The 57,671-nt window shown below is 33.7% G+C and carries 37 protein-coding genes and 1 pseudogene (2 of these 38 running past the window's edge); 28 read left to right on the top strand and 10 right to left on the bottom strand.

Translation table 11 applies throughout. The annotated features are described in order from the left end of the window. The 4 genes from DCS95_RS17750 to DCS95_RS17735 form a co-directional block, all read right to left on the bottom strand. Positions 1-1,399: the 5' portion of an FAD-dependent oxidoreductase gene (locus tag DCS95_RS17750; RefSeq protein ID WP_116772136.1), read on the bottom strand. The gene continues 287 nt to the left of window position 1, outside the view; only the first 1,399 of its 1,686 coding nucleotides appear in the window; its start codon is at positions 1,397-1,399; the stop codon falls past the left edge of the window. Between the two features lie 263 nt (positions 1,400-1,662). Beyond that, positions 1,663-3,114 carry a RagB/SusD family nutrient uptake outer membrane protein gene (locus DCS95_RS17745; RefSeq protein WP_116772135.1) on the bottom strand — a complete coding sequence of 484 codons (1,452 nt, stop codon included), beginning with the start codon at positions 3,112-3,114 and terminating at the stop codon, positions 1,663-1,665. Between the two features lie 19 nt (positions 3,115-3,133). Beyond that, on the bottom strand, positions 3,134-6,421 hold the full coding sequence (locus tag DCS95_RS17740) for a TonB-dependent receptor (RefSeq protein WP_164674231.1): 3,288 nt from the start codon (positions 6,419-6,421) through the stop codon (positions 3,134-3,136). Between the two features lie 211 nt (positions 6,422-6,632). Then, the gene (locus DCS95_RS17735) at positions 6,633-7,790 is read right to left on the bottom strand and encodes a FecR family protein (protein ID WP_116772133.1); all 1,158 of its coding nucleotides are present in this window, start codon (positions 7,788-7,790) and stop codon (positions 6,633-6,635) included. 115 nt (positions 7,791-7,905) lie between these two features. Between DCS95_RS17735 and DCS95_RS17730 the strand changes: the two genes are divergently transcribed. After that, a complete protein-coding gene (locus DCS95_RS17730; protein WP_116772132.1) occupies positions 7,906-8,487 on the top strand; it encodes an RNA polymerase sigma factor in 582 nt (193 codons plus the stop codon). Positions 8,488-8,516: 29 nt separating this feature from the next. Here DCS95_RS17730 and DCS95_RS17725 read toward each other — a convergent pair whose 3' ends face one another. Further along, entirely contained in the window at positions 8,517-9,272 is a 756-nt protein-coding gene (locus DCS95_RS17725) for a DeoR/GlpR family DNA-binding transcription regulator (RefSeq protein ID WP_116772131.1), read from the bottom strand. A 200-nt stretch (positions 9,273-9,472) separates the two neighbouring features. On the opposite strand from DCS95_RS17725, the gene DCS95_RS17720 reads away from it, so the two are divergent. The 5 genes from DCS95_RS17720 (at position 9,473) to DCS95_RS17700 (ending at position 17,169) form a co-directional block, all read left to right on the top strand. Beyond that, positions 9,473-12,562, top strand: a complete 3,090-nt coding sequence (locus DCS95_RS17720) for a SusC/RagA family TonB-linked outer membrane protein (RefSeq protein ID WP_116772130.1) — start codon at positions 9,473-9,475, stop codon at positions 12,560-12,562. A gap of 10 nt (positions 12,563-12,572) precedes the next feature. Continuing rightward, a complete protein-coding gene (locus DCS95_RS17715; protein WP_116772129.1) occupies positions 12,573-13,877 on the top strand; it encodes a RagB/SusD family nutrient uptake outer membrane protein in 1,305 nt (434 codons plus the stop codon). A gap of 126 nt (positions 13,878-14,003) precedes the next feature. Continuing rightward, the gene (locus DCS95_RS17710; RefSeq protein ID WP_164674230.1) at positions 14,004-15,401 is read left to right on the top strand and encodes a sodium:solute symporter; all 1,398 of its coding nucleotides are present in this window, start codon (positions 14,004-14,006) and stop codon (positions 15,399-15,401) included. Between the two features lie 4 nt (positions 15,402-15,405). Beyond that, positions 15,406-16,221 (top strand): N-acetylmuramic acid 6-phosphate etherase, encoded by an 816-nt coding sequence (gene murQ, locus DCS95_RS17705; protein WP_116772127.1) that lies wholly within the window; start codon positions 15,406-15,408, stop codon positions 16,219-16,221. 207 nt (positions 16,222-16,428) lie between these two features. Beyond that, positions 16,429-17,169, top strand: coding sequence for a tyrosine-protein phosphatase (locus DCS95_RS17700; protein WP_116772126.1), 741 nt, complete (start codon positions 16,429-16,431; stop codon positions 17,167-17,169). 9 nt (positions 17,170-17,178) lie between these two features. Here DCS95_RS17700 and DCS95_RS17695 read toward each other — a convergent pair whose 3' ends face one another. The 4 genes and pseudogenes from DCS95_RS17695 to DCS95_RS17680 all read right to left on the bottom strand — a co-directional run bounded on the left by DCS95_RS17695 (position 17,179) and on the right by DCS95_RS17680 (position 23,417). Then, positions 17,179-19,545: a GumC family protein gene (locus DCS95_RS17695; protein WP_116772125.1), complete on the bottom strand. Its 2,367-nt coding sequence runs from the start codon at positions 19,543-19,545 to the stop codon at positions 17,179-17,181. 33 nt (positions 19,546-19,578) lie between these two features. Next, entirely contained in the window at positions 19,579-20,355 is a 777-nt protein-coding gene (locus tag DCS95_RS17690) for a polysaccharide biosynthesis/export family protein (protein ID WP_116772124.1), read from the bottom strand. Between the two features lie 32 nt (positions 20,356-20,387). Further along, positions 20,388-22,332 (bottom strand): annotated as a pseudogene (locus DCS95_RS20700) (polysaccharide biosynthesis protein). Further along, positions 22,329-23,417, bottom strand: coding sequence for a DegT/DnrJ/EryC1/StrS family aminotransferase (locus tag DCS95_RS17680; protein WP_116772123.1), 1,089 nt, complete (start codon positions 23,415-23,417; stop codon positions 22,329-22,331). Before DCS95_RS17680 ends, DCS95_RS20700 begins: the two are co-directional and overlap by 4 nt. Before the next feature lie 285 nt (positions 23,418-23,702). Here DCS95_RS17680 and DCS95_RS17675 point away from each other — a divergent pair, with 285 nt between their 5' ends. The 20 genes from DCS95_RS17675 to DCS95_RS17580 all read left to right on the top strand — a co-directional run bounded on the left by DCS95_RS17675 (position 23,703) and on the right by DCS95_RS17580 (position 50,153). Then, on the top strand, positions 23,703-25,100 hold the full coding sequence (locus tag DCS95_RS17675; RefSeq protein ID WP_116772122.1) for a nucleotide sugar dehydrogenase: 1,398 nt from the start codon (positions 23,703-23,705) through the stop codon (positions 25,098-25,100). Then, positions 25,097-26,122, top strand: a complete 1,026-nt coding sequence (locus tag DCS95_RS17670) for an NAD-dependent epimerase (protein ID WP_116772121.1) — start codon at positions 25,097-25,099, stop codon at positions 26,120-26,122. The genes DCS95_RS17675 and DCS95_RS17670 overlap by 4 nt, the downstream gene beginning before the upstream one ends. 160 nt (positions 26,123-26,282) lie before the next feature. Further along, the gene (locus tag DCS95_RS17665) at positions 26,283-27,641 is read left to right on the top strand and encodes an MBOAT family O-acyltransferase (RefSeq protein WP_244178488.1); all 1,359 of its coding nucleotides are present in this window, start codon (positions 26,283-26,285) and stop codon (positions 27,639-27,641) included. Positions 27,642-27,644: 3 nt separating this feature from the next. Then, complete coding sequence (locus tag DCS95_RS17660; RefSeq protein ID WP_116772119.1) at positions 27,645-28,580, top strand: hypothetical protein; 936 nt, start codon at positions 27,645-27,647, stop codon at positions 28,578-28,580. Positions 28,581-28,725: 145 nt separating this feature from the next. Further along, on the top strand, positions 28,726-29,718 hold the full coding sequence (locus tag DCS95_RS17655) for an SDR family oxidoreductase (protein ID WP_116772118.1): 993 nt from the start codon (positions 28,726-28,728) through the stop codon (positions 29,716-29,718). Between the two features lie 120 nt (positions 29,719-29,838). Continuing rightward, positions 29,839-31,119 (top strand): nucleotide sugar dehydrogenase, encoded by a 1,281-nt coding sequence (locus DCS95_RS17650; RefSeq protein ID WP_116772117.1) that lies wholly within the window; start codon positions 29,839-29,841, stop codon positions 31,117-31,119. Positions 31,120-31,315: 196 nt separating this feature from the next. Next, positions 31,316-32,851 carry a lipopolysaccharide biosynthesis protein gene (locus DCS95_RS17645; RefSeq protein WP_116772116.1) on the top strand — a complete coding sequence of 512 codons (1,536 nt, stop codon included), beginning with the start codon at positions 31,316-31,318 and terminating at the stop codon, positions 32,849-32,851. Between the two features lie 6 nt (positions 32,852-32,857). After that, positions 32,858-33,748 (top strand): glycosyltransferase family 2 protein, encoded by an 891-nt coding sequence (locus DCS95_RS17640; protein WP_116772115.1) that lies wholly within the window; start codon positions 32,858-32,860, stop codon positions 33,746-33,748. A gap of 46 nt (positions 33,749-33,794) precedes the next feature. Next, the gene (locus tag DCS95_RS17635; RefSeq protein WP_116772114.1) at positions 33,795-34,922 is read left to right on the top strand and encodes a hypothetical protein; all 1,128 of its coding nucleotides are present in this window, start codon (positions 33,795-33,797) and stop codon (positions 34,920-34,922) included. Between the two features lie 572 nt (positions 34,923-35,494). Next, the gene (locus DCS95_RS17630; protein ID WP_116772113.1) at positions 35,495-37,210 is read left to right on the top strand and encodes a hypothetical protein; all 1,716 of its coding nucleotides are present in this window, start codon (positions 35,495-35,497) and stop codon (positions 37,208-37,210) included. A 503-nt stretch (positions 37,211-37,713) separates the two neighbouring features. Continuing rightward, on the top strand, positions 37,714-38,691 hold the full coding sequence (locus DCS95_RS17625; protein ID WP_164674229.1) for an O-antigen ligase family protein: 978 nt from the start codon (positions 37,714-37,716) through the stop codon (positions 38,689-38,691). A 30-nt stretch (positions 38,692-38,721) separates the two neighbouring features. After that, positions 38,722-39,819: a glycosyltransferase family 4 protein gene (locus tag DCS95_RS17620; protein WP_116772111.1), complete on the top strand. Its 1,098-nt coding sequence runs from the start codon at positions 38,722-38,724 to the stop codon at positions 39,817-39,819. Between the two features lie 79 nt (positions 39,820-39,898). After that, entirely contained in the window at positions 39,899-41,749 is a 1,851-nt protein-coding gene (gene asnB / locus DCS95_RS17615) for an asparagine synthase (glutamine-hydrolyzing) (RefSeq protein ID WP_116772110.1), read from the top strand. A gap of 12 nt (positions 41,750-41,761) precedes the next feature. After that, the gene (locus tag DCS95_RS17610) at positions 41,762-42,853 is read left to right on the top strand and encodes a glycosyltransferase (protein ID WP_164674228.1); all 1,092 of its coding nucleotides are present in this window, start codon (positions 41,762-41,764) and stop codon (positions 42,851-42,853) included. Then, the gene (locus DCS95_RS17605; RefSeq protein ID WP_116772108.1) at positions 42,846-44,009 is read left to right on the top strand and encodes a glycosyltransferase; all 1,164 of its coding nucleotides are present in this window, start codon (positions 42,846-42,848) and stop codon (positions 44,007-44,009) included. The genes DCS95_RS17610 and DCS95_RS17605 overlap by 8 nt, the downstream gene beginning before the upstream one ends. Positions 44,010-44,073: 64 nt before the next feature. Next, positions 44,074-45,777, top strand: coding sequence for an asparagine synthase-related protein (locus DCS95_RS17600; protein ID WP_116772107.1), 1,704 nt, complete (start codon positions 44,074-44,076; stop codon positions 45,775-45,777). A gap of 95 nt (positions 45,778-45,872) precedes the next feature. Next, the gene (locus DCS95_RS17595) at positions 45,873-47,060 is read left to right on the top strand and encodes a glycosyltransferase family 4 protein (protein WP_116772106.1); all 1,188 of its coding nucleotides are present in this window, start codon (positions 45,873-45,875) and stop codon (positions 47,058-47,060) included. A 111-nt stretch (positions 47,061-47,171) separates the two neighbouring features. After that, entirely contained in the window at positions 47,172-48,251 is a 1,080-nt protein-coding gene (locus DCS95_RS17590) for a hypothetical protein (protein WP_116772105.1), read from the top strand. Positions 48,252-48,366: 115 nt separating this feature from the next. Next, a complete protein-coding gene (locus DCS95_RS17585) occupies positions 48,367-49,017 on the top strand; it encodes a sugar transferase (RefSeq protein ID WP_341865199.1) in 651 nt (216 codons plus the stop codon). Between the two features lie 2 nt (positions 49,018-49,019). Continuing rightward, the gene (locus DCS95_RS17580; RefSeq protein ID WP_116772104.1) at positions 49,020-50,153 is read left to right on the top strand and encodes a glycosyltransferase family 4 protein; all 1,134 of its coding nucleotides are present in this window, start codon (positions 49,020-49,022) and stop codon (positions 50,151-50,153) included. Positions 50,154-50,179: 26 nt separating this feature from the next. Here DCS95_RS17580 and DCS95_RS17575 read toward each other — a convergent pair whose 3' ends face one another. Then, on the bottom strand, positions 50,180-51,274 hold the full coding sequence (locus tag DCS95_RS17575) for a GNAT family N-acetyltransferase (RefSeq protein WP_116772103.1): 1,095 nt from the start codon (positions 51,272-51,274) through the stop codon (positions 50,180-50,182). A gap of 632 nt (positions 51,275-51,906) precedes the next feature. Here DCS95_RS17575 and DCS95_RS17570 point away from each other — a divergent pair. Both DCS95_RS17570 and DCS95_RS17565 read left to right on the top strand, forming a co-directional pair. Continuing rightward, positions 51,907-52,767, top strand: coding sequence for a class I SAM-dependent methyltransferase (locus DCS95_RS17570; RefSeq protein ID WP_116772102.1), 861 nt, complete (start codon positions 51,907-51,909; stop codon positions 52,765-52,767). A gap of 369 nt (positions 52,768-53,136) precedes the next feature. Further along, positions 53,137-57,671, top strand: partial view of a polyketide synthase gene (locus tag DCS95_RS17565; protein WP_116772101.1) — the 5' portion only. 2,125 nt of this gene lie beyond the right edge of the window; only the first 4,535 of its 6,660 coding nucleotides appear in the window; the start codon lies at positions 53,137-53,139; its stop codon lies off the right edge, out of view.

The following is a 57,671-nucleotide window of genomic DNA, read 5'->3' as shown; positions in this document are numbered from 1 at the left end:
CATAACCGTTAGCATCAACATACCTTTGAACATTATGAGAATCCATTGTATACGCAGCCATACCAATAACATCCTCTGCAACTACAAGCCCCTCACAATTATGTTGTGTCATTACATAATCACTGATCATGCGTCTGGCCTCACGAATATATAGTTGTTGCTGCCATCCATCTTCTCTCTCAAACTCATCTTTTGTTGTCCCCCATTTTGAAGCTACATCACGAACCTCTTTAGGAATTCTGGGGTGATTGGCCAATGTCCACATTAAACCCATTTGGTAATTGCGGTGATCTTCTACTATTCGTTCTCTTTCAGCGTATGAAGCCTCTGGATAGTTATAGTTCCTTCCGATATAATCGGTAGAAAAACCAAATCTGTTATTCGAATCGGTTTTACGATTTGGCATACTGGAATTAATTAATGGCAATAAAGGTCCGCCTTTATAGTACATATCACGTACAGACCCTTCCCTTGCTTCATAATTACGAAATAGCAATTCATAATTCAATTCATCATAATCATCCGGTTTTTTAAAAGGAATTTTATTCTCAGGATGGTCTGTTAGGCACATTCTAAAACAATAAGCCTGTACTTTATCATCTCCAGCTCCCTCTACCCCTGGTTTTTCATTTATATTCGGCAAAAGTCCACTCTTTGGGTCCCCTTTTACAACATAAGGATCTACTCTTTGTATAAAATTATGATTAGCTGCATTCTTAGAAACTAATTTAGTTAAGGAAACATTATAATTATTTGCCTGTACACCATTTAAAGTTTCTCCGTATTCTTCATTACTCTCACGACCTACAGTATAACTAACACCACTTGTAGCCATTAAGTCACCTTCATAAGTTGCATCAAGAAACACTTTACCAATGAATTTTTTCCCACTTTCCATTGTAATAGAAACGATTCTACCATTTTTCATTTCTACACCAGAATCCCTATTCAATCTTTCATTGTATACTAGTTTTACCTTCTCTTTTTTTAACATCTGATTATAAACCGATAGTGCTGCCGAAGGTTCAAATGTCCACATGGTAGGCTCTCCTTTCTGCGTTCGTGTTTGGCCACCATCCTTATAATCAGACTTATCTTCCCATTTCCAATTACTTGAATCATCATAATACTTTTTAATGTTCTCGTAAAATTCTCTAGAAATTCCTCCTATTGCCTGCTTGTTACCAATATCCGTCTGTCCTAAGCCTCCTGTAGTTAAACCTCCAATTCGGCTTGTTGGTTCAATAAGTACGACTGATCTATTCATTCTACTCGATTGAATAGCTGCTGCAACACCGGCCGAAGTACCTCCATAAATTACTATATCATATTTTTTTGTTTGTGCGTTCAAGCCTTGAAACATTAATATGAGAGTGAAAATTTGTATTAATTTGGTCATATTCTTTATTAATTAGTAATATACTTTATGCTATTTTCTAAAATTTTATTCGTTTAAAAATTCTTGGTTTTATTAAAAAAGCACTACCATTTTTCTTGACAGTGTTCACTTTTTAAGCACAGACTATCAATCACTCAACTTATTATTGACAAAAAAGTGGATTAACAGTTTTTAGCGTCCCTCTAGTTTTAAAAATATTTAGCAAAAAGAGATAAAGAATACAGGCCGAATTTGAGACCTGTATTCTTGACACTATTTAAATATTAATAACCTGGGTTTTGGTCAGATTGGCTTATTGCCGGATTGTTATTGATTTCATTTTCAGGAATTGGCCACAATAAGCGTTCATCAATAATATTTTTGCCAGCAGCTGTAAAAGCCTCTTTAACCGTACCGGTTCGTTTCAAATCAAACCAACGTCTACGTTCCAATAAAAACTCGTAACCACGTTCTTGTAAGACCGCATCTCTAAAATCGCCTGAACTCATACCAGAAGGATAATCTTCTGCAGATACCGTGTTCAAATCTAAACCATATGCTCGTCTCTTAATAATATTAAGTCGCTCTAATGCAAGTGCTGTTGGGCCACCATTGGCGTTACTTGCCGCTTCCGCATAAATTAAATATGCCTCGGCAAACCTATAAATAGGCACACTGTATACATTTTGCCCAGACGAATTGGAAATAAACTTTTTAAAGAGTACCGGCAATGTTTCCGGTAAAGAAACCCATGACCCATCAAAATTTTGATACTCTGTGTACAAATTAAAATCCTTTCGTAAGTCATTATCATCCCAACTATCTCCAATAAATGAATTTGTATCAGGAAGCCATGCAAAGTAACCTGTAGATGAATAATTATACGGCAGCGCCTGCCCTCTATGAATATATGTTGGAATACCCGAAGTTTTTGTTTCAGAGTGGTGAACAGACATTATATCTTCTGAGCTAGAATCTACAGCAAAAATCTTATAAAAATCATCTGGACTTTCAACTTCTACTAAACTAAAAGGACCGTTAACAATTACATCATTGGCCTTATCTGCTGCTGCATCCCAATTTTCTAAAGTCAAATACACATGAGCCAATAACATTTTAGCAGCCCATTTTGAAGCTCTACCCGTTTGTGAACCTGTTTCACCTAGTCTACTTTCTGCAGCCAAGGCATCAGCAACTATTAATTCATACACCATACTTTCTGGCTCCCGTGCGGCTTCTACGGTACTTAAATCTACACTTTCACTAGTCTTTATAGGTACAGCACCCCAACCACGAACTAGTTCAAAATAACTTAAAGCTCTTAAAAAATAGGCTTCTCCAAGTATCATCTCTTTAGTTTCCGCATCTATATCTTCTATTTGTGATACATTATCTAAAACCGCATTGGCACGATTAATCGTAGTATAAAGTGATGACCAATTTGAGGCACACCTTCCAATACTTGTTTGATCCAATATTTGATCCCAAATAGTAATTGGTGCTTGTGACCCTCTACCAAAAATAAAATCGCCATGTAGCTCGGTCATCAAATAATGGTTCATACCATAAAAATCGCTTTGTAATCCAGCGTAAACACCGACAATGGCGGCTTGAGCATCTTCTTCGTTATTGTAGAAGTTTGCCTTTGAAACAAAATCCCTTGGAACTTCTTCCAGTGTTTTTTCACAGGCAGAGAAACACATGATTATTATTAATCCTAAAACTATATTTTTCATAATGTTATGTCTTTATAAATTAAAATCTAAATTTTAGACCAATCGCATAAATTTTGGCGCTAGGATAGCTACTCTGATCGTGACCAAAACGTAATCGATCGCCAATATTACTTGAATCAGTTCCTCTAGTATTAGCTTCTGGATCAATACCTGAGTAATTTGTAAAAGTGAATAGATTTGTACCTGAAATATATAATTGAAGCATATCAAAATCACTTAGACCTATGTCAGAAACAGGAAAATTATATGCCAACCTCATCGATTTTACACGCAAATAACTGGCATCTTCAATAAATCTATCTGAAACAGTAATTTGAGTAGCACTACTGATTTTTGGATATTTTGCGTTAGGATCAGGGTTTTCAGCTGTCCAATAATTTCCAATAATATCTCTAAATTGATTATTACCTCGTTGAAAAGAATTTAAGTGTGTTCCATTGGTGGCATTAAATAGTTCATTTCCTTGAACCCCTTCCAACATCACATTTAGTTCGATACCTTTATAACTAAAATTAGAAGTTAATCCATATATAAAATCTGGATGATAACTACCCAAAATCACACGATCCAATGAATTTATTAAACCATCAGGAACACCATCGGGTCCACTAATATCTTGATATTTTATAAACCCATTCTCATCCAAACCATCTTCAAGAAGTCCGTAAAAAACACCCAATGGTTCTCCTTCTCTTGCAATATTCGCACTTGGCCATACCGCAGCTTGTGCCGCACCAAAAATATCACTGTCACCAGCAAGCTCGATAACCTTGTTTCTATTAGCGGAAATTTGAGCCGATACATCCCATTTAAATTCGTTTCTTAAAATATCAGCGTCAACACTAAATTCTACTCCTGAATTTTGTATTTCACCAAGGTTTCTAAGAATTGAACTAAACCCAACACTTGATGGAAGAGGTACCGATGCAAGTAAGTCTTTCGTATTCTTTTTGTAATAATCAAATACAAACCTTAATTGATTATTGAATAGATTCAAATCAAAACCAACATCTAGTTGCCCTGTAGTTTCCCATTTCAATTCACTATTAGAAATACCGGCAGGGTAAAACCCGATAACGTCTGCTTGATTTTCAAAGATGAACTTTGCTGAATTCAACCTATCTAGCGATTGATAAGGACTGAGCGCGGTGTTACCTGTAATACCGTAACTAGCTCTTAATTTCAAGTTTGAAATAGTTGAACTATTTTCTAGAAAAGATTCGTCAGAAACACGCCACGCTAAAGCTGCTGAAGGAAAATATCCCCATTTATTATTTGCGCCAAACCTCGAAGATCCATCTGCTCTAATACTAGCGGTCACCATATATTTACCATCATAGGCATAATTTACCCTCGATAGAAACGAAGCTAACGTCCAGTCAAAATAACCGGACCAAGGATTACCAACAGTTTCTGCGGCAGCCAGATTATAGTTTTCTGTAATATTATTGGAAAAACCGCTTACGTAAATACCAGAATAACGGTTCATTTGCGTTTGGTAAGTAGCACCGCCTATTACGTTTAAACTGTGTTTTTCATTTAATGTCTTTGAATACGTCAAGACATTTTCCGTTAAAAATGAATTAAAGTAATTATTTCCTTCTTGAGCAGAACCTCTATCATTTTCATACACAGTTGGCGTAAACAACTCGCTACGTGAATTTCTATATTGTAAGCCTAATAAGGTCTTAAAAGAAAGGCTGGGCGTAATTTGAAAATCGAAAGTTGAGTTAGCCAATACACTATTAGCAAAACTAAGATTCTTATTAAGTGTAGATAATAAAGGGTTCCGCATATCTGCAGACCCAAAATTGTAAATCTGTCCTATTTGGGTTGGTAGCCCATCCTCATCATATAAAGGTAATGTAGGTGGTGCCGAAGCTGCTGCAGAAAGCATTGATGTACCTCGGTATCCATTATCAACATTAACTGAATGGGTCTCACTTCTTGATAATTGAAGGTTAATACCCATTTTTAACCAGCTTTTCAATTCTTGATCTAAGTTAACTCTAACTGAACCTCTTGTAACGCCAGAGTTTTCAATGATTCCTTCCTGATCATAATAATTACCGGATATAGAATATCTACCTTTATCTGAACTACCTGAAAAAGTAATGGTATGGTTTTGAACAGGTGAAGTTCTAAAAATTGCATCTAACCAATCGGTTCCTGGGTTTTGAACTTCATCAACATTAAAATTCGGTTCTAGACCTTCATTTTTTAACCACTCATTGGCTATAATGGCATATTCTTTAGCATTAAGTAAATCATATTGATTTATGACCTGTTGCATACCAAAGTAATTATTTACCTCTATTTTACTTTCTTGATTCTTTACCCCTCTTTTAGAAGTAATAATTACCACGCCGTTTGCACCACGTGAGCCATAAATTGCAGTTGCCGATGCATCTTTTAAAATATCTACGGATTCAATATCAGCAGGATTTAAATAATCTATACCACTAGTAACTGGAAATCCATCCACAACATATAACGGTTGATTGTTACCTATCAATGAATTCCCTCCTCTAATACGTACCTCAATTCTAGAACCAGGAGTACCTGAGTTTTGAGTAACCCTTACACCAGATGCACCTACCTTAAGCGCCTGTGCCATATTGAAAACTGGAACAGATTCTAGGGTTTCAGTTTTAACCTGAGAAACCGACCCCGTTAGGTCTGCCTTTTTCATTGTACCATAACCAACTACAACAACCTCTTCTAAGCCCGCTGCACTTTCTTGAAGTACAATATCAACATTACCTTTTCCTTCTAAAGCAACCTCTCTAGTTGCATAGCCTAAATATGAAAATATTAGGGTTGCGTTTTGATCAGAAACCAAAATGGAAAAATTACCATCAAAATCTGCTGTTACTCCATTATTAGTGCCTTTTTCAACAATGTTAGCACCTGGTAAAGGAACACCATCAGAATCTAAAATGGAACCTGTCACCGTTTTTTGATAGGCTTCGACTTTTTCGTCTTGTCCCCTAGCCCTATTTAGCTTTGAATCTTTTTTTAAAAATATTTTACGATCTTTTATTTCGTAAGTAACATTTTGATCGTTAAAGAGACTTTTAAGAATGTCATCAATTGGAACACGTTTAAATTTTACAGTTACCTTTCTATTTAAATCAACGGTATTTGTCTTAAATAAAAATTTAAACTCACTAAGGCTTTCGATTTCATCTAATACCTCACGAACAGTTGAATTTTCTTTCGCTATAGAAATTTTAGTTTTTTGAGAGTAGGTATTGGCCTGCATTAAAAAACTTATTGTCAAGAAAAAAAGAAGCGATAACTTCATTTTTAGGTCATAATTTAAGCGCCGAGAGAGAAACCCCTTCGACATTGGTGGTTTTTTCATAATTTTGAGTGTTTATTTGTGATTACGCTTTAAGTGTGATCATTTTTATAATCGGGAAATGTTCCAGCATTTTCCGATTTTTTTTTCGTCCTCTCGAAATATTAAAATGATCTAATGATGTTAGTTGATTTTAGCTCATTGTATTTAAGTTTTAATTGATTATTATTTTATTCTCTACTATTTGATATTCAATTTGATAAACTTTATTGAAATAACTAAACACTTCTTCTATTGTCTCGTGTTTAGTTTCAATTGTCGCATTAAATTTCTCGTTAGCTAGTGCTACATTATTGTTAATTATGACCACATTATAATGTCGTTCTAGTTTTTGGATTATATTTTCGAAAGAAACATTTCGAAAAACAAGATTCCCCTTCATCCAAGAGGTATAAAGCGCTGTATTAACTTTTTGATTAATTATATTTTTATCCGTTTTATTGAATACTCCCATATAACCCGGTTCCAAAAAGACTTCTTTTAAATCTTTCTTACTTTCTTTAGAAGACAAACCAACAGAACCTTCAACAAGAACAACCTCCGACTGCTTATCTTCGTCATAATTGGTCACATTGAATTTGGTACCATATACCTTAACATCTAAATCTTGAACATTTACTACAAACTGTCTATTGTTTTCGTGTATTACATCAAAAAAAGCTTCCCCTCTCAGAACAACACGTCTAATAGCATCTTTTTCGAAAACAGTCGGATATGTTATTGAACTACCTGCATTTAAATGCACCCTAGTACCATCTGACAATACAATTCCAAATTGTTTACCATTAGGAACACTTAATGTATTATATTCTAGTATCTGGTTTTCCTGCGACTCATAAATTAATTGATCATCTTTCTTGTTGCCGATAACCTTACCCGAAGTTCCTACAATTTTAGCAGTACCTGTCTCCGTTATTACCTGCTGTTCACCGTTGCCCAACTCTAGTACTATAGAATCTTCTCTTGGTACAACTACATTTGCTGTTTCATTGACCAATAATTTATTTTTCATTAAAAATCCAACTCCCAAAAACAAAACCGCAATAGCAGCATACTTAAAAACAGATAACATTCTAATTTTAGAACTTTGTTTTTTGTCCTTATTAATTTCCTCTAGGAGTTTTTCTTTTACTTTATCAAATTCAGAATTGTTCATAGCCAAGTTTATAGAGAAATGGGTTTTAACATATGATTTAAAAATCTTTTGATTCTTATCATCTAATAACCAATTATTAAGAATATCCAAATCTTCTACATCAGCTGACTGAGTAAAATATTTAATGATTCGATTTTCAATATCTTTTGATATCATTGATTGCTTCTCTTTTAATTAATACAAGTGAAATTCTCAATACCCTAACTTTTTTTTGATATTTTTTTCATAATCTCATAATATTTACCGTTTATTTGTTAAATAATCATTTATTATGGATGCTGAAGAAAATAGAAGATTAATTAAAAAACTTATTTCCGGAGAAGAAAAAGCCTACATTTTACTTCTAGAAAAATATCATCAACAACTAAATGCTTATGCGGTAACCTTAACCCATGATCAATCAACCGCACAAGACATTGTTCAAAATGTATTTCTAAAGACTTGGAAATCAAGAAAAAAACTTAATCCAGAATTCTCTATCCGTAATTTTCTTTATAAATGTATTTATAATGAGTTTTTAAATTCGTATCAAAAAAACAAGAGCGTTGTTTTATTAAACCAAAAGTATATTGAATACTCACATGAGGTTGCCGTTGAAATGGATAACAATATGATGAGCAAAATGATGGAAATTGTTAACAGAGAAATAAATAAGTTGCCTCCAAAATGCCAAAAAGTTTTTATACTCAGTAAAAAAGAAGGACTAACCAATAGTGAAATTGCAGATTATTTAGACGTTTCAATTAAAACTGTTGAAGCTCAAATAACCAAGGCATTTAGAATATTGAAAAATAAATTAGGCGATAAATATGAAACTATCTTGCTTATTATTTTCAATAAAAAATTGGTTTAAATATAGATTTGTGAACTATAATCTATCCTCTATACTAAATTAACCCCTTTATTCTTGTAAGGCTTTAGAATTTCTGCATCTGGATCAAGTTCGGTTACCAAATCGGTCAAGGTATTGATCTTACAAATTTTATATCTATTTACGGTATTCAATTTTTTACTGATGGTTAAAGCTATTAGTCTTTTAGAAGAATTGATCATTGCTTTTTTCATCTGTGCAATTTCCCAATCGGTCTCAGTTATGCCCTTTGCACTATCCAAGTAACCCGTTCCTAAAAAGCAAATATCTACCATAATATCGGTCAAGCTATTTATTGATACTCCACCTGTTACCAACTGAGATTCTTTAGATAACTTCCCTCCTATTAAATACACCTCATGATGATGAGTTTTATTATTCAAAAGTTCAATGGCCATAGGTAAACTAGGAGTAAAAAATGTAAGGTCCATTTTTCTCGGAATTAATTTAGCAAGTTCTAAGTTGGTAGACCCGCCACTAATTAGAACAACATCGCCGTTTTTTAATAGAGCAATACCCTTTTTTGCAATTTTCACTTTGCTGTCTTGTTCAAATATCTCTTTTGACCTATCCGAATAGGTATTGAAGCCATTCGAAATAGCTCCTCCGTGAACTTTACGCAATTTTTGTAATTCATCCAGCTCTTTTATATCCCTTCTTACGGTATCCATGGATACGTTTAGAATATTGGCTAAATCTGTTAACAACACTCTGTTATGTAATTGAACTTCTTCTAGTATAACTTGATGTCTATCACTTTTTTGCAAAATATATTTTTTAAAAACTACTACAAGGATATCAAATTAATAATAAACAACTATCATTTGCAACAAAAAATAGCAAATGATGTGTGCGATTTTAGAATACAATAAATTTTTCTTGATTTTATTGCTTTGTTGCAATAAAATATTGCAAAACATAAAATATTCTGCTAGGTTTGTTAGCACAACTACTTAAAACTAATATTATGAAGAAAACCTATCATGTTCTCTCGGTGCTCTTGCTGATGCTATTTTCACTCAGCACTTATGCACAATCCTCAACGGTATCTGGTACTATTATTGCCCAAGATGGTCTACCCCTTCCTGGCGCTACTGTCTTATTAAAAGAAACTTCCACAGGAGCTTCTACCGATTTTGATGGTAACTTTAGTATGCAGCTAACAAATGCTAGTAACAAAACATTAGTTATTAGTTACATTGGTTATAAAACAGAAGAAATTGCTTTAACGGGCATGGATCAAATTGTCAATGTGACATTAATGGAAGATTCAAATGCTTTAGACGAAGTAGTTCTAGTGGGTTCATCGGTAACACAATCTCGAAAAAAACTTGGTAACGCTATTACTACTGTAAAATCGGTTGAATTGGTAAAAGCTTCACCTGCAAATATTACAACTTCATTGCAAGGTAAAGTTCCTGGTGCACAAATAACACAAAATTCAGGTGACCCTGCTGGTGGTTTTTCCATTCGCTTAAGAGGTCCAAGTACAATTAAAGGATCATCTGAACCTTTATATGTAGTTGATGGAGTAATTACCAGTAACCTTACTACCAACGTCACCAATTTAAATGTTGATGCTGGCGATGCTGCCCCTGGTCAAAATAGAATGGTAGATATTAACCCTAATGACATTGAAAACGTAAATATTCTTAATGGTGCAGCAGCTGCAGCAATTTACGGTTCTCGAGCATCAAATGGTGTTGTTGTAATCACCACAAAAAAAGGTGGTAATTATGAAGACGGGCCAGAGTTCTATTTCAAATCTACATTTAGCGTAAATACCATTCGCAAAAAATTAGATTTAAATTTAATTGGTGAGGAATTTGAAACAGTACCCAATAGTGATCTTTCCGGTAGGTTATGGCCTATTTTCGGTTTTGATCCAAATGACAATAATGCGCTTACCACATATAGAAATTTGTCAACCGACAAATTTGAAACTACTAGATACGATTATCAAGATGAAATTTTCCAAACCGGATTTGGAAGTGACAATTACTTCTCAACCAAAGGAGGCAATGATAAAATGAGCTATATGGCTTCTATTGGTTACTTGACCAATGAGGGAATCATAAAGAATACAAAATTCGATAGATTCTCGGCAAGAGTGAACTTTAATCACAGAGTGACCGATTGGATGTCTTACGACTTAGGTTTATATTACGCTAATAGCAAATCTGATGAAAAACCAGATGGAAATGTTTTTTGGAGTCCTATCAACTCTATAAATATAACCAATAACACTTTCGATATAACTCAAAGGGACGCCAACGGCAATTTAATGGCTGTTGAAAACACCAGAGTAAATCCATTGACCATTATTGAAACCTTCGACATTACTCAAGATGTAAATCACTTCATTCCAAACTTGCACTTGAAAATTAAACCTACCGAAGAATTAAGCATTGATCAAATTATAGGTGTTGACACATACAATCAAAAAGGAAATATCTACATACCGGTATATCCTTATGAAAATGTAAATCCTGCATACTATGATGATGGTTACATTGGTAGTGCCGAGGCGAAGGTATTCAATTGGAACTATGATATTAATATGGCATACAACACCAATATTACAGACAAATTAAACTCGGTTACAACTGCAGGATATAGTTTTCAAAGTAGTGAGTTATCTTTTGAAGGAACTCAAGGAAGAGGTTTAGACAGTAATAACGAACCAACTATTCCGCTACAAACCCAACCAATTGACACCAATTTGGATATTTACGGATTCTTTTTACAGGAAACATTATCATGGGACAACAAGCTCTTTTTAACATTAGCCGGTAGAATTGATGGTGCAACAAATTTCGATGTTGACGAAAGATCTAATTTCTATCCAAAAGTTTCTGGATCCTACGTTCTTTCAAATGAACCATTTTGGAATACAGAAAGTTTTTTGAATTCCGCAAGGTTAAGAGCATCATACGGTGAAGCCGGTAACTTAACTGCAATAAGTCCTTACGAAAGATATGGTAGCTATACCTCAAATGATTACCTAGGCTCCTCAACATTACAACAAAATACCAGATTGGGTAACGAAGGATTAAAGCCTGAGCGTACAAAAGAATTTGAAATAGGTACAGACTTAAGTTTCTTTAATAACAGAGCTTCATTATTATTCACCTATTACCGTCAAAACATTGAAGACTTAATTGTAAGTCGTGTATTGGCACCTTCATTAGGTGGTTCAACAAGAACAGAAAATGTTGGTACAATGCGTAATAACGGTATTGAGCTTTATGCAAAAATAACACCTATTAAAACTGACGATCTAACATGGGATCTTAATTTCAACTATAGTAGTAATAGAAACAAGGTACTAAGCACTGTAGGTGGTGATATTACTATTGAAAGTGTTACCGGTGCCCCACCAATTGTAAGAGAAGGCGAAGCATTAGGCGTATTCTACGGAACTTACTATGCTACAGATGACAACGGAGAATTAATATTATCAGGTGAATCTACAGATGGTAGTCCGGTTGGGGTTCCTCAACAAGAAAGAGGTGACCTTACAACCAATACACCACAGCGTGATGCAGACGGACAACCGACTGGAGATGTTTTAAGAAAAGTTATTGGTGACCCTAACCCAGATTATATACTTGGAATTGGAACCGATCTTGCATATAAGAATTTCAATTTCAGCATGCTTTGGGAAGCAGTTCAAGGCTTTGATGTGTTTGATGCCGACAAAAGAACCAGACAAGGTGTAGGTGTTGGTCAGTTGGCAGCACAAGAGTTGACAGGAGAGCTACCTAGAGGATATATTGCCGGTATATACCCTATAGAAGAATTTAGAATAGAAGATGGTTCTTTTGTTAAACTAAGAGAGGTTTCTTTAGGGTATGAATTCCCTTCTCTATTCAATTCTAGTTTAGAAAATGTAAGACTTTCCTTGATCGGAAGAAACCTTATTTCTTTTGACAAATTCTTCAGCTATGACCCTGAGACCAATGCCGGAGGACAATCAAACTTATTGCGTTCAGTAAACTTTGGTAATGTACCGATCCCAATGACAATCTCATTATCATTAAGCGCTAACTTCTAAAAAGACAAATATGAAAAATATACTAAAAACTATAGCTATCACATTGCTCATTGCTACCACGTCTTGTGATACTGAATATTTGGACCCAAACTCTACATTAGAACCAGATGTAGTAAATAATACTGACAATTTGGTGCGCCTAATTAATGGTGTGCAACAAAGATGGAGTACCGAAAGAACCGGACTAATTTATACAAGCACACATATTTCTGGGTTAAATACCGATGAATTAAGATTACTGAACCCTGGTAACCTAGGAGAGAATGAAATTCTTTTAGGCGGTGATGATGTTAGCGGCAGTAATGAACTTTTAATTAATATGTGGACAAATGCATTATTGACCCGAAAGGAAGCAACTACAGTGATCGATGCAGCTGATGATGTTAGCGAAAGTACTTCCGTTTCGGGTTCTTTAAAAGCTTATGGTCTTTTCTACAGAGCTCTTGCCCATGGTACGCTTATTCAATATTTTGAAAGCATACCATTGGAAATTGTTGAGAATGCTGAATTTATAGAACGTTCAGCTGTTTTAGAAAATGTAATATCAGATTTAAACGAAGCCAAAAATTATATTGACGCTGGTTTAGATGCTTCTATAACTGCTGACATTTTTACTTCCGTAGATATAGAAAATTCAGTAAACGCTTTACTCGCAAGATTTAATTTAATGGCTGGTAATTATGACGCAGCAATTACCGCTGCCAATAATGTTGACCTATCAGTAAAATCTACATGGGAGTATGATGCATCAATACCGAATCCATTGGCTTTTTGGTTTGGCTCACAAAATGTTACCCAAGCAAAAGATTTAACTTTTGGTCTGCCTACGGAGTTGTTACCTGATGAAGATGATGAAAGAATTCCGTTCTATATTACCGCAGAAGATTTAGAAGCTGAAATACCAAACTACCAAGTAGTAGGTTTCTGGAGCGATAATACAGATGAAATCCCAGTTTATTTACCCGGTGAAATTTCACTAATTAAGGCGGAGGCATATGCAAGAAATAATGACCTTGCCAATGCGGTAGCCGAACTGAATACGGTTTTAACCAAAACATCTACAACAGACATTTACGGTTTAGGAGCAAATTTACCTGAATATGATGGTACGATGGAACAATCTGCTATTCTAGATGAAATTTATAGAAACAGAAGAGTTGAGCTATACTTAACCGGACTTTCTTTAGAGGATAGTAGAAGGTTTGATAGACCAGGCGCAACCGAAACAGATGCCGAAAGAAACAGGGACTATTACCCTTACCCTAACTCTGAAAGAGACAACAATACCAACACCCCCGCAAACCCTTCTTCTTAGGAAGTTAAATTCAACAACCACTATCTAAATTGGGACAGTTTCTATACTGTCCCAATTTTTAAATGATAATACCTATTGAAACCAACAACGATCATTTTTATAATTGCTTTTTACTTTGGTCTACTTATGATCATATCATACTTCACATCAAAGAAAAATAGCGATGATACATTCTTTACAGGCGACAAAAAATCTCCTTGGTATTTGGTCGCATTCGGCATGGTAGGCGCAGGCTTATCTGGAGTCACCTTTGTTTCTCTGCCCGGTATGGTAGCCAACAACAACTTTTACTTCTATCAATTTATACTTGGTAATATCGTAGGTTATTTTTTTATCGCCTTTGTATTAACTCCTTTATACTACAAACTTAAACTTGTTTCCATCTATACCTTTCTCAAAGTGAGATTTGGAAATAACACGTATAAAACGGGATCACTATTCTTTCTGGTATCTCAATCTTTTGGTGCGGCATTACGATTAATGTTAGCCGCCAAAATTCTACAATATGCAGTTTTTGACTATTTCAATGTCCCATTTTATGTAACCATTATCATTATCCTAATACTGGTATGGCTATACACTAACAAATCCGGTATTAAAACCATTGTATGGACAGATACTATGCAAACCATATTTTTAATATTGGGAGCTTCAATTACAATATATACGATAATAAATACATTAGATTTGAGTATCAGCGAATCTTTTGAACGTATAACCACACACGAATATTTTAAAATATTCAATTGGGAACCTGAATCAGGAAATAATTTCTACAAACAGTTTATTGCCGGTGTCTTGGTAGCAATTGCCATGATCGGTCTTGATCAAAATATGATGCAAAAAACCCTAACCTGTAAAAATGTTTGGGATGCTCAAAAAAACACCTTGACCTACAGTATCATTTTAGCAATGACACAGTTTCTATTTATGGGGCTTGGTGTGTTAATGTATATCTATGCAAGCGAAATGGGCATACTATTACCCAAGGGCGAAAATGGATTGTTTTTAAATACCGACAACCTTTTTCCTAACCTTGCTCTAAATCATCTTGGTACTTTAGCGGGTATATTCTTTATTCTAGGGATTATAGCAGCTTCGTTTTCTAGTGTTGATTCTGCGCTTACCGCTTTAACCACATCATTCACTTACGATTTTTTAGATATTTCAAACAAATCGAGCAAAAGAAAAAAGCAATTAAAGAATTTAGTCATTGTACTATTCTCCTGTATCATATTTGTCATCATACTATCTTTTTCAAATAGTAAAGGAGATGTAATCTCACTAATTTTTAAAGTTGCCGGTTATACCTACGGACCATTACTAGGACTATACCTTCTAGGCATGTTTTCCAAAATAAAATTAAAAGACAAATGGGTTCCTATTGTTTGCTTATCCGCACCGATAATCACTTACCTATTGGGTCAATTTTCTATAAATACATTCAACTTCGATTTCGGATTTATAAACATAGCAGTCAATGCAAGCTTAACCGTAATAGGCTTATTGCTTATAAAAAAATAAAAATATGAATACACTTAAACCAACAACAGAACAATCATCAAATTATGACGACTTAGAAAAAATGACCGTTAACGAGTTACTTGTTAGCATGAATCAAGAAGACAAGTCCGTTCCGTTAGCTATAGAAAGAGCCATCCCCTCCATTCAAAACTTTGTTGAGCAAACATTAGTTAGAATGAAAAAAGGAGGTAGATTATTTTACATTGGTGCCGGTACAAGCGGTAGACTTGGAGTTTTAGATGCTTCTGAATGTCCACCAACATTTGGGGTTTCAGATGATTGGATTATTGGTTTAATCGCCGGCGGAGACAGGGCATTAAGAAAAGCTGTTGAAAATGCCGAGGATGATGAAACTATGGCTTGGAAAGACCTTGAAGTTTATAAGATTAATGAAAACGATGTATTACTAGGTATAGCGGCATCGGGCTCAACACCCTATGTGATTGGAGGGTTAAAAGCTGCTAATGCCAATGGCGTACTTACAGGAAGCATATCATGCAACACAAATTCATTAGTTTCCAAAATAGCAAAATGCCCTATGGAATTAATTGTAGGTCCAGAATTTGTAACAGGAAGTACAAGAATGAAAGCGGGTACGGCCCAAAAGTTAGTACTAAACATGATTTCCACATCTATCATGATCAATCTCGGTAGAGTTAAAGGAAACAAAATGGTAGACATGCAACTATCCAATAAAAAACTGTTTGACCGTGGCACAAAAATGATAATGGAAGAATTAGAAATAGATGAGAATCTTGCTAAATCCCTATTATTGGAACATGGTAGCGTTAGAAAATCGATTGAGTACTATAAACAATAAAATAAGCACACATAGAATTAAAATAGAACGTAGATTGCATACTTAGGTAAATTAAGGGTGATTACTTAATTTTACCTTATCAAAATGCTATTATGCTAATTTCCGTACACTTTTCAAGACTTATTGTACCTCAATTCACCTGAGGCACTATATTTATTGATAAGATAATTCCTGTATCGGTAAATAATTAAAATCTAATTCAAATTTATGTTCAACTTTTTTTCTAAAAAACATTTTTTAATTGATCATCTTGAAGGGTTTATAGATATTCACAACCACATATTACCGGGTATTGATGATGGTGCAAAAACAGTTGAAGAATCTATTGAACTAATTAAAGGTTTTAACGAATTTGGGGTAAAAGATTTCATTTGCACCCCTCATATAATGGAGAATTATTATCCCAATACTCCTACAACTATTCAAAGTTCGTTATCGTTATTAAGGAATGCTTTGAAGATGAATAATCTTGAGCATATTAACATTGACGCTGCTGCAGAACACATGATAGATTCGGGTTTTGAATCAATTTTAAGCGAGAATAATGTGATGCCGTTGTCCAAAAACTACCTGCTAATTGAAATGTCTTATTTACAGGCTTCGATAAATTTTGATAGTGCTGTTCAAAAAATAAAGAGCTCTGGCTTATTTCCAATTTTTGCTCATCCTGAGCGATATGCATATTTGCATAAAAATCTAAGTAGCTATTCTCGATTTAAAGAGATGGGTCTACTGTTTCAAATGAATATATTATCACTAACTGAATACTATGGTAAAGAGGTAAAACAAGCAGCATTATGGTTATTAAAGAGTAATCAATTCGATTTCTTGGCTTCTGATATTCACAAAGTATCTCAGTTACAAGAGTTAAAAAAAATAAGCATCAACGAAAAAACATTGATGCTTATTAAACCTGTTATTGAAAAAACGATTTATAATTTTAAGTAAATTAATTATTTAAAATTTCCACCATTTTTTACTTGTTTTGCTATATCCATAACCGTATTTCCCTCCATATCCTAATTCATCTAAAGTAACATCATTGACAACAAAAGATATACCTTTTAATTTGCCTTCATCACGAAGATTAATCGGGAATTTTACAGCGGCTTCATCAGTAACCCCTGCTCTCGTTACATATATAATATGATTAGCATAAGGAGCTATTAACAAGGTATCGCTCACCACCATCATAGGTGCTGTATCCACTATAACATAATCGTACAATTCCGAAACTTCATCTAACAACCTCTCAACTTTAGAGCTCATAAGAAGCTCTGCCGGATTTGGCGGAATTTTCCCTGAGTAGATAACATCTATTGTATTATGATGTACTAACATAGGTCTAATAATATCCTTAGTATTTATTGAATCATCCAAAAGATATTCTGTTAAACCTGCATCCTTATTTCTTGAAGGTGTCTTTAGCTTATCCACTGAATCTCCAGAGAAAAAAGTATATAATTTTGGATTTCTTATATCAGCCCCAACCAATAAAACTTTTTTATCCGTACTCGCTAAAATCATTGAAAGATTTGTAGAAACAAAGGTTTTTCCTTCTCCGGGCGTACTTGAAGTTACGTAAATAATATTATTTTTATTCTGATTAGTGGCATGTTTAGTTTTTATAAGGAAATCTAGATTAGTCCTAATTATCCTTAAAGCTTCTGCTAAAACTGAACGATCGTCATTAATAATAATCTTATTATCTTTTTTTGAAAGTCTAGGTAATTCCCCTAAAACTGGTATATCTTTTAAAAGAACCTCTAAACTATGCTTATTGTGTATCTTAGTATCTAACTGGTCTTTTACAAAAATTAATCCAAACGGCAATAATAACCCAAGCATTAAAGAAGCTAAATAAGTAATAGTCTTTTTGGGTTTTACCGGAGTAGGACTCGACACAAAAGCTTTATCTATAATATTAGATTTTGGAGCTGCAGACGCAAATGCAATCTGTGACTCTTCTCTTTTTTGTAACAAATACAAATAAAGTGATTCTGTAGTTTCTTGTTTTCTTGTAATGTTTCTTAATTCTCTTTGATTTTCTGGTGCAGAATAGATAGTTCCTTGAATTCTACCTAATTGACTTTGAAGTGTACTAACGTTCATACCAACATTGCGTTCAAGGGAATTTAAACTGGACTGCATTGTACTTTTAATACCATCTAATTGTTCATCTAAATTAACAATCATTGGATTTCTTTCATCAGCACTCTTTAATAAACGTTTACGCTCTGCTACTAATGTATTATATTGTATTGTAGCTTGGCTTAAGGCTCCACTTCCCACATCTACTACAGGCATTTCATCATAACCTGTTTCACCGCTCACATAATCTTTTAAACCACTAACCATTTCAAGCTGTACCTTGGCATTTTCTAAACTCTGCCGGCTACTCGCACTAACTTGTACAGCAGCACCAACCTCAATTCCAGAACCGGTCATCCCCTTCTCTGTCAATAATTCTTGTGCATCTTTATCGACATTAGTTAAGGTACCGGATATCAACTGAATTCGATTATTGATAAACTCCGAAGTAGTATCTGCTATACGGCGCTTTTCCTCTACTGCGTTTCTATTATAAACTTCTATTAATTTGTCAATAATATTTCTTGCTTTTTCCGGTATAGGACTTACCATAGAAACATTTAAAATGTTTGAAAATTCTTCTGTTACAGAAATCGAAACTGCAGCTTTAAATGCCCTTGCTACACTCTCAACCGTGTTTATTGAAACATGATAGTCTTTACCAATTAATCCCTTTGGATCCTTAACATTAGGTGTAATTACCATGTCTCCCATTGAAGTTGGTATACCATTTCCAAAAGAATATATTCTTGGAGGAGTTCCCTCTGTTTCCGTAAAACTAAATGTAGTTGCAGAAGTAAACTCAATGAAAAAACTGTATCTAGAATTATAAACAATAGAATCTGCTGAAATAAAATTAATCTTGATTGGAGGATTAGTATATACTTCAGAATTAATGACATTTCCTAAAGCCTTTATCGTAATATTTGCCCCTAATTCTTTAACCACTTCAATAAAATTAGACCTAGAACCTAAAATCTCTATTTCATCCTCTACCTGTTTAGATGTTCCACCCATTATATTCAAATCTTGAAAAACCCCAAGCTCACTACCTGAATTTTTTTCTTGAACTATCTGTATCTGAGATTGTACATTATATTCAGGAATGGTGTATCTAATATTAAAATAGGCAGCAACTATAGCTAATAGACCACATAAAATAAACCATTTCCAATGTTTGGCATAAGTTTCAATAATATTCTTAATATCCTCTTTCTTTTCTGAAAAACTCATAGTAAATTAAGTAATGATGTAAAGATTCCTGTATTATCTTGTAAGAAGAATAACTGCTGTAGTAATGACTAAAGATGCAATCGACACGGTTAGTCCTGCCCGATTATCTAATGTAGACTGCGAAACCGCAGATTTATTCGGTTCTACATATACAACATCATTTTGAGTCAAATAATATACAGGTGAATTTAAAGAAGCTTTCTTTGTAAGGTCAATACGTGTATACACTTTGGTTCCATTGAAATCCCTTATAACAAGTACATTATCACGCTTACCTTTTATTCCAAGGTCATTGGCTAGACCAATAGCTTCTAATACCGTTATCTGCTCTCCATTCACCTGATAGGTACCAGGGCGATTAACCTCACCCAAAACGGTAACGGTAAAATTTCTTAATCGAATATTAATAATCGGATCTTTTAGATATGGTAGCAATTTTTCACTTAAAAGTTGTTTAGTCTCTTCAGGTGTTAGTCCTACTATTTTTATGGCTCCTAAAACCGGAAAATCTATTTCTCCATTTTTATCCACAATATAATCTAACTGCTGTGGCTGGCTATAACTGCCTTCGCCTGCGGTTGAGAACAAATTAAATGGTATACTGGCCGTCGGATCCAATGTTGACACATTAATACCGATTACGTCATCAATTTTAAAAGTATTTTTATGACTATTATCACTCACAATAGTTTCATAGTCAGCAGCATCTTGAAAATATACTATATCTTCACTCGACCCACATGAGCCCATAAAAATTACTAATATTATAAGAAAAAATGGTAGTCGTAAAAAATGCTTTAGTGTTCTCATATTTCTATTTAATTAATTTATAGTTGTCAATTTTATGGTTGGACAATTTTTAGTTTAGCAATTTTTGAAGCTTTGTCACTTAAATCCTTTTTAGCTGCATCCAATTCGCAAAAATCAGAATTTTGAGACACGTATTCCGGAACTATTTCTTTCATCAATTTAATTGTATTACCACTAAAAAACATATTGGTAATACACAGTTCATCAATTTTAGATCTCACTTTAGCATACTCCACATCACGTACTTTGCTAATTTTAATTTTCTGATGATATGTCGGTAAAGTATTTTCACCATTGGCCAACAATTCTTCGTAAAGCTTTTCTCCTGGTCGTAAACCAGTGATTTTTATGTCTATATCCTCCGGATACTTAAGCCCAGAAAGTTTGATCATATTTTTGGCCAAATCAAAGATTTTCACCGATTCACCCATATCGAATATAAATATTTCCCCTCCTTCACCCATAGCTCCTGCTTCCAAAACTAGTTGAGAAGCTTCCGGTATGGTCATAAAATATCTAGTAATTTCTTTATGGGTTAAGGTCAACGGACCACCTTTTTCAATTTGTTTTCTAAATAAAGGTATCACAGAACCATTAGAACCTAATACATTTCCAAAACGAGTTGTAATGAACTTGGTTTTATTTTCCTTCTGCATACAACTAATATACATTTCTGCAACTCTCTTAGTGGCTCCCATGACGTTAGTAGGGTTTACTGCCTTGTCCGTAGAAACAAAAACAAATTTTTCAACACCATGCAAAATAGAAAGGTCCGCTACATTTTTAGTTCCTCCAACATTAATTTTAATAGCCTCATAAGAATTATATTCCATTAACGGAACATGCTTATAAGCAGCTGCATGAAAAACTATATTAGGTTTATGCTCGCTAAATAAAGCATTCATTCTATTCTTATCACGAATATCGGTTACAATAGGAATAAAATTATGAAAGCCATTTTGCTTTAATTCTTGCTGAAGATCATACAAAGCAGATTCTGCAGAATCTAAAACAATTAGTGAATTATAAGAGTAATTACATATTTGACGTACAATTTCACTTCCAATTGATCCTGCCCCGCCCGTAACCATAATAGATTTATTCATTAACTCCATGGCTATCTTACTATTTTTTTATAGTAATGGGCGCTCTATCCAACAAGTCTTCTATTTGTACCTGCTTAATTTGAGAAACCTTAAGCTCACCATTGATCCAATCTTCTATTGGTGGTACAATTTTAACCACAATCGGTAAATCAACAAGACCCTCAACAGTTTTTCTTAACTTTATAGAGTCAATATTCTGGATAGAAAATATAATTTCAGAGATATTATTTTTTACTATGAACGCTTCGGTCAAGGTTCTTCTACCAAAAACAGGTACTCCATTAATATTTTTACCTATTTTTTTGGCATCTCTGTCTATATATCCTATTACTTTATATCTACTTCTCGTATTATTTGCTATGGCACTATGTGTTAAAACACCAGAGTCGCCCGCACCATAAATAATAATATTCTTTGTAACCTTAATATTACTATTCATCTTGTTATAAAACGATTTAAAAACAAAACGAGAAGCTACCAATCCAATAAAAGTAATTAAACTATTAATGATTATGATGGACAAAGGAATGGTAAATTCATCCAACATTCCTAATTGTCTATTGGTTAAGACCACAAATATTACAAGGATACTAAAAAAACAAACTGCATTAAAAATATTATAGACATCGCGTACTCCGGTATGTCGTACAACACCCTTATACGAACCAACAATTAAAAAGGCAATTAAAGAGGATATTGCCACCAATGGAATTTGAACCAAAAAATTATGAATATCAAAATTTAAGGTTAAATTAAAACGAATAAAATAAGATAGTACAAATGAAAAAACTACCGTAAGTAAATCTATACCCAACACTAGCCATTTAGAAGCGTAACGTTGCGCATTATAACTAAGGTACTTTTGTATCATGATAAAACGGTTTTGATGGTTGTTACTATACGTTCCAATTCTTCACTAGTCAGATTAGAACCACTAGGCAAACAGAGACCCCTATCAAATAATGTTTCAGAGGTTCCATCCACAAAATGTGGGGTGTCGCTAAAAACAGGCTGTAAATGCAAAGGTTTCCATAATGGTCTCGATTCAACATTCTCTTCTAAAAGTGCCAATCTAAGCTGTTCTCTTGTTTCAAATGACGGTGTTAAGATACAACTTAACCATCGATTCGAGAAATACCCTACCGGTTCGTCTAGAAATTCAATTTCAGCAAATTGTTCTAAATGCTCTCTATAATATAAGAAATTGGCCCTGCGAGCGCTTACTCTATCCTTCAAAACTTGCATTTGCCCACGACCAATACCCGCTAGCACATTACTCATTCTATAATTATACCCTATATTCGAATGTTGATAGTGTGGCGCCTCATCTCTAGCCTGTGTTGCCAAAAATATAGCCCTATCGGTATGGTTTTTGTTTTTTGAGACTAAGGCACCTCCACCAGAGGTAGTTATAATTTTATTTCCATTAAATGACAATATACCTATATCGCCAAAAGTACCACAAGCAATATTGTTAAAGGTACTCCCTAACGCTTCGGCACTATCCTCTAAAACAGGAATTTTAAATTCATCTGCAATTTTTCTTATTTCGGTTACTTTATAAGGCATACCATATAAGTGAACCGCTATAATTGCCTTAGGCTTTTTACCCGCATCAATTCTTGTTTCAATCGCCTTTCTTAATAAATTGGGCGACATGTTCCATGTTTCAACCTCGCTATCCACAAATACCGGAGTAGCACCCAAATAAGAAATAGGGTTTGCAGATGCTGAAAAGGTAAAACTTTGACAAATGACTTCATCACCTTTACCTACACCCAACAATTCTAACCCCAAGTGAATAGCCGCCGTACCAGAACTTAATGCAGCTACATGAATATCTTCTCCAAGCTTCTCTTGTATTGCTTTTTCAAAAGCATTCACATTTGGACCTAAAGGAGCTATCCAGTTGGTATCAAAAGCCTCTTTGACAAAATCTTGTTCAGTGCCTCCCATGTGTGGAGAGGAAAGCCAAATTTTAGTAGGTGCTGAAATGGTTTTCAATAGTTGTCAATTTAGGATTACAAATATACAGTCAAAGTTAACTATACTTATCATGACAAAAGAGATTTTATATTATATTTCGTTTAATACATGTAAATTATCGGTTAAATGAAATGCATATCCCATTAATCGGTACAACCTGTTTTTAAACGTCTAAATAACGAATTCATCTATAATATATTTCTTAATCGGTCGTTATTTTTTAATCTTTGCTTTTTTAATTCCCATAATCCATTCATGAAAAATATTACAAAAATTTGTTGTATCGGTGCCGGTTATGTTGGTGGACCAACCATGTCGGTAATCGCAAAACAATGCCCAGAAATACAAGTTACCGTAGTAGACATCAATAAAGACCGCATTGACCAATGGAATACCGATGATCTTGATACATTACCTATTTATGAGCCAGGTTTAAAAGAAATTGTAGGTGAAAGACGAGGAAAAAATCTCTTTTTCTCTACAAAAGTCGACAAAGCTATTGATGAAGCTCAAATGATATTTATATCGGTAAACACCCCTACCAAAACATATGGCAAAGGCAAAGGGCAGGCTGCAGATTTAAAATTTATCGAGCTATGTGCTCGTAATATTGCACAAGTTGCTAAAGATGACAAGATTGTTGTGGAAAAATCGACACTGCCGGTAAGAACCGCGCAAGCCATTCAAAATATTTTAGATAATACTGGAAATTCTGTAAAGTTTGAAATATTATCGAATCCAGAATTTCTTGCAGAAGGTACCGCTATTGAAGATTTAATACATGCCGACCGTGTACTTATCGGTGGTAATGACACACCTAGTGGGCAAGCTGCAAAAGACGCACTAAGTGCTGTTTACGAACACTGGCTGCCCAAAGAACGTATTTTACAGACCAATGTATGGTCGTCAGAGTTATCTAAATTGGTTGCCAATGCATTTTTGGCACAACGTGTTTCCTCCATCAATACCATATCGGCTTTGTGCGAAAAAACAGATGCAAATATTCAAGAAATCTCTAGGGCAATAGGTTTCGATAGTCGCATTGGCCCTAAATTCTTAAACGCTTCGGTGGGTTTCGGTGGGTCTTGCTTTCAAAAAGATATTTTAAACCTGGTTTATATTGCAAGGTCATATGGGCTCACGGAAGTTGCCGATTACTGGGAGCAGGTCATTATTGCCAATGATTACCAAAAGAGCCGTTTTGCCGAGAATATTATCTCTAGCTTATACAATACCATTTCGGGCAAAAAGATCATTATATATGGTTGGGCCTTCAAAAAAGACACGAATGACACCAGAGAATCTGCTGCCATTGCCGTTGCAGATGCTTTATTGGAAGAACGTGCAGAAATTATAGTCTATGACCCTAAAGTCTCAGAAGAGCGTATTTATGCAGATTTAGATTACTTAAACACGAGGTCTCCAGAAGAAAACAGAAGGTTGTTAAAAGTAACCAAAGAACCTATTGAAGTTACAAAAGAAGCACATGCAATTGCTATTTTGACCGAATGGGACGAGTTTAAGACTTATGATTGGAAAACGATTTATACTCAAATGCTTAAACCGGCCTTTGTATTTGATGGTAGACGACTTTTAGATACCGATACTATGAAAACCATTGGCTTCAACTATTACAAAATAGGGCAATCATGAAAATATTAGTTACCGGTGCTGCCGGTTTTATCGGTTTTTTCGTTTCAAAGAGCTTAATAAAGAACGGGCATGATGTGGTCGGTTTAGACAATATCAACGATTATTATGACGTTAATCTTAAATATGCTAGGTTATATGAACTTGGCATACAAAAGGAAGAGGCCAAACATTTTAATGTATTGACAAAAAGCACCACTCACTCTGCTTTTGCATTTATAAGATTGGGACTTGAAGATCGCGAAAATTTACCAAAACTGTTTAAAGCACAAAAGTTTGATGTGGTCTGTAATTTGGCAGCACAAGCCGGTGTTCGCTATAGTTTAGAAAATCCGGAAGCTTATGTAGATAGTAATGTAGTGGGTTTTCTTAATATTTTAGAATGCTGTCGCAATTACAAGATAAAGCATTTGGTATACGCCAGTAGCTCAAGTGTATATGGGTTGAATGAAAAAATTCCGTTCGAAACTACCGATGCCGTTGATCACCCTGTAAGTTTATATGCGGCCACCAAAAAGAGTAATGAGTTAATGGCGCATTCCTATAGCCATTTATACGGATTTAAAACTACCGGATTGCGATTCTTCACGGTCTATGGCCCTTGGGGCAGACCAGATATGGCCATGTTTTTATTTACAGATGCCATCGTAAACGATAAACCTATAAAGGTTTTTAATAACGGAAAGCTTGAACGCGATTTCACTTATATAGACGATATTACCGAAGGCGTGGTTCGTATAATTCAAAAACCGGTTAAAGAACAAGTAGAAAAGAAAGGCGATTTTAAAATCTATAACATTGGTAATAGCAAATCCGTAAAATTAATGGATTTCATAACCGCCATTGAAGAAAGTTTAGATACTGTAGCCAAAAAAGACATGTACCCTATGCAACCTGGCGATGTTGAGAAAACATGGGCCAATGTAGATGACCTAATAGCAGATTATGATTACCGCCCCAATACCCCTATTAAAGAAGGTGTTCAACAATTTGTTGACTGGTATAAAGGTTATTACCAAAAATAACACTCATTATTATTGCATTTAAACAAAGTAGAAAGTACTTAAATATTGCATTCATCTATTATAATTTATAACCAATCTAATTTCCAACAACTTGATATAAATGCTTTTTAACTCTTTTGAATTTTTAATTTTCTTTCCTATTGTTTTTATCTTGTATTGGATGCTACAAAACAATTTTAGATTACAAAATATTTTACTTTTATTAGCTAGTTATATTTTTTATGCATGGTGGGATTATAGATTTCTATCCTTAATTATTATTAGCTCTTGTATAGATTATATTGCAGGTTTACAAATTTTTAAGGCATCCAATCAAAGTCGAAGAAAATTCTGGCTTTATGTAAGTCTCATTGCAAACTTGGGTTTTTTAGGAGTATTCAAATATTACAATTTTTTTGCTGAATCTTTCTCTCAACTTATGAATCAGGCTGGTTGGCAACCAAATGACCTTACCCTAAATATTATTCTACCTGTAGGGATTAGTTTCTACACCTTTCAAACTTTAAGCTACACTATAGATATCTATAGAAAAGATTTTCAACCTACAACGAATATCCTATCCTTCTTTACCTATATCGCCTTTTTTCCACAACTAGTAGCCGGTCCAATAGAAAGAGCATCCAACCTGCTCCCACAAATGGAAAGAAAAAGAAACCTAAGTAAAGAATGGATCAAAGAAGGACTTGTACAAATTGTCATTGGATTATTTAGAAAAATTGTGATTGCAGATACAATTGCGGCCTATGTGGATTTAATTTATGCTGATGTAGGTATATACAATTCTTCCAGCATTTTATTAGCAACTTTTCTATATGCATTTCAAATATATTTTGATTTTGCAGGATATTCTGATATAGCCATTGGCAGTGCTAAACTTTTAGGCTTCAAATTTCATCAAAATTTTAACCTTCCTTATTTTTCAAAGTCTCTTACAGAATTTTGGCGCAAATGGCACATGTCTTTATCATTTTGGTTACGAGACTACTTGTATATTTCCTTAGGTGGTAACCGAAAGGGAATTAAAATCACCTATCGAAATTTATTATTAACTATGCTGCTAGGTGGTTTATGGCATGGTAGTTCTTGGAATTTTATTATTTGGGGCGGTATTCACGGATTTGTATTGGCAATAGAGAAATATATAAAATCTAAATCTTTTTCCATTAAACTCAAACCCATAAATTTTTTAGGATATCCAATTACGTTCGCTGTGGTTTTATTAGCATGGGTTTTTTTTAGAGCTCAAAATTTAACTATCGCTACAATAGCTATTAAAAAAATTCTCTTGTTTGAATGGACTTTACCTTATATGGGAGATATTAATGCCTTAGCTAATTCCGTTTTACTTTTGACCTTGGGTATAATTTTTGATTATTATCTGTTTAAAAAGAAGATAACCTTAGAACTATTAGGAAATCAATTTAATATAGTAAAAACATCCTTTATTTGCTCATTTACCATTCTACTTATCATCTTATTTTATTCGACTTCAAATAACTTTATTTATTTTCAATTTTAAATAATGAATACAAACGTTCGAAACTATTTTATAAAAATAATTGCGTTGATTTTAGTTGGCTCATACCTAATGGATAAAATTGCGTTTGTACTATTAAACTCTATTAGCGATGAGGTGTATTCAGGTCAGAGTATCGGTAAATTAAATCAATTCCTAGAAATTAAAGATGAATTAGATTTTATAGTTGTAGGGAGTTCAAGAGCTAACCACCATGTAGACGTTAGTAAAATACACGACAATAGTTTTAATATTGGATTAGATGGCACAAAAATGGCTTATGCCTCCACTCTTATAAAAACACTCTCTAATAAAGAACAAGTTATTCTAATGCATATCTCCCCAGAAACTGCTTTTTCAGAAAGTTATAACGGAGACGATGTACAATCATTAAAAAGTAAATACAATAGAAATAAGGCTATAAAAAATGAAATTGATTTCCTTAAAAAAAACAATCCTCTTCAAAATTTTTATTGGAGTCTTGGATATACCGGGTCTATATTAGGAATGATCAAAAACATATACTTTCCAAATTATGATTACACAAAATATAAAGGCTATGACCCACTAGTAGTTAATTCTAACCAAAAAGAAATTTTAGAAAAAATTCTAAAGAGAAACACTACAAAACCTTGTAAAAACAAGCTAACATTAAATCCAATATATGCACACTATTTAACTGAATTAGAAATATTCAGTAAACAAAACAATAAAAGAATAGTTTTATTTACAGCACCTATTTATAATGATGTTTGTAAATCAGACAATCAAAAACTTCAAAAATTTCTTCAAAAATCAACTTTTGAATATATTGATTATACTGATTTCTTTAAGCACAACAATACTATTGATTTATGGAAAGACAGAACCCATTTATCTGATAAGGGCGCTCAATTATTAACATTTCAATTGAAGAAAAAAATAAATATAAAATCAAATTAATTTTTGCAACTTTTAACCAGAAAACAATTTAAAAATCCAACTTCAATAAATACATGGATATTTATCGAATAAACTGATGCATTCATATACTATAATTGTTGATTATAAGTTAAATTATACATATTTGCAATCTCAAAACATATAAATGAATTTATACAATCTCGATTCAAAATTTCACATATTAGTTACAGGTGGTGCCGGCTTTATAGGGTCTAACCTTTGTAACGCTTTATTACAAAATGGCAACCAGGTTACTTGTTTAGATAATTTTGCTACGGGCAAACGCGAAAATGTTGCACCTTTAGCACAAAATCCGAAGTTCACGTTACTAGAAGGTGATATAAGAAATTTAGCCGATTGCCAAAAAGCATGTGAGGGTGTAGATTATATTTTGCACCAAGCCGCCTTAGGATCTGTACCAAGATCTATTAACGACCCTATTACCAGTAATGATGTTAATGTGGCCGGGTTTTTAAATATGTTGGTCGCCGCACGAGATGCCAAAGTAAAACGCTTTATTTATGCCGCAAGCTCATCTACTTATGGTGACTCAACCAACATGCCTAAAGTAGAGGATATTATTGGCAGACCCCTTTCCCCCTACGCTATTACAAAATATGTAAATGAATTGTATGCTGATGTTTTTAGCAAAACCTACGGCATTGAAACCATTGGTCTACGTTATTTTAATGTTTTTGGCCGCAAACAAGATCCAAACGGTGCCTATGCAGCCGTTATTCCAAAATTTGTAATGCAGTTAATGCAGCACGAATCGCCGGTAATTAATGGCGATGGTTCTTTTTCTAGAGATTTCACCTATATCGACAACGTTATTCAAATGAATGTTCGCGCTATAATAACCGACAACCAAAATGCATTAAATACCGTATATAACACAGCATTTGGCGAACGTACAGATTTAAATGAACTAACCGCGCTTTTAAAAGAATATTTAGGGGCTTATGACCCTAAAATAAAAGAAATTAAAAATGTGTATGGTCCTACCAGAGCTGGTGATGTACCACATTCCTTGGCATCGGTAGACAAAGCAAAGGCATTACTTAGTTACGACCCCAAATATGATATAAAAACCGGACTTAAAGAAGCGGTGAAATGGTATTGGGAGAATTTGAAGTAAACTTTAGAGTTAGTACATAAGTATGGTTACTGAGCGTAGCCGAAGTAAAAATATAAAAAGTTGCTTGTCGCAACTAACTAATAAATTACGGTTATTTATTATAGCCGAAGTAAGAAGATTATGAAAGATATAAAAATTGCCATTATTGGGTTAGGTTACGTTGGTCTGCCTTTAGCCCGTTTATTTGCCACCAAATACCCTGTAATTGGTTTTGATATTAATCAAGGTCGTATAGATGAACTTCGAAAAGGTCATGATAGCACCTTAGAGGTTGAAGATGCTATTCTTCAACATGTACTCAAAGATTCTCCAAAAATGGAAACCGGGCTTTTCTGCTCCAATCAATTAACAGATATTGCCGATTGTAATTATTATATTGTAACTGTACCCACACCTGTTGACAGCACCAACAGACCAATATTAACACCATTGTATAAAGCAAGTGAAACGGTTGGGCAGGTGTTAAAAAAAGGAGATACGGTGGTTTATGAATCTACGGTCTACCCAGGGGTTACCGAAGATGAATGCATACCGGTTTTAGAGAAAATTAGTAACCTGGTTTTTAATGAAGATTTCTTTGCCGGGTATTCTCCAGAACGTATTAACCCGGGCGATAAAGAGCATACCGTAGAAAAAATTCTTAAAGTAACTTCTGGTTCAACACCAGAAGTGGGTAAAAAAGTTGATGCCCTGTATGCTTCTGTTATTACAGCTGGCACACACCTAGCCCCCACTATAAAAGTGGCCGAGGCAGCCAAGGTCATAGAAAATTCGCAACGCGATATTAATATTGCCTTTGTCAATGAACTGGCTAAAATTTTCAATCTAATGGGTATCGACACCCACCAAGTACTGGAAGCTGCAGGTACTAAATGGAACTTTTTACCTTTTAAACCCGGTTTGGTCGGCGGGCATTGTATAGGTGTAGATCCTTACTATTTGGCTCAAAAAGCACAAGAATTTGGCTACCACCCAGAAATTATCTTGGCCGGTAGACGAATGAACGATACCATGGGTAAATATGTAGCTTCTGAAGTGGTAAAACTTATGGTTCATAAAGACATTAAAATTAAAAGGAGCAATATTTTGGTATTGGGCATCACCTTTAAAGAAAATTGCCCCGATGTACGTAATACCAAGGCTGTGGATGTAATTAATAATTTATCCAGCTACGGAACCAATGTTGCCATTTACGACCCTTGGGCTTCACCTAAAGAGGTAACCCACGAATATGGGCTAAACATCACCAATACAATTCCAAATCAGAAATTTGATGCCGTGGTATTAACCGTGGCCCATAAAGAATTTTTGAATTTAGACTTAAAAAGTCTTTTGAACGACCATGGCGTTATTTACGATGTAAAAGGTATTTTGACCGAAGGGGTTGATGGAAGATTGTAAGCTAAATAGCTTGTTCTGGTGCAATTGCCTTTAACAATTACCATAGCATTACAATTATTTTGATAAAAACTAAACCTGACCAACTTATTTTTGGTCAGGTTTTAACTTCCAATAAAAATGAAAAGCCTTGTACTAGTATTCTATTTAAAAAAGAGAACTATGATTTCAAAATAATGAATTCCACCAATTACCTTTCATGTCACGTCTAGCAAAAACCATTAAAAACGCCAAAGTAGGGCTGTTTTTCCATGTACTGTTTATTGCATCTCAGTTTATTTCAAGAAAAATATTCTTAGATGGATTGGGAGATGAATTTATGGGAATCGTTTCTACCCTTGGTAGTTTCTTAACTTTTATCAATTTGGCTGACTTGGGCATAGGTACCGCTATAGGCTATACCCTATATAAACCTTTACATAAAAATGACTATAAAGAAATAAACCATATAATTCAATTTTTTGGTCACATTTATAAGAAAATAGGTTTTTTCATACTTACGGGAAGCATAATACTTTCATTATTTTTTCCTATCATTTTCAACGAGGTTGAAATTAGTCTATGGCTAGTTTATCTAACTTTTTTTGGATTGTTAACTGCCTCGTTACTCGGCTATTTCTTCAATTACCATATGATTCTTCTACAAGCGGATCAGAAGGACTATATCGTCGCCAAATATTATCAATCTTTTAATATTTCTAAGATTATACTGCAAGCAATATCAGTATACTATTTACAAAGTTTTGTGCTATGGATATCGTTAGAAGTATTAACCGGATTAATTTATACGATACTCATTCGAAAAAAAATAACTAAAGAATATCCATGGCTTGTACTGTCTACCACAGTTACAAAAGGTGAACGTAAATTTGAAAGCTATACCTCTTTAGTCACAAAAATTAAACAAATTAGTATTCATAAAATCGGGGAATTTTTAGCTAGTGGCTTAGATAACATCTTAATTTTCTTTTTTTTGAGTGCAGAATTGGTGGCCTATTTTGCTAATTATCAATTGGTATTGGTCAATTTAGGAACATTGGTTACAAAAATTTTTGCTGGTTCTAAAGCAAGTGTTGGCAATTTGGTCGCCGAAAATAAACCCGAAAGCATTAAACAGGTATTTTGGGAAATGATGGTTTTACGCTATTTTATTGGTGGGCTTGGCGTTATTAACATTTTTTATCTAATTAATCCGTTTATAAACCTCTGGTTAGGAGATAAGTATGTGCTTTCAGAAAATACGATTATTATATTCGCAGCCGTCTTTTTTTTAAGACAAGTAGTACAACCCACCGAAGTATTTAAACAAGCTTATGGCCTTTATGACGATGTATGGGCTCCTATTGCAAAAAGCATTATTAATTTAACACTATCCGTAATTTTGGTACAATACATGGGTATTTCCGGTTTGCTCATCGGTACTTTCTGCAGTGTATTAAGCATTGAGGGAGTATGGCGCCCATATTATGTTTTTAAATGGGGGTTTAAAAAAAGTCACAAAAGCTACCTTCGAGGTGTAGCGAAATTACTTATCACCTTTTCATTAAGTTTACTATTCATTAAAATAACAATACCCTATATAGTTACCGTACCACTAAATTTTTATCAGTGGACATACAATGCTTTTCTACTAAGTATTATTAGCGCATCTGTTTATGGTCTTTTTCTATATGTTAGCAACTCATATTGTAGGGATGTCGTAAAACGTTTAAAATCAACTGTAATTAAAAAATAACATCCAATGTTCAGCATACTTACCACCACCTATAATTCCGCTAATCTTATTCATCGGGTATACGAGTCTTTAGTATCACAAACCTTTCAAGACTTTGAATGGATTGTTTCTGATGATGGTAGCTCTGATAATACGGAAGAAATTGTAAAGGGCTGGAAAAAAAACAGTTCCTTTAAAATTGTTTACCATAAAATGGAAACAAACCAAGGGAAGGCTTATGCCTTAAACGCCGGAGTGGATTTATGTAATAGACCGATTACAATCAATGCGGACGCTGATGATACTTTTGCTCCTAACACATTGTACGACCTCAAAGTGATATGGGACATGATCGACCATACAGCCAATAGTGAAAAAATTGGCGCCGTATGGACCTTAGTGCAAGATGAAAACAATAATCTAATTGGCGAACCTTGGCCCAAGAATTTTTGGCAAGTGAGTTTTAAAGAACGGGTTTTAAATCGAAAACTAAATATAGCTGGAGAAAAATGGCACAGTTGGCGCACCCAGGTATTAAAAAAACATAAAAAATATACCAATCCCAATTCTAGAATAAGTCCTAGTGTCAGTTGGAATAGAATCAACAAACACTATGATTTTCTATGTGTGAACATAATACACCGCACCTATTATTCTAACCCAGATGGCATCACTCAACAAAAAAAATCAAAAATAAGAATATTAAAAAGAGTTTATTACAGTGCCTATTATGAGTTGAATTCGGCCTCTTTTTCGGAGATTATTAACGCAAATTATTACCGAGACAAAGCCTATTCTTATGTCAGGGCTAGATGGGCCTATAAGGACAATAAATTAAAACTAAGTGGTCTTAAATTAATTCTAGTATTTTTTATCTTTCTTTTAAAACTAACATCAAAAGTAATTAATAGACACTAAGGTGTGCTGTATAAAATTCATACAACCGTAAAAAATGATATTTCTAATGAATAAAAAAAAGACACTACGTATCTCTTTAATTATTTGCTTAATTCTTATTGCTCTTATTTACGGTATACTCATTGGCAAATATCATGTATTCCCTTACAGTCTACTTAAAAATTTACAAGATAATACGGAAATACAACCCGAAAATGCACTGGAAAATATACGATACGATTCAAAAGAGTTAAACGCTCTTACCTCTGTTACTTCTGACAATTATTTAAGTATACGCAAGGAATTAGACTCTATAATATTTGGGGATATGAACCCTTTCAAATTACAGATCAACACTATAGTACAAAAAGAGGATCAAGCTTTTGAAAATTTAAAAAACCTTAGGCAAATAGAGCAATTTGAAATTGTTCAAAACTATAATATTAAATCGATCGGTTATATATTTCTTCCAGAGAAAAACAATAATAGACTGGTATTATATCATCAAGGTCATAGTGGTGATTTTTTAATCGGAAAAAATACTATAGCATATTTTGTATCCAAAGGATTTACCGTATATGCCTTTTCCATGCCCCTCAAAGGACGAAACAATAGACCTGTTATAGAAATTCCTAAAATAGGAAAGATACAATTATCGAATCATGAAGAATTTAAATATTTAACAAATCCGTTACAATATTTTATCGCCCCAGTAATTACCATGTTAAATTATGCTGAAACCAAAAGATTTAACGACATTTCAATGATTGGCGTTAGTGGAGGTGGATGGACAACCACTTTGGCAGCAGCTTTAGATTTGAGGATTGATAACAGCTACCCTGTTGCAGGAAGCTATCCAATGTTTGTAAGATACCAAGAACCCTCTAGAAACTATGGAGATTTTGAACAAACTTATCCTGAACTTTATACAAAAATAAACTACTTGGACCTCTACATCCTAGGCTCAACTGGACCTAACCGTTCACAAACACAAATAAGTAATAAATATGATCCTTGCTGCTATGGTGGCAATGGTTATTTACAATATGACAAATTCATTAAAAAAAAGATGGAAACGTTTAGTAATGGTAGTTTTGAAATTTTGTCTGATTCTACGCATGCCAATCATGAAATATCTCAGTGGGCTTTAGAACAGATTTGGAAGCGTTTAGATTCTAAATATCACAAAAAATAAAATTTACTTTTTTAAGTTTATTAATAATTCTTTTCAGAATATTTCTTTTTTATATTCTATTGCCAAACTCTCATATTTAAGTGTAGTGTGGAAATTTATAATAAAATATCACCCTTCAACAAATAGCAATAAGCACTTTTATTGTAATCCTTAAGATGTATGTTCCAAATCTATTGAAGACTTTTCAAAGAGGTTTATTGAGTTAATATAAATAACGATAGCGACATAAATTGAATAGATTATTTTAAAGAAAAGTTAACAAAACAAGTAGTTCATCGATTTTTTCAAAAAAACAACGCAGTTCATCGATTAAAAACATCCAATCAACAGATAAGTAACGTAAGCAAAGGGTTATTTATAATAATCTAATTTTTTTCAATCAAAAATTACACTTAATCGATTAATGTGTTTCTGAGAAATAATTTATGGTTTACAACGTTAAATACTTAGCACCCAAATCATAATTTACCTTTCATCGAATAAAACGAACATTTCATCGACTAATCAAAACATTAGATTATTATTGTAACCCAAAGCGCAATAATTTTAATTCAATACAAAATTACCTACTTATGTCAAAGTATTTTAGTTTAATTACAAGATGGATCCTGTCAATTTTTGCTTTTTTCTTATTCTTTTCTTGCAGTAAAGATGCCGACCTTTTATCTGAATATGTCATTAATACAGAAGACAACCTACAAAGCATAGTCTTACTTGCCGATGATAGTTTTTACATGGCACCTGGTCAAAACTCCATATTAATGGATGTTTTAAATAATGACAATTTTAGTAATCCTGAAAATGTTACTATTATAGAAACATCAACACCTAGTAATGGCAATGTGACCATTAATAACGACAACACTTTAACCTATACACCAGTAACTGAAGCCAGTAATGAAGAAACAACTACAGAAGAAACTGTTATAGAGGAAACCACACCTGTATCTGAAGATACCTTTACCTATACTGCTGAAGTTGTTGATGAAGAAACTGGGTCCACCACCAAAGAAGAAGCAACCGTTACTGTTACTTCTAGTGATTTGGGTGAACTTTTGGCTTTTCCCGGGGCGGTAGGTTTTGGTAAAAACACCACCGGCGGAAGAGGCGGTATAGTCTATCATGTCACCAATTTAAATGATAGCGGTAGTGGAAGTCTAAGATATGGTATAGAAACACTAAAAGGACCAAGAACCATAGTTTTTGATGTAGGTGGCGACATCTATTTAACAGGAATGCAATTAAACATCGGAGTTTCTAATGGAGATTTGACAATTGCTGGTGAAACCGCCCCATTCCCTGGTATCACCATCAGAGGCGACAATATTTCAAGTTCTAGTTATGGGGGTACCCTTGATATCTCTGCTAGCAATGTAATAATACGCTACATATCCATTCGGGAAAACAACAATAAGAGTACAAATAATGATGGTATTCGCCTTCGGAACGATAGCGGGATGAGCAATATCATTTTAGACCATGTTAGTGTAAGTCATGGAAGCGATGAAAATATGTCGTCAAAAGGTGCTAAAAATGTAACTATCCAAAATTGTATGATTAGCAATGGGTTGTCTGTAGGTACTTTTTTATTTAGCAGAGAAAACTATGATTTTTCATTTGTAGGAAACTACATGTCCCATACAGGTTATAGAAACATATTACTAGGTTATGGTGAAAATGAAGAAAACATTGAAGTTATCAATAACATTACATATGGATATGAAGAAGGGCTATATATTGCTTATGGGCATGATACCGATATCTTGGGGAATATCTACAAATCCTTTCCCAATAACACCCCTAATTATGCTAGCATTCAATGGGTCCAAAATTTAAATAGTATGTCAATTTCTGACGGCAATTTATATTTGCAGGATAACTACCAAGTAAATGCGCACCAGTACGATTTGTACAACCAAAACTCCATTACCTATAAAATCAACAATAGAGCTATTACCAATAGTACCATATTAACCTGGGCTAGTACCGTACAAGATATTGAGGCAAGGGTGTTTGGAGATAAACTTCCTGGTAATAGTCTGTACCAAGACAGTATGGATGAACAGGCAATAGCAGACTATTTTAACAATACCGGTGATTTTGGCTCCTTAAAAGTTCCGAGCAAAGAAAGTACCTCAAGATCTTCCGATTATGACACCGACAACGATGGAATTGCCGATGCCTGGGAAAGAGATGTATATGGAGATTTATCTAAAACTGCCAATGGAGACGAAGATGGTGATGGCTACACCAATTTGGAGGCATTCCTGTATTCTTTAGTGCAATAATATAATTTCAATTTACCCGTTAATAGAAAAGACGTTCTTTTGAACGTCTTTTTTGTTGTTATATGTTTTTTTATAGGAGATTTGTAAAACCAACTAAAGGATTGATATTATATGAAGAAGATCTTAAATCGTTCTAACAAAATGCAGATCATGGTTTTTACACCATAAAACCTTTTGTGTAGGCAAATTAGAACACACATAATCCAAGAAAAGTTTATTAAAAAATATAGATTATACATTTTTGAAAAATAATTGAATGTTAATTGCCTAACTTTGCGTCAAAAATATCCTTATTTATAAAAAGTAAATATTTAATTTATTTGAACCTCCAAATGCTCCTTAAAGCAGTTCGTTATATCACCTTATTTTTAATCATGCTCAACTTTCCTGGTTGGGTTTTAGTATACATAAGCCCTACCTATTCCAGTGCCTTAAGTTATCTCTCTTTTGGTTTAATGCTTATTTTTTTTTTATTTTTCTCGCAAAAGACTTTAAATCTTTGGATGATTACTTTAGGGGTTTTGTATTTTGGTATTGGAAGTTTGGTCGATCAAACCTACATATCAGATGAAATCAACTATTTTATTACTATTGCAAAATTTTTTATTGTTATTATTGCTGGTTATTCTGTTGTTAAGGCAACTTCCAACAAAGAATTATTTATCTTTTTAATTGTTGGGGCCTTAACCGTTTTTCTTCAAATATTCTTTTTTTTTAACCCATTAACTGATGGTGGCCGCTACAGTGGCTTTTATTTAAACCCCAACTCTTTAGGTTTTATTTGTATGATGGGCTATGCCTTATCGTATAGTGTTGAAAAAAAATGGAGATTCATTGGGCAGATTATATTTACCATAGTCGGCTTTTTAACCTTTTCTCGGACATTTATTGTTGTATGGCTCTTTATTAACATATTATCCATTGGCGTTTCCATTAAAAACATACGAATATTGGCCGTTGGTTTATCCTTATTTATCGGTTTATTAATCTTTAATTCATTTTTACCGAAATCGAACCCGAGGTTGGATGCAATGACCAAAATTTTTGAAGGAAAAAGTGATAACACCGCCGATTTAAAAGAAGATGGCAGGACCAAAACTTGGGCCATTTATTATCCGGCTTTATTTGAAAAACCCTTATTTGGTCAGGGTCATAATGCCTTTGCCGGTGGTGCTAAAGTCTCGCCAGTAGGTCCTCATAATGCATATATAAAAACTATGGGAGAAGGTGGTTTACCAACCTTACTGGTAATGCTAATATTTTATACATTAATGCTTAAAACAGCATGGTCACAATTCAAACAACACCCCCATCTTTTTTTAATGATTATTGCCTTATTGCTTTTTATGGCCACCAATCATAGTTATTGGACAAATGGCTACCTAATGTTCTTCTCAATGTGGCTACAGTATCAAGTTTTTAAAAAAATAAATAATATTAGCTCGATAAAGGAACAAGAATTACAACAAAAGCAAGAATAAACCTTTAACTTATTTGTTGAATTTACATAAATGAAAATAACCTTTATCATATTTGGTTTAAACACTGGTGGTGCCGAAAGAGCAGTCACCGGTTTAGCAAACTATTGGGCTGCCGATCATAAAGTATCCGTCATAACATTAGTAAAAAGTACACCCTTCTACCCTTTGGATACAAGGATTAATCTATATCATTGTTTAGACGCTCCAAAAAGCGAAACAACCGTAATACAATCTTTAAAAGACGTTGGAAAGAGAACAAAAATGTTAACCCATTGGTTAAAAAAAGAACAAACAGAGGTGGTTATCAGTTTTATGACCAAAACCAATATCAATACTCTTTGGATTGCTAAATGGGTAGGCATCCCATGTATAGGAAGTGAACGTGCAAATCATGAAATTAATAAATTACCAAAATTCCATGAATACCTTAGGAATTTTAGTTATAAACATCTAAATGCTTTGGTAGTGCAAACTCAAGGAAATCATAATTATTATGACAAAATTATGCCAAAGCATAAAATAAACATTATCCCGAATGCTGTAGCTCCTGTTTTAAAAGAAAACCGAAAGGATACTTTAATTGAAACAGAAAAAATAATTTTAAACGTAGGTGCCTTTAGAAATGGCAAGGCCCAAGATGTTTTGATCCGTGCTTTTGCCCAATTACCAACATCAAATTGGCGTTTGGTATTTTTAGGTCATGGCCCTAATTTAGAAAAGTTTAAAGTTTTGGCACAACAATTGGGCGTGGCCGACAGAATTTCATTTGAGGGTGCCCAAAAAGATGTGGCTTCGTACTACAACAAGGCGGCTATGTTTGTGTTCACCTCAGAGCACGAAGGTTTTCCCAACGCGCTTTTAGAGGCCCTCTATTTTGGTGTACCCAGTATCTCTACAAACTGCCCCCACGGGCCATCGGATATGATTACCGATGGCGAGAACGGGTATTTGGTGCCTGTTGGAGATGTAGAAACTTTGGCCATGAAAATGCAAGTACTTATGGAACAACCCGAACTTAGAGAAAAGTTTAGCCAAGCAGCCTTAGCGTCCACCAAAAAATATGAAATGGCACCTATTGCCGAGCAATGGATGCAGGTAATTACATCGGTGACCTCTCAAACAAAATAATACCAATCTAAACAATCGAAATGTCAATGTTTCGTTATAGCATAATAAACACTTAACCAAACCCTCTATACTCATCTCTATGTGTGGAATTTACGGCACTACGCTTTCTTATAAAAAAGAACAAATACAAAAAAAATTGGAACGCACCCAATTTCGAGGTCCTGACCAAATGGGCATTGCTGCTTTCGACAGTGTAAATGGTCCCATTACTTTTGGTCATAACCGACTTAGCATTATTGATTTGGACGCACGATCAAATCAACCCTTTACCTACCAAGAACAAGTACATTTGGTATTTAATGGTGAGATCTATAATTTTAAACTACTACGGGATACCTTATCTAAAAAAGGGCATACCTTTAATACCAGTAGCGATACCGAAGTAATTTGCGCGGCCTACCTTGAATATGGCGAACATTGTGTAAACCATTTTAACGGCATGTTCGCATTCGTTATTTATGACATTAAAAAACAACTGTTATTTGGAGCCAAAGACCGATTAGGGCAAAAACCATTTTACTACCAGCTTAGTGAAAAAGGATTTGAATTCGCCAGTCAAATTTCATCAATACAGTTATTCAATAATGAATTAAGTATTAGTCAAAAATCAATAGAACAGTATTTAGCCTGGAACAGTATACCCCACCCCAACTCTATTTTCAATGAGGTGAAAAAATTAGATGACGGTCATGCTTTCACCTATAAACTTCATACCAAAGAATTTAATGATTGGGCGTATTGGGACATTGCTTTCCCAAATGTTGAACGCTATTTAGGAACGTATACCGATGCCAAAAAAGATTTAGAAACGCTGTTAACAGCTGCTGTTCAACAGCGTATGGTTGCCGACGTTCCGTTAGGCGTCTTTCTTTCAGGTGGGGTAGATTCATCATTAGTAGCCGCTTTGGCAGCAAAAGATTCAGAACAGAAAGTAAAAACTTTTTCTGTAAAATTCAATGAAAAAGGCTTTGACGAAAGTGCCTATGCCCAAAAAGTTGCAGACCACTTACGCACTGACCACCATGTCATCAATTGTGATTATGCTGAGGGCATTGACCTAATTGAAAATTTCAGCCATTATTACGATGAACCTTTTGCCGATGCTTCGGCCATACCGTCTATGTTATTGGCCAAGCATACTAAAAAAAAGGTAACCGTAGCCTTATCGGGTGATGGGGCAGATGAGTCCTTTTTAGGTTATCATAGATACCAGAAATTAGAAAAAATCGAAAATACCCTTAAAGTACCCTATGTGCTACGTAGGTTGGGTGCCCCCGTATTAAAAACTTTTCAAAACAATAGATATAACGGTATTAAGGATATATTACGAGCCAAAAGTAGCGGTGAAGCATATTTGGCCCTCATGGCCAATAACAATGCCCCTTGGTTAGCTATTGAAAAAAATGTTTCTCAAGTCCAAGAATTAAAGTATTTACTGGAATCTCCTAAAAACAGTTTTGAAAGTGCCGGTGATTTTGATTTAAAGACCTATTTAAGTTGGGATATCAATACCAAGGTAGATCGCGCTACCATGGCCTATTCACTGGAGGCTAGATCTCCCTTTTTAGATTATAGGGTTGTAGAATTGGCTCAAAGCCTGCCTACTGCTTTTAAATACCAAAAAGAGAAGCAAAAACGGATATTAAAAGACATTCTATACAATCATGTCCCAAAAGCCTACTTTAATCGCCCTAAATCTGGTTTTGGCATGCCTTTAGAAGTTTGGTTTCGCAATGATTTAAAAGAATTGGTACTTTCGGAGCTTTCGTTGAACAACCTGAAAGAAATACCTGGTATTAAACCAACCGTAGTGACAAAACTAATTGGCCAACACATGGAGGGAAGCTGGAATCATCATACCATGATATGGAAACTATTGGTGCTAAGACAATGGTTGGGCAAAAACAAGAAAGGTTTGACCTTAAATTAAAAATTGAATTCCTTGACAAACAATAAAATCAGAATACAATTAGTAATTCCTAATCTTAGTCCGGGTGGTGCGGAGCGCATATTGGCGTATTTGGCACAGAACCTTGACCCCTTAATTTTTGAAAGTGAGTTAGTAGTCATTGGCAAACCACAAAAAGATAGTTATGAAATAAACAACATTAAGGTCACTTATTTAAATAAAGATAGGGTCTTAAGTGCCATACCAAAACTTGCGATGACCATAAAAAATAAAAAACCCAACATTGTATTAGGCACACTATCACATGTAAATTTTGCAATGGGATTAATTTCAATTCTATTTCCAAAAATTGTATTTATCGGTCGGCAAACATCAATTGTAAAAATCTACAAAAAGTTAAATACCCAATTAATATTTGATTGGTATTCAATAATCGAAAAAGTAGCCCTTAAAAAATTGGATTACATCATCTGCCAATCATCGGATATGGCCAAAGACTGTTCTTCAATATACAACATTCACCCAAATAAGATAAAAATACTAAACAACCCCATTACAGATAATTTTAAATTAAAGCCAACATCCTTAGATAACAATTCTGATAAAATAAGATTTATTACGGTGGGAAGATTAGTAGAAGTAAAAGGACACAATCGTATAATTAACGTGCTTTCAAAATTTCAAAAATCCTTTAGCTATACAATTATTGGAGATGGGCCTTTGAAAGATGAGATTTTCGCATTGGCAAAGAAAAATAACATACTAGAAAATATCACTCACATTCCTTTCACTAAAAATGTATCCAAATACCTAAACGATTCACATTTTTTCTTACAAGGATCTCTAACAGAAGGTTTTCCGAATGCACTTTTAGAAAGTTGTGCGGTTGGAACACCTGCCATTGCTTTTAATGTACCAGGAGGGACAAAAGAAATTATTAAAAATGGCGTTAATGGATATTTGGTAAATGACGAAGAAGACTTTTTGGCCACTTTGAACAAGCTTCCCAATTTTGAACCTAAATCTGTTTCAGAAGCCGTTTACAAGAAGTTTGACAAAGCGATTATTTTAAAACAGTATCAAAGTTTTCTTCAAAGTTTAATTAAAAAAAATAATTGTGTCTAATACTCCTCCAAAAATAGCTATACTCATTTACTCTCTTGCTGGAGGCGGAGCAGAACGTGTGGTTTCTTACCTACTACCCTACCTTAAAAACAAGGGTATTGAAGTATATTTGGTATTGATGAACACTACGATTAGTTATGATATACCTAAAGATATTCCTATTCACTTTATTGAAAAATCCCTAGGAGATGAACATGGGCTTTTTAAGCTTATAAAACTGCCTTGGTTGGCCTATAAATATGCCCGCTTAATAAAGCAATTAAAAATCTCACATTCCTTTGCCTTATTAACCCGCCCTAGTTATATAAATATACTCTCGCAATACTTTACCAAGAAAACATTTAAAATTAGTATTAGTGAACGCTCTTACCCCAGTATGCAGTATGGCTATAATAATATACAATCAAAGATCAATAATTTTTTAATCAAACGTCTCTACCCAAAAGCAGACCAAATTATTTGTAATTCTCATGGAAATGCTAATGATCTTGTTGAAAATTATGGAATAATTACTTCAAAAATAGAAGTTGTTCATAACCCCATAAATATTGAGAACATAAATGATGTTGTACCCGATGGCGCTATCTTTAAAAAAAATAACTTCAATATTATAACGGTAGGCAGAATGGATGCTGGCAAGAATCATGAGTTACTTATTAGGACCATTGTAGATGTCCCTAAGGTTCATTTATTTATTCTTGGAGACGGCGCTTTAAAACAACATTTAAAAGTACTTGTTGAAACTAAAGAACTTAATGAAAGAGTACACTTTCTGGGGTTTGACAATAACCCTTTTCGTTTTTTGAAAAAAGCAGATCTCTTTATCTTTGGGTCGAACCACGAAGGTTTTCCCAATGTATTATTAGAGGCCATGGCCTGTGGGCTACCCCTTTTGACGACCAACTGTAAATCTGGACCCGATGAAATTATGAAGTTACCACAAGAACAAGTTACTACAGAAGATATTATGATTACAGATTATGGTATTCTTACGCCCGTTGGTAATCGCGAACTTTTACAAAAAGGACTCGCTTATTGTATAGCACATCCTGAATTTTTAAAAAATTGTAGAACCAAGGTCAAAGAGCGCATACAAGATTTTAAAAGAGAACCTATATTAGAATCTTACGTGAATTATATTTTTAATAAAAAATGAAAATGCGCCCCTAAAATTGAGGGAATAAAATTTTTAAATAATCTAACCTATTTAAATTATTACTATGTCAAAAGCAATATGGATATGTTCAAGGGAAAAACTTCCGTTTGATACAAAAAATATCATTAACAATATATGTGATTCAATTGCTCCCGATAATATTGTACCTAACCCGAACATGGTAAATGTTGACAATAAAGTTGCTTTCGGAGTTATGAATCCAAAGAAATCAATTTTAAGACAAAACAACTGTTTACTATTAGGGGTAACGACATGTAAAGATGTTGATTGGCATCTACCTAAATCGGAATACCCTGATGGTTGTTATGCCCTTTTTCGGGATAATAAGGAGTATTCCGAAATAATTTCCGACCCGGCAGGATCCAGAACCATATGGTATTACAAGGATGATTTCGTTTTAATAGCATCAACCTCACAAATTGCTATCATTTCATACTTAAACAATTTCGAACTAAATAAGGAAGTTCTTCCCTGGATATTATCAACAGGAAGTTTAGGTCCAGGATTATCTTGGGACAAGAGAATACAACGTTTACTACCAAACAATTCGTTATTATTAAATAAAGATACATGGAAAAGTGAGCTTACAGAAAACAAAATTGTTTTTAAAAAAGAGGATAAAAAAGAAAACGAATTTGAAGAAAAACTAAAAGAAACCATTTCTACAAGTTTAGATTCATTAGAACTAAATTATGATGATTGGGCTCTGCCTTTATCCGGCGGTTATGATTCGAGGGGTATTCTTTGCTTTTTAAAACTAAAAAACAAGAATATCAAAACCATCACTTGGGGTCTAGAAAAATCATTAAACGATCCTCAAAACGATGCTTACATAGCAAAACAATTAGCGGAAAATTTTAACGTACCCCACAATTTTTACTCCACAAACTTATCTAATGAACCTATCGAGAAGATTCTAGAAAGGTTTATTAAAAATGGGGAAGGACGTATAGATCATATTGCTGGTTATTTAGATGGATTTCATATTTGGTCAGTATTACATAATGATAATGTACAAGGAATAATACGTGGAGATGAAGGTTTTGGTTGGAATGAGGTTTCCTCTGAATTAACTGCTAGATTATCTGTTGGTTTAGGTATGTGCTCCGATTATTCTAATTTAAGTAAATGGAAAAGTTCAGGATTATTCGAACAAAACCTTCCTGACTATTTGAAAAAAAGCAAAAATGAATCCATAGATCAATGGCGAGATAGATTATACCATGAATATCGTTTACCCACCATTGTATCTGCTCTATCCGATTTAAAACTATCGTATATTGAACAAATAAGCCCTTTGTTATTGCGAAATATATTAGAAGAAGTTCGTAAACATCCAGATTCTTTACGTACTGAAAAATCTCTGTTCAAAAGAATAGTGACCAGTATAAGCCCCTCTATTCCTTATGCAACTCGTGGTGCTAACGCATGGATCTATGATATTCTTAAACAAAAAGACATGGTAGAATTATTTAAAAAGGAAATAAAGAAAAACATAGACACAGGTATATTCCCAGCAGATTTTTTAAATGAGATTTTAAATAACTTAAAAACTACAAGTCAAGATAAAACAAAAAATAGTTCCCTTAATATTAAATCATTTCTAAAATCGATATTACCAACTTCCATTAAAAACAAAATAAAAGATAATGTTTCATCTGTAAACTTAGTAGATTATAACCAATTAGCATTAAGAGTATATATTAGTTTTAGAATGATCAACATGTTAAAAACAAACCAAAAATAGTTAGTGAACAACAATAATAATTTGTATTTCAATTTATGGAATGGCGCTGTAAATAATATTCAAATATAACCCCCATATTCTATCATAAAGATGCTATGAAAGATCAAAAGCACTTACATAAAAGAAAAAAAATAATTCGTACAGCAGCCTTATCTGGGTCGTTATATGTATTACTTGAAGATCAATTACGCTTTTTAAACCAATACTATGATATTTTAGCAATCGGTTCTGATCCAGGTCAAGAATATTTGGAGAAACTGAAACGTAGAGAAGGTATTCGTGGTAAAGAGATAAATATAGAGCGTAAAATAAGTCTCGTAAATGACTTAGTATCGTTGTATCGACTATATATTGTATTCAGAAAAGAAAAACCTTTTATGGTACATAGTATTACCCCCAAGGCTGGTTTACTAACTATGATCGCAGGCTATTTTGCTCGAGTACCTGCAAGGGTTCATACATTTACCGGTTTAATTTTTCCAACCCAAACGGGCACAATGAAAAGAGTTTTACTTTTTTTTGATAAACTGATTTGCAGGTTTGCTACCCATGTATACCCTGAAGGTAATGGAGTAAAAAATGATCTTATAAATTATAAGGTAACTTCAAAACCGTTAAAAGTAATCGCAAATGGTAATGTTAATGGTATTGATTTATATAAATATAACCCAGCACTTTTTTCGAAAGAAGAAAATAATAAGTTACGTAACTCAATCGGTGTCTCTGAAAACGACCTAGTATTTTTATTTATAGGCCGATTGGTAAATGATAAAGGTGTTAATGAATTGGTGAATGCCTTTAACAAACTTTCAGCAACAGATGAGCATGTTAAATTAGTAATGGTTGGTTCTTATATAGGTGAAACAGACTTATTGCCCGATGAAACTTGGGCAAAAATAAAAGCCAATGCCGCTATACTTTATGTAGGTCATCAAGATGATGTAAGGCCCTATTTAGCAATGTCGGATATTTTTGTTTTTCCAAGTTATCGAGAGGGTTTCCCAAATGTAGTACTAGAAGCTGGTGCTATGGGATTACCAGCTATAGTGACCGATATAAATGGCAGTAATGAAATTGTGCTAGATAGAGAAAATGGACTTATAATACCTTCGAAAGATGAAGAAGCCCTTTATCTAGCTATGAACACGCTAAACACCGATAATTCTTTAAAAGAAAAACTAGAAAAATATGCTCGTCCAATGATTACTACAAGATATGAGAAAAGCGAAGTTTGGGCAGCAATTTTAGAAGAGTATAAAGTTATAGAAATAGAGGTGTGTTGATAAATTAATCTTCTAACTTGTTACTCTTAATTACAAATGTCATTTGACTATAAAATATGAGCTTCTTCGAATACTAGTTGATCTTTAATAAGAATTTGCTTTCTTTATACTATGCAAAAAAATGTCATAGGTTATGGTTCTATATTTCACCAAGAGGATACTAGCCATATAAAAAATATTTTAAACCCAAATTTTATAGGGGATTATGAACTTTTTTATGCTGGACGTTACGCTATTAAACATGTTATTTATAGCATATTTGAACATAAAAGTATAAATCAAATTTGGTTGCCAAATTATTACTGCCCATATGTAAAAAATTGGTTAGAACAAGAATTTGATGCTATTAAGTATTATGACAATGACCCTTTTGATTTCAAAGACCAAATAGATTGGTCATTATTCTCTACCAAAGACCTTGTTATTGCCAATAATTATTGGGGAATAAAAGAAACCAATATTCCTAAAGGAGAACGCCCAATTGTAATTGAAGATCATTCTCATGGCTGGCTTACAAAAGGTTGTATTGAAAGCCCTGCTGATTTTTGTATTGCATCATTAAGAAAAACCATACCGGTACCGCTTGGAGGTATTGCTTGGAAGCCTTTAAAAGGTAATTGCGACATTCCACTAAAACCGATAAAGAAAAAGCGCATAGATTCAGAAACAAACCCAATGCTTAAATCGTGGGATCTGATTACAAATGCAATGAATGTTAAAGCTAACTGCACTAATGAAGAGGAAAAAATTGCTTTTTTATTAAGTTATAGCCAAGGTGAAACCCTACTGCGAAATACACTAGAAATAGTACCACTATTACCGCAACATAAAAATGTAATTCGTGAAGAACTCTTTAAAGATTTTAATTCGTTTAAAAGAATTAATTTAACCGATATACTTAAAACTTTAGAGCCATCGAAAACGTTTAAAGTAATTACTAGCAATGAAAAAACGCCTTTTGGTCTTCTAATAGCCTTTAAAGATTGGGAATTACTTACAAATTTTAAACAATTTTTAATTACAAATATGATTTATCCGGCCGAATTATGGCCACAAAATAGAATCGCACAAGAATATAAATTTCTTTTAAACATTCATTTAGATTTTCGTTATAACGATAAGGATATGGAATATGTGGCAAAAACCATTAATCAGTGGACCTTACAACAAGCTTATATCAATATCGATTGATATTCTTAGTCAAAATTTATTACACGAAATCGGGCTAATGCAATACAAGCCTTTGTGCTAGTATAATAATGGATTAACTTAGCCGTTTTCATATTAAAATGAACTCTTTCCCCATATGATTTATAAAAATTACTTTAAACGACCATTAGATTTTATTCTAGCTCTGGTTGGGCTCATAGTCTTCTCGCCTATCATTTTAATTACTATAATTATATTGGCAATTAGTTTTAAAGAAAGTCCTTTTTTTATACAAAAACGTCCTGGCAAGAACGAGAAAATATTTTCGGTCTTAAAGTTAAAGACCATGAACAGTAAAAAAGATGCCCAAGGTAATTTATTGCCAGATACCCAGCGTTTAACACCTATGGGTATTTTTATACGCAAAACCTCTATAGATGAGCTACCGCAGCTAATTAATATTCTCAAAGGAGATATGAGTTTAATTGGTCCAAGACCTTTATTAATTCGCTATTTACCCTACCATACCGAAAGAGAAAAAAAACGTTTTTTAATACGACCGGGAATTACAGGTTTGGCACAAATATCTGGAAGAAATTTCATTAGTTGGGAAGATAGATTTGAGAAAGATGTAGAATACTATGAGAATTTGACATTTGCCAATGATGTGAAAATATTTTGGCGAACATTGGTAAAAGTAGTTTCGTCAGACGATATAGAAGTTAACCCTGAAGGGAATCCTAAAATGGAATTTTTGGATATTGAGCGAAGTACTTGGGAGCAATTTAAACATGTTAAAAAAACTTAATCATGAAAATTGTTTTTGTTGTAATGCGTTTTGGTAAAGACGGGTTATCTACCAATATTTTAGAACTTACACGTGGTTTTATAAACAAAGGCCATGAATTACATATTATTACAAGTGGATTTAAAAGTAAAGCGACTTCTGACACTAACTTTTTTCAAGAATTAAAATCTGAATTCGATGCCCTTGGCGTTCATCTTCACTATTTTACCGAACCATCAGGAAAACCATTAAAAAAAATAGTTACCTCGGTAACAAGTCTGTCAAAAATTGGAGCTTTATTGATTAAAATAAATGCTGATGTTATTCATTGCCATTCGCCAAATTTGACCTTTATACCTTGGTTACTGAGAAAAAAATTTATTTCTACCGTACACGCAGATACTATTAGACCGAGCGCTAGATATAAACATCCTACATTATTAATTGCAGTAAGCCAAGGTTCACAGGAGTTTACAGAAAGGGTTATGCATTCTCCTTCGAAGAGTATTAGAACGGTTTACCATGGTATATCTGATCGTTTTGCAAATTCAACACCTGATGACGAATTACAACAGTTAAAATTAAAACATGATATACCAACCGATAAATTAATTATTGGTTTTGTGGGTAGAATATCGGAAATGAAAGGTACCGATATTTTGGTAGAAGCGATCGGCAATCATTTATCACAACAAATAAAGGACAAAATTCATATTGTACTAGTTGGAGATTACTTAACCAGACAAAAAGTTGCATGGTTAGATGAGATGCTTAAAAAGCATCAACTAAAAGATAAAATAACGATAGTATCTTTTCAGGACCCAAAACCTTTTTATGAACTTTTCGACGTCTTTATATTACCATCTCGTTCTGATACATTTGGCTTAGTAGCCGTAGAAGCTATGATGAGCGGTTGTTGTACAATAAGGGCCAATTCTAACGGCGCCTATGATCAAATAGATGATGGTATAAACGGCTTGATATTTACAATGGAAAATGCTACTGAATTAGGTCAAAAATTAGAACAAGTACTTTTAGATAGCAACCTGCGAAATAAACTTGCCTTAAAAGGAAAAGAAAAAGCCTTAAAGTATTTCACAAACCGCCAAATGATCGATAATACATTGACGGTTTACGAAGAACTTTTGAGCTTATAAAGCTTATACCTAATTAGTATTTGCTTTTATTTTGGCGTCCTGTATCTTGGAAAAAAACCTTCCTTAAGATTTTCTAAGGCATTCTCTTTATCTATATTCGAGATTTCTAAGAATTCTAAATATTTTGAAGGCATAATGATTTTTCTGCCGGTATAAAAATCTATATCATTATCAAAAGGAAAGTATTTTTTCTTGTACAAGTATAGATTATCTTCTTTACCGTTAGATAATCCACCACCAATCATATAATATTTTAAACCCTCTTCATTAGCCCATTTAATTGCACTAATTTTTAAATATTCATTAGGTCTTAATTTAAAGTGATCAGCGTCTGTACCGCCTAAAAAAGAATACATAGTAGATTCAGAAATCAGAAAGAGTTCGGTAGAAATTGGTAACCCATCTTTATATACTAACCCAATGGCACATTTTTCTTCATTATTCTTCCAAAAATCTAGAAAGTATGATAAAGGATGGTAAAAAGAATCTACAGCATCTCTTCTATCCATAGTACCAATATAAACCTTGTAAAAATCTCTTACTTGTTTTTCTGTAATATCTTTATAAAAGAATTGAAATTCTAGACCTATTTTTTCAGCCTTACGAAATTGATTTCTTGTATTTGATTTAAGGTTAGACCAAAACAAATCCCAATCGGTAATATTACCTTTTACATTGTATAATGTATGTAATGCTTTCCCTGAATAATTTTTATAATTTTCAAAAAAATTAAATCTCAGAAATTCAGATACAACCTTATTTTCTTTATACCAAGAATCTATAAGTGCCCAAATTTTTTCAATATCGTCTTCAGAAATTCCTTTTAGGAAAAAGGGTCCATTATACCCCCAAGGGCTACTAACATCATAAAATCCAGTTTTATTTTCACCAATTATTATTTTTCTAAGAAAAAATGGCATCACTGCTTTAACTTGGTTATCAGCAGATTTAATTATAAAAAACTGTAACAGTTGATCGTTATCATGTCCACTATTTAGAAGCTCATAAGAATAGTATGCACTTTCACAACCTATTTCCTTTAAAGCCTTATTATATAGGTCTATACTTTGACCATTTTCAAATGAATAATTATTTAATGTAAAAGTCTCTATAGACTGCATGTTTTAATGTTTTGTAAAATAGAACGTCAATAATGATAAAGAATTGTTTGTAAATGCCGGTAAAAAATAGTTTTTAAAGTAACCTAAATAAATATCAGAATTGCAATAAAATTTATAAGATAATAATGCAAAACTATGATTAACACAACTAAAAATAAAATAACTAATATCAAAAAATGAAAAAGAATACTAAAGACAAAATGATTAAAACAATTAAAATAAACCGTAAAAAACAACCTGCCATTCTATTTATACCATGTTATGGCAAAAACCTTTTAAACTACAATTTAATTGAAACTTAAATACATTATCCAATAAAACTTATAAATGACGTTTATTGACTTTTTAAATACTAAAAAGATGAATTAATAAGGGTAACATAGATTGAAATTCGTTTTATTTTGCGAATAAATTTTTAAAAAACATAAAAAAATATACAGAATCTCGTTCTTTAACCTAAAAATATAGCGATTAAAAGAAAAACCTTAAAAAATTTAAATAATAACAAATTTCATTAGTTAATTTGATTGTCAGAGTATTACATTTATTACATCGTAAATAATTTTAAACTCGCACTAATATTAGTATAATTTATAATACCAACATTGATTTAGCTACTATAACAAATAAATATGAAAAACAATTTTAAAGTAAGACTATATTCATTTCTTATAGGAACCATAGGTAACTTTCTAGTATTTCTTCTACCTAAAAAAGCCAAACGACTTTCTAAAGATAGAATTACACTTATACATAGAAATAAAAACAGTATGACCATTGCAGAAAGATTGATGCGTGGAGCCTTGGTAAAAAAACTGGAAAGAATTGATGACCATAATAAAATTGCCGAATTAAATAGAAATTTCTGGGTGAATAAATCGGCAACTGAATTGTTTACCGAAACCGCAGATGGATTTGAAAAGGATTTTTTACCAAACTGTACTTTTATTTTCGAAAAACTTAAAAAAGAATTATCAAATACCACTGAAAAGTATACTACCATGGTAGAAATTGGTACTGGTAATGGAGATGTATTAAACTATCTCAGTTCAGAATTTCCTGAAATTGAAAGATTTATCGGCATAGATCTTAGTACCGACCAAATAACTATGAATATCAAAAAATTTGAACATAACAAAAAGTTAGAGTTTATAAGAGCTGATGCATTCGACTGGGTTAAAGATTATGGTGAAAGCAACACAATTTTTGTGTCATCTAGAGGTGTTTTGGAATATTTTATGGAGAAAAGACTCCAAGAGTTTCTAAAAGAGATTAATAAATTGGGCAAAACAATGTTTGTAGCCATTGAGCCAAATGGTGGTGACCACGATTTTGAAACGACTCTCAACTCTCAACTTTATGGTGACGAGCCTTCTTTTTCGCATAACTACCCGTATCTATTTAGAACCGCTGGCTTTAATTTATGGCATTCTTCACAGAAACCTTGGGGAGGAGAAAGAACCTATCAGACATTTATTGGTGCAAAAAATTAAAAAACATCATATTAGATTTATGAAATTAATAATCGATAACCGTAATCAAGAAACTTAAAGTATTCGTCATTAATAAATGATTATGTTTTACTGAGGTATAATAGTATTCATATAATTTTAATAAATTTAGTTCAGTAACATATTTATAAAGCAAGTACTTATATATGTACTTTTTTTATATCAGTAAGTTCTTTTTTTTCTCTAAAATTCCCCCAGAGCATTTAAAAAAATTAATCAGAATTTAATCGTAAAACATAGATTATCTGATTAATACAATCTTTAACTACACTAAAGATTACTTGAACACGTTTTTAAATCAGTGATGATTCGCAAATTTAAAAATGTTATTAATTGTAAAATTGCAGGAATATGAGCAACACAAATCAACTTTATCTTCTATTTGAAGAAGCTGCCAGATTATATCCAGATAATAGCTGCTTAATTAATAATGATCTTATACTTACTTATAAAGAGGCTGAACAAAAAATTGCAGATGTATGCCATTTTATTGAACAGATTGCTAAAGATGAAAAATATATTGGCGTATCTACCACTAGAGGTGTTGAACAGATCATTTTTGTACTTGCAATATTAAAGTCAGGTAAAGCATACTTACCAATTGATTTTAAGTATCCTAAAAAACGACTAGATAGTATAATCACCAATTCAAAACTTACTTACTGCCTAACTACTGATACCGATAAAACGGTTGCCAAGGCAAACGGTCTTACTCCTATTCTATTTAGTTCTAGCAAAAAAATTACGCCTAAAAAGAACACCACTTCTACTGCCAATAATTTAGATACCTATATATTATATACTTCTGGTTCAACTGGTGAACCCAAAGGAGTTTGTATGGGAGAAAATGCCTTGTTAAATCTAATTAGCTGGCAGAATAAAAATTCAATTAACAAAAATGGCTCACGAACGTTACAGTTCGCTCCTTTAAGTTTTGATGTTTCTTTTCAAGAGATTATGGCAACGCTTAGCAATGGCGGTACGCTTGTACTCATTAATGAAGAACTACGGTTAGACATGGTTGCACTAATAAAGCTAATAGAAGAGCAATCTATAAACCGACTTTTTCTTCCGTTCGTAGCATTACAGGCTCTTGCTGAAGCAGCTGTTAGCATTAAGGTTTTTCCTTCTAGTTTAAATGAGATTATGACCGCTGGTGAGCAATTAAAAATTACTTCACAAATAAGAACGTTTTTTAAAGCACTAAACGATTGTACTTTATACAATCAATATGGCCCTACAGAATGTCATGTAGTCACTGAATTAAAATTAGAAGGAGACCCCGAACATTGGCCAGCTCTTCCAAATATTGGCAAGCCAATAGAAAATACAACTATTTACATTTTAGATAAATACCAACAGAAAGTTCAAAATGGTGTAACAGGAGAACTCTGTATAACCGGTATTTGCCTAGCAGAAGGATATTTAGGTAAACCCGAGCTTACGAAAGAAAAATTTTCAAATCTAAAAATTTCTGACTCTACCGAAATTAAAATATATAGAACTGGTGATATCGCACGCTATTTACCTGATGGTAATATTGAGTTTCTTGGTCGTGAAGATGAGCAAGTAAAGATTAGCGGCCACAGAATAGAACTTGGCGAGGTGGAACTTGCACTTAATAAATTACCAAGTATAACCCAGGCAGTAGTGGTTGCTAGTACACATTTCTCTGAGCAAGCACAACTTATTGCTTATCTAAAATCTAATGACACCGCTCAAGACAGCCCTAATTTTAGAGAGCAAGTTAGTGACGCCTTACCTGAGTATATGTTACCCTCCTATTTTATATGGGTAGATGAATTTCCAAAGACTTCTAGCGGAAAAGTAAACAAAAAAGAATTACCACTTCCTCAATACAAGAGACCCACCACGGCACCTGTATATAAAAAACCAGCTACTGATGTACAAAAAAACATAGTACAAGTTTGGTCTAATATTTTACGTATTTCTAAAATCGGAATATTAGATAACTTTTTTGAAATGGGAGGCACTTCTCTCCTAGCCCAAAAAACCGTACTGACATTAAGACAACATTATAATTACGATATTCCTATCATAAAATTGTATCAGTACCCTACCATATTAGAGCTGTCAACATTTTTAAACCCTAAAGAAAATACAAAAAACAAACTGGTCTCGAAGAAAAAAAGAAACTTATCTTCAACCGCGGTTGCCGTTATTGGAATGGCCGGGCGTTTTCCTGGTGCAAACTCAATTCAAGAACTATGGGACGTGTTGAGAGATGGAAAAGAAACTATTACATTCTTCAACAAAGAAGAATTGGATGCAAGTATACCCAACAGCCTTATTAACGACCCACTATATGTTCCTGCCCGCGGCATAATACCCAAATCAAAAGAATTTGATGCTTCTTTTTTTGGATTGAATCCAAAGAGCGCTGAAGCTATGGATCCACAGCAACGAATATTTTTAGAAATCGCTTGGGAAGTTCTAGAACAAACAGGGCATTTACCTTCTCATTATGATGGAAAAATAGGTGTCTATGCAGGCACAGGTATGAATACCTATTATAAAAACAATATTCTTCCGAACAAAAAAGTAATGGATAGAATAGGCAGCTTTCTTACAGATACTTTCAACGAGAAAGATTATATCGCTTCAAGAATTGCATATCAACTAAATCTAAAAGGACCTGCTGTAAGTGTTCATTCTGCTTGTTCTACCTCTTCGCTAGCAATTGCCCAAGCAGTAGAAGCCATTAGAAGTGGCCAATGTGATGTTGCTTTGGCTGGAGGCTCAAGTATAACTGCTCCAATTCATGCCGGGCATTTATATCAAGAAGGATCAATAATGAGTCCTGACGGGCATTGCAGACCTTTTGACGAAAACGCTAAAGGGACCATATTTAGTGATGGTGCGGGGGTTTTATTACTTAAACGATTAGAAGATGCTGAGCATGATGGCGATACAATCCATGCTTTAATTAGCGGTGTTGGTATAAATAATGACGGTGGTAACAAAGGAAGTTTTACCGCACCAAGTACTGAAGGTCAAGCCGATGCTATTTCATTAGCGCTTTCTGATGCTAAAGTGAACCCATCAGAAATAAGTTATGTAGAAACACATGGCACTGCAACACCTGTAGGAGACCCTATTGAAATCGAAGGGCTAAAAATGGCCTTTGGCGAACAAGAAAAGCAAGGATTTTGTGCTATTGGCTCAATAAAAAGTAATATGGGACATCTTACAGGTGCAGCGGGAGTATCGGGTGTTATAAAGACCATTTTAGCTTTGAAAAACCAACAAATTCCAGCATCATTAGGTTTTGAAAAACCAAACCCCTCCATTGATTTTGAAAACAGCCCCTTTTATGTCAACAACAAATTAAGTCCATGGAATTCTAAAAGCTTAAGAAAAGCCGGAGTCAGTTCTTTTGGAGTTGGCGGTACCAACGTACATATTATCGTCGAAGAATATGAAAATGAAAAAATAAAATCCAATGCAATAAGACCCTTACAGTTGCTTATGTGGTCTGCAAAATCAGAGCATAGTGCAATTGGCTATCAAAAAGCTCTTGGTGAATATGTAGATCCACTTTCAAACATGAAGCTTTCAGATATTGCACATTCATTAAATAGAACAAGAGCGGAATTTGCATACAGAAGTTTTGCTATTGCCAATACCCTGGTTGAGGCAAAAGAAATCTTATTATCTGACAATCACAAACAGGTAAAGACAAATGAACTAAAGATAGATCCCAGTGAATTGGCTTTTCTATTTCCAGGACAAGGTTCACAATATCTTCAAATGGGGAAATCGCTCTATAAAGAAGAAGTAGTTTTTAAAAAAGCGGTAGATCGGTGTGCCAAAATTTTAAAAAACAATCTGAAATTAGATATTAAAGATATCATATACCCAAAGGACAATTCTGCCCAAGCAGAAAAAAAATTAAAGGATACCAAGTATACCCAACCAGCATTATTTGTTGTGGAGTATGCCCTTGCACAATTATGGATGAGTTGGGGCATAAAACCCACTTTACTTTGTGGCCATAGTATTGGAGAATTCGTAGCTGCGCATTTAGCTGGAATCTTGAGTTTAGAAGATGCTCTACAGCTTATTACCATGCGCGGTAAGTTAGTAAGTGAACTACCAGGTGGCAGTATGCTTTCTGTCCGTTCAACTATTGATGATATCAAAAATTTAATACCCAATGAACTATCTATTGCAGCTATAAATTCTGATCGTTTAATTGTAATATCAGGTCCAGACAATGCTATTGAGAATTTCTCAACGGTATTACATAACAAAAATATTGCCAATAAATTGTTATTAACTAGTCACGCCTTTCATTCAACAATGATGGATCCTGTACTAGATGTATTCGAAGCTGAAGTAAAAAAAGTAAGTCTTAGTCTTCCGCGTATACCAATTGTTTCAACAGTAACCGGTACATGGCTGACTGATGAAGAAGCTACGAGTTTTACCTATTGGACAAATCACTTGAGAGCAGCCGTGAATTTTTCAGGTGCTATGGAAACTGTTCTAAGGTTAGAAGATACGGTGTTATTAGAGGTAGGGCCTGGACGTGCCCTTTCTACTTTATCTATGCAAAAAAAAGGTTTAAAACCATTGGCAGCCATAGCAAGTTTACCCTTACCCAAAGAAAATAAAAACGCCCACCACGCTGTATTAGCTGCCCTAGGTGACTTATGGCTCACTGGCATTACTCCTGATTGGGCATCGTTTTATGGCAATCAAATTAGTAAAAAAGTAGCGTTGCCAGCTTATGTATTTGATCGTAAACCCTGTTGGATAGCACCTGTTACCGTAGAACGAGAAATTAAAACTATACAAACCAAACAACAAATAAACACAGACCGTCAACCTCAAGAAACCAATCACAATACCAAACATACGTT

The sequence above is a fragment of the Maribacter litoralis genome, assembly GCF_003075045.1.
In the GTDB taxonomy this organism is placed as follows: domain Bacteria; phylum Bacteroidota; class Bacteroidia; order Flavobacteriales; family Flavobacteriaceae; genus Maribacter; species Maribacter litoralis.
This window is presented reverse-complemented; position numbering and strand designations above follow the sequence as displayed.

Bases quoted from the DNA above. Each gene is read 5' to 3' on its own strand.
- DCS95_RS17580 (WP_116772104.1), top strand. From the start codon at position 49,020: ATGAAAATTGTTTTTGTTGTAATGCGTTTTGGTAAAGACGGGTTATCT.
- DCS95_RS17665 (WP_244178488.1), top strand. From the start codon at position 26,283: ATGCTACAAAACAATTTTAGATTACAAAATATTTTACTTTTATTAGCT.
- DCS95_RS17600 (WP_116772107.1), top strand. From the start codon at position 44,074: ATGTCAAAAGCAATATGGATATGTTCAAGGGAAAAACTTCCGTTTGAT.
- DCS95_RS17730 (WP_116772132.1), top strand. From the start codon at position 7,906: ATGGATGCTGAAGAAAATAGAAGATTAATTAAAAAACTTATTTCCGGA.
- DCS95_RS17715 (WP_116772129.1), top strand. From the start codon at position 12,573: ATGAAAAATATACTAAAAACTATAGCTATCACATTGCTCATTGCTACC.
- DCS95_RS17695 (WP_116772125.1), bottom strand. From the start codon at position 19,545: ATGAGTTTTTCAGAAAAGAAAGAGGATATTAAGAATATTATTGAAACT.
- DCS95_RS17745 (WP_116772135.1), bottom strand. From the start codon at position 3,114: ATGAAAAATATAGTTTTAGGATTAATAATAATCATGTGTTTCTCTGCC.
- DCS95_RS17740 (WP_164674231.1), bottom strand. From the start codon at position 6,421: ATGAAGTTATCGCTTCTTTTTTTCTTGACAATAAGTTTTTTAATGCAG.
- DCS95_RS17640 (WP_116772115.1), top strand. From the start codon at position 32,858: ATGTTCAGCATACTTACCACCACCTATAATTCCGCTAATCTTATTCAT.
- DCS95_RS17710 (WP_164674230.1), top strand. From the start codon at position 14,004: ATGATCATATCATACTTCACATCAAAGAAAAATAGCGATGATACATTC.
- DCS95_RS17735 (WP_116772133.1), bottom strand. From the start codon at position 7,790: ATGATATCAAAAGATATTGAAAATCGAATCATTAAATATTTTACTCAG.
- DCS95_RS17575 (WP_116772103.1), bottom strand. From the start codon at position 51,274: ATGCAGTCTATAGAGACTTTTACATTAAATAATTATTCATTTGAAAAT.
- DCS95_RS17655 (WP_116772118.1), top strand. From the start codon at position 28,726: ATGAATTTATACAATCTCGATTCAAAATTTCACATATTAGTTACAGGT.
- DCS95_RS17690 (WP_116772124.1), bottom strand. From the start codon at position 20,355: ATGAGAACACTAAAGCATTTTTTACGACTACCATTTTTTCTTATAATA.
- DCS95_RS17660 (WP_116772119.1), top strand. From the start codon at position 27,645: ATGAATACAAACGTTCGAAACTATTTTATAAAAATAATTGCGTTGATT.
- DCS95_RS17650 (WP_116772117.1), top strand. From the start codon at position 29,839: ATGAAAGATATAAAAATTGCCATTATTGGGTTAGGTTACGTTGGTCTG.
- DCS95_RS17635 (WP_116772114.1), top strand. From the start codon at position 33,795: ATGAATAAAAAAAAGACACTACGTATCTCTTTAATTATTTGCTTAATT.
- DCS95_RS17700 (WP_116772126.1), top strand. From the start codon at position 16,429: ATGTTCAACTTTTTTTCTAAAAAACATTTTTTAATTGATCATCTTGAA.
- asnB (WP_116772110.1), top strand. From the start codon at position 39,899: ATGTGTGGAATTTACGGCACTACGCTTTCTTATAAAAAAGAACAAATA.
- DCS95_RS17630 (WP_116772113.1), top strand. From the start codon at position 35,495: ATGTCAAAGTATTTTAGTTTAATTACAAGATGGATCCTGTCAATTTTT.
- DCS95_RS17670 (WP_116772121.1), top strand. From the start codon at position 25,097: ATGAAAATATTAGTTACCGGTGCTGCCGGTTTTATCGGTTTTTTCGTT.
- DCS95_RS17680 (WP_116772123.1), bottom strand. From the start codon at position 23,417: ATGGGAGGCACTGAACAAGATTTTGTCAAAGAGGCTTTTGATACCAAC.
- DCS95_RS17645 (WP_116772116.1), top strand. From the start codon at position 31,316: ATGTCACGTCTAGCAAAAACCATTAAAAACGCCAAAGTAGGGCTGTTT.
- DCS95_RS17590 (WP_116772105.1), top strand. From the start codon at position 47,172: ATGCAAAAAAATGTCATAGGTTATGGTTCTATATTTCACCAAGAGGAT.
- DCS95_RS17595 (WP_116772106.1), top strand. From the start codon at position 45,873: ATGAAAGATCAAAAGCACTTACATAAAAGAAAAAAAATAATTCGTACA.
- murQ (WP_116772127.1), top strand. From the start codon at position 15,406: ATGAATACACTTAAACCAACAACAGAACAATCATCAAATTATGACGAC.
- DCS95_RS17625 (WP_164674229.1), top strand. From the start codon at position 37,714: ATGATTACTTTAGGGGTTTTGTATTTTGGTATTGGAAGTTTGGTCGAT.
- DCS95_RS17675 (WP_116772122.1), top strand. From the start codon at position 23,703: ATGAAAAATATTACAAAAATTTGTTGTATCGGTGCCGGTTATGTTGGT.
- DCS95_RS17570 (WP_116772102.1), top strand. From the start codon at position 51,907: ATGAAAAACAATTTTAAAGTAAGACTATATTCATTTCTTATAGGAACC.
- DCS95_RS17620 (WP_116772111.1), top strand. From the start codon at position 38,722: ATGAAAATAACCTTTATCATATTTGGTTTAAACACTGGTGGTGCCGAA.
- DCS95_RS17720 (WP_116772130.1), top strand. From the start codon at position 9,473: ATGAAGAAAACCTATCATGTTCTCTCGGTGCTCTTGCTGATGCTATTT.
- DCS95_RS17585 (WP_341865199.1), top strand. From the start codon at position 48,367: ATGATTTATAAAAATTACTTTAAACGACCATTAGATTTTATTCTAGCT.